The sequence below is a fragment of the Pseudomonas sp. MM213 genome (assembly GCF_020423045.1).
Lineage (GTDB): Bacteria > Pseudomonadota > Gammaproteobacteria > Pseudomonadales > Pseudomonadaceae > Aquipseudomonas > Aquipseudomonas migulae.
This window is the reverse complement of sequence record NZ_CP081943.1, coordinates 454,641-511,507: the sequence shown is the minus strand read 5'-3', so window position 1 is coordinate 511,507 and position 56,867 is coordinate 454,641. Positions and strand designations below refer to the sequence as shown.

Annotated in this window: 53 protein-coding genes and 1 pseudogene (2 of these 54 cut by a window edge); 27 read left to right on the top strand and 27 right to left on the bottom strand. The window is 60.6% G+C overall.

The window, feature by feature from the left end; genetic code table 11:
• A protein-coding gene (locus K5R88_RS02455) for a dihydrofolate reductase family protein (protein ID WP_226299111.1) crosses the window boundary here: on the bottom strand, positions 1-240 show its 5' end (the start). 375 nt of this gene lie to the left of the window's left edge; 240 of the gene's 615 nt are visible here — the first part of the coding sequence; its start codon is at positions 238-240; the stop codon falls past the left edge of the window.
• Positions 241-433: 193 nt separating this feature from the next.
• Here K5R88_RS02455 and K5R88_RS02450 point away from each other — a divergent pair, with 193 nt between their 5' ends.
• Both K5R88_RS02450 and K5R88_RS02445 read left to right on the top strand, forming a co-directional pair.
• Positions 434-1,612: a GGDEF domain-containing protein gene (locus K5R88_RS02450; protein WP_226299110.1), complete on the top strand. Its 1,179-nt coding sequence runs from the start codon at positions 434-436 to the stop codon at positions 1,610-1,612.
• 118 nt (positions 1,613-1,730) lie between these two features.
• Positions 1,731-2,588 (top strand): hypothetical protein, encoded by an 858-nt coding sequence (locus tag K5R88_RS02445; RefSeq protein ID WP_223451915.1) that lies wholly within the window; start codon positions 1,731-1,733, stop codon positions 2,586-2,588.
• A 416-nt stretch (positions 2,589-3,004) separates the two neighbouring features.
• Here K5R88_RS02445 and K5R88_RS02440 read toward each other — a convergent pair whose 3' ends face one another.
• Positions 3,005-3,397 (bottom strand): GFA family protein, encoded by a 393-nt coding sequence (locus K5R88_RS02440; RefSeq protein WP_226299109.1) that lies wholly within the window; start codon positions 3,395-3,397, stop codon positions 3,005-3,007.
• 132 nt (positions 3,398-3,529) lie between these two features.
• Here K5R88_RS02440 and K5R88_RS02435 point away from each other — a divergent pair, with 132 nt between their 5' ends.
• Together K5R88_RS02435 and K5R88_RS02430 are read left to right on the top strand one after the other, a co-directional pair.
• On the top strand, positions 3,530-3,934 hold the full coding sequence (locus K5R88_RS02435) for an antitoxin Xre-like helix-turn-helix domain-containing protein (RefSeq protein WP_192228800.1): 405 nt from the start codon (positions 3,530-3,532) through the stop codon (positions 3,932-3,934).
• Positions 3,928-4,620: an RES family NAD+ phosphorylase gene (locus K5R88_RS02430; RefSeq protein WP_226299108.1), complete on the top strand. Its 693-nt coding sequence runs from the start codon at positions 3,928-3,930 to the stop codon at positions 4,618-4,620. Before K5R88_RS02435 ends, K5R88_RS02430 begins: the two co-directional genes overlap by 7 nt.
• Before the next feature lie 64 nt (positions 4,621-4,684).
• Here K5R88_RS02430 and K5R88_RS02425 read toward each other — a convergent pair whose 3' ends face one another.
• Together K5R88_RS02425 and K5R88_RS02420 are read right to left on the bottom strand one after the other, a co-directional pair.
• Positions 4,685-5,335, bottom strand: a complete 651-nt coding sequence (locus K5R88_RS02425; protein WP_226299107.1) for a DUF2931 family protein — start codon at positions 5,333-5,335, stop codon at positions 4,685-4,687.
• Positions 5,335-6,881 (bottom strand): annotated as a pseudogene (locus K5R88_RS02420) (phospholipase effector Tle1 domain-containing protein). Before K5R88_RS02420 ends, K5R88_RS02425 begins: the two are co-directional and overlap by 1 nt.
• A gap of 219 nt (positions 6,882-7,100) precedes the next feature.
• On the opposite strand from K5R88_RS02420, the gene K5R88_RS02415 reads away from it, so the two are divergent.
• A complete protein-coding gene (locus K5R88_RS02415) occupies positions 7,101-7,502 on the top strand; it encodes a hypothetical protein (RefSeq protein WP_008030819.1) in 402 nt (133 codons plus the stop codon).
• Between the two features lie 83 nt (positions 7,503-7,585).
• Here the strand turns inward: K5R88_RS02415 and K5R88_RS02410 are convergent, their stop codons facing one another.
• The 4 genes from K5R88_RS02410 to K5R88_RS02395 all read right to left on the bottom strand — a co-directional run bounded on the left by K5R88_RS02410 (position 7,586) and on the right by K5R88_RS02395 (position 11,573).
• On the bottom strand, positions 7,586-9,181 hold the full coding sequence (locus K5R88_RS02410; protein ID WP_226299106.1) for a DHA2 family efflux MFS transporter permease subunit: 1,596 nt from the start codon (positions 9,179-9,181) through the stop codon (positions 7,586-7,588).
• On the bottom strand, positions 9,178-10,275 hold the full coding sequence (locus tag K5R88_RS02405; RefSeq protein WP_223451926.1) for an HlyD family secretion protein: 1,098 nt from the start codon (positions 10,273-10,275) through the stop codon (positions 9,178-9,180). Before K5R88_RS02405 ends, K5R88_RS02410 begins: the two co-directional genes overlap by 4 nt.
• A 98-nt stretch (positions 10,276-10,373) precedes the next feature.
• The gene (locus K5R88_RS02400; RefSeq protein ID WP_008042324.1) at positions 10,374-10,784 is read right to left on the bottom strand and encodes a cupin domain-containing protein; all 411 of its coding nucleotides are present in this window, start codon (positions 10,782-10,784) and stop codon (positions 10,374-10,376) included.
• Between the two features lie 45 nt (positions 10,785-10,829).
• The gene (locus K5R88_RS02395) at positions 10,830-11,573 is read right to left on the bottom strand and encodes an SDR family oxidoreductase (RefSeq protein ID WP_223555550.1); all 744 of its coding nucleotides are present in this window, start codon (positions 11,571-11,573) and stop codon (positions 10,830-10,832) included.
• A gap of 233 nt (positions 11,574-11,806) precedes the next feature.
• On the opposite strand from K5R88_RS02395, the gene K5R88_RS02390 reads away from it, so the two are divergent.
• Positions 11,807-13,393 (top strand): winged helix-turn-helix domain-containing protein, encoded by a 1,587-nt coding sequence (locus tag K5R88_RS02390; protein ID WP_226300307.1) that lies wholly within the window; start codon positions 11,807-11,809, stop codon positions 13,391-13,393.
• A gap of 1,001 nt (positions 13,394-14,394) precedes the next feature.
• On the opposite strand, the gene K5R88_RS02385 is transcribed toward K5R88_RS02390, so the two are convergent.
• Positions 14,395-14,850, bottom strand: a complete 456-nt coding sequence (locus K5R88_RS02385) for a hypothetical protein (protein WP_226299105.1) — start codon at positions 14,848-14,850, stop codon at positions 14,395-14,397.
• Positions 14,851-15,133: 283 nt separating this feature from the next.
• Here K5R88_RS02385 and K5R88_RS02380 point away from each other — a divergent pair, with 283 nt between their 5' ends.
• Entirely contained in the window at positions 15,134-15,643 is a 510-nt protein-coding gene (locus tag K5R88_RS02380) for a YkgB family protein (RefSeq protein WP_226299104.1), read from the top strand.
• A gap of 60 nt (positions 15,644-15,703) precedes the next feature.
• Here the strand turns inward: K5R88_RS02380 and K5R88_RS02375 are convergent, their stop codons facing one another.
• Positions 15,704-16,546 carry a helix-turn-helix transcriptional regulator gene (locus K5R88_RS02375; RefSeq protein WP_226299103.1) on the bottom strand — a complete coding sequence of 281 codons (843 nt, stop codon included), beginning with the start codon at positions 16,544-16,546 and terminating at the stop codon, positions 15,704-15,706.
• 871 nt (positions 16,547-17,417) lie between these two features.
• A complete protein-coding gene (locus K5R88_RS02370) occupies positions 17,418-19,094 on the bottom strand; it encodes an MFS transporter (RefSeq protein ID WP_226299102.1) in 1,677 nt (558 codons plus the stop codon).
• 216 nt (positions 19,095-19,310) lie between these two features.
• Between K5R88_RS02370 and K5R88_RS02365 the strand changes: the two genes are divergently transcribed.
• Positions 19,311-20,075, top strand: coding sequence for an alpha/beta fold hydrolase (locus K5R88_RS02365; RefSeq protein ID WP_226299101.1), 765 nt, complete (start codon positions 19,311-19,313; stop codon positions 20,073-20,075).
• 33 nt (positions 20,076-20,108) lie between these two features.
• Here K5R88_RS02365 and K5R88_RS02360 read toward each other — a convergent pair whose 3' ends face one another.
• Entirely contained in the window at positions 20,109-21,767 is a 1,659-nt protein-coding gene (locus K5R88_RS02360) for a tetratricopeptide repeat protein (protein ID WP_226299100.1), read from the bottom strand.
• 469 nt (positions 21,768-22,236) lie between these two features.
• Between K5R88_RS02360 and K5R88_RS02355 the strand changes: the two genes are divergently transcribed.
• Both K5R88_RS02355 and K5R88_RS02350 read left to right on the top strand, forming a co-directional pair.
• A complete protein-coding gene (locus tag K5R88_RS02355) occupies positions 22,237-22,560 on the top strand; it encodes a hypothetical protein (RefSeq protein ID WP_223415689.1) in 324 nt (107 codons plus the stop codon).
• A gap of 152 nt (positions 22,561-22,712) precedes the next feature.
• Positions 22,713-23,279 (top strand): chorismate mutase, encoded by a 567-nt coding sequence (locus K5R88_RS02350; RefSeq protein ID WP_223415688.1) that lies wholly within the window; start codon positions 22,713-22,715, stop codon positions 23,277-23,279.
• A gap of 24 nt (positions 23,280-23,303) precedes the next feature.
• On the opposite strand, the gene K5R88_RS02345 is transcribed toward K5R88_RS02350, so the two are convergent.
• Positions 23,304-24,209 (bottom strand): glycine betaine ABC transporter substrate-binding protein, encoded by a 906-nt coding sequence (locus K5R88_RS02345; protein ID WP_008033329.1) that lies wholly within the window; start codon positions 24,207-24,209, stop codon positions 23,304-23,306.
• Between the two features lie 320 nt (positions 24,210-24,529).
• On the opposite strand from K5R88_RS02345, the gene K5R88_RS02340 reads away from it, so the two are divergent.
• Positions 24,530-26,566 (top strand): NADH:flavin oxidoreductase, encoded by a 2,037-nt coding sequence (locus tag K5R88_RS02340; RefSeq protein ID WP_226300306.1) that lies wholly within the window; start codon positions 24,530-24,532, stop codon positions 26,564-26,566.
• 45 nt (positions 26,567-26,611) lie between these two features.
• Here K5R88_RS02340 and K5R88_RS02335 read toward each other — a convergent pair whose 3' ends face one another.
• The 3 genes from K5R88_RS02335 to K5R88_RS02325 form a co-directional block, all read right to left on the bottom strand.
• Positions 26,612-27,388 carry a pyrroline-5-carboxylate reductase family protein gene (locus K5R88_RS02335; protein WP_226299099.1) on the bottom strand — a complete coding sequence of 259 codons (777 nt, stop codon included), beginning with the start codon at positions 27,386-27,388 and terminating at the stop codon, positions 26,612-26,614.
• Entirely contained in the window at positions 27,378-28,085 is a 708-nt protein-coding gene (locus tag K5R88_RS02330; protein WP_008033332.1) for a TetR/AcrR family transcriptional regulator, read from the bottom strand. Before K5R88_RS02330 ends, K5R88_RS02335 begins: the two co-directional genes overlap by 11 nt.
• 103 nt (positions 28,086-28,188) lie before the next feature.
• A complete protein-coding gene (locus K5R88_RS02325; protein WP_226299098.1) occupies positions 28,189-28,578 on the bottom strand; it encodes a c-type cytochrome in 390 nt (129 codons plus the stop codon).
• Positions 28,579-28,763: 185 nt separating this feature from the next.
• Here K5R88_RS02325 and K5R88_RS02320 point away from each other — a divergent pair, with 185 nt between their 5' ends.
• The 6 genes from K5R88_RS02320 (at position 28,764) to K5R88_RS02295 (ending at position 35,649) form a co-directional block, all read left to right on the top strand.
• Positions 28,764-29,249, top strand: a complete 486-nt coding sequence (locus tag K5R88_RS02320) for an adenosine-specific kinase (RefSeq protein WP_008040446.1) — start codon at positions 28,764-28,766, stop codon at positions 29,247-29,249.
• A 159-nt stretch (positions 29,250-29,408) separates the two neighbouring features.
• Entirely contained in the window at positions 29,409-30,782 is a 1,374-nt protein-coding gene (locus tag K5R88_RS02315) for a glutamine synthetase family protein (protein ID WP_226299097.1), read from the top strand.
• 7 nt (positions 30,783-30,789) lie between these two features.
• Positions 30,790-32,181: an aldehyde dehydrogenase family protein gene (locus tag K5R88_RS02310; RefSeq protein ID WP_226299096.1), complete on the top strand. Its 1,392-nt coding sequence runs from the start codon at positions 30,790-30,792 to the stop codon at positions 32,179-32,181.
• A 3-nt stretch (positions 32,182-32,184) separates the two neighbouring features.
• A complete protein-coding gene (locus K5R88_RS02305; protein WP_008040449.1) occupies positions 32,185-33,345 on the top strand; it encodes an iron-containing alcohol dehydrogenase in 1,161 nt (386 codons plus the stop codon).
• 108 nt (positions 33,346-33,453) lie between these two features.
• Positions 33,454-35,010, top strand: a complete 1,557-nt coding sequence (locus tag K5R88_RS02300) for an amino acid permease (protein WP_207286138.1) — start codon at positions 33,454-33,456, stop codon at positions 35,008-35,010.
• A gap of 219 nt (positions 35,011-35,229) precedes the next feature.
• Positions 35,230-35,649, top strand: a complete 420-nt coding sequence (locus K5R88_RS02295) for an organic hydroperoxide resistance protein (RefSeq protein ID WP_223434971.1) — start codon at positions 35,230-35,232, stop codon at positions 35,647-35,649.
• Positions 35,650-35,700: 51 nt separating this feature from the next.
• Here the strand turns inward: K5R88_RS02295 and K5R88_RS02290 are convergent, their stop codons facing one another.
• Positions 35,701-36,036: a hypothetical protein gene (locus K5R88_RS02290; protein ID WP_008033343.1), complete on the bottom strand. Its 336-nt coding sequence runs from the start codon at positions 36,034-36,036 to the stop codon at positions 35,701-35,703.
• Between the two features lie 616 nt (positions 36,037-36,652).
• Positions 36,653-37,813, bottom strand: coding sequence for an N-methyl-L-tryptophan oxidase (gene solA, locus K5R88_RS02285; protein ID WP_226299095.1), 1,161 nt, complete (start codon positions 37,811-37,813; stop codon positions 36,653-36,655).
• A 247-nt stretch (positions 37,814-38,060) separates the two neighbouring features.
• Between solA and K5R88_RS02280 the strand changes: the two genes are divergently transcribed.
• Positions 38,061-38,333: a DUF2790 domain-containing protein gene (locus tag K5R88_RS02280; protein WP_008044994.1), complete on the top strand. Its 273-nt coding sequence runs from the start codon at positions 38,061-38,063 to the stop codon at positions 38,331-38,333.
• A gap of 48 nt (positions 38,334-38,381) precedes the next feature.
• Here the strand turns inward: K5R88_RS02280 and K5R88_RS02275 are convergent, their stop codons facing one another.
• From K5R88_RS02275 to K5R88_RS02255, 5 genes are all read right to left on the bottom strand, one after another.
• Complete coding sequence (locus K5R88_RS02275) at positions 38,382-39,320, bottom strand: LysR family transcriptional regulator (protein WP_008044992.1); 939 nt, start codon at positions 39,318-39,320, stop codon at positions 38,382-38,384.
• A gap of 66 nt (positions 39,321-39,386) precedes the next feature.
• Positions 39,387-40,337, bottom strand: coding sequence for an aldo/keto reductase (locus tag K5R88_RS02270; RefSeq protein ID WP_226299094.1), 951 nt, complete (start codon positions 40,335-40,337; stop codon positions 39,387-39,389).
• A 31-nt stretch (positions 40,338-40,368) separates the two neighbouring features.
• Positions 40,369-41,847 carry an efflux transporter outer membrane subunit gene (locus K5R88_RS02265; protein ID WP_226299093.1) on the bottom strand — a complete coding sequence of 493 codons (1,479 nt, stop codon included), beginning with the start codon at positions 41,845-41,847 and terminating at the stop codon, positions 40,369-40,371.
• A gap of 19 nt (positions 41,848-41,866) precedes the next feature.
• Positions 41,867-43,360, bottom strand: a complete 1,494-nt coding sequence (locus K5R88_RS02260) for a DHA2 family efflux MFS transporter permease subunit (protein WP_226299092.1) — start codon at positions 43,358-43,360, stop codon at positions 41,867-41,869.
• Positions 43,360-44,496 carry an HlyD family secretion protein gene (locus tag K5R88_RS02255; protein ID WP_226299091.1) on the bottom strand — a complete coding sequence of 379 codons (1,137 nt, stop codon included), beginning with the start codon at positions 44,494-44,496 and terminating at the stop codon, positions 43,360-43,362. Before K5R88_RS02255 ends, K5R88_RS02260 begins: the two co-directional genes overlap by 1 nt.
• A gap of 226 nt (positions 44,497-44,722) precedes the next feature.
• On the opposite strand from K5R88_RS02255, the gene K5R88_RS02250 reads away from it, so the two are divergent.
• From K5R88_RS02250 to K5R88_RS02240, 3 genes are all read left to right on the top strand, one after another.
• The gene (locus tag K5R88_RS02250) at positions 44,723-45,346 is read left to right on the top strand and encodes a TetR/AcrR family transcriptional regulator (protein ID WP_226299090.1); all 624 of its coding nucleotides are present in this window, start codon (positions 44,723-44,725) and stop codon (positions 45,344-45,346) included.
• 8 nt (positions 45,347-45,354) lie between these two features.
• The gene (mug, locus tag K5R88_RS02245; RefSeq protein WP_226300305.1) at positions 45,355-45,873 is read left to right on the top strand and encodes a G/U mismatch-specific DNA glycosylase; all 519 of its coding nucleotides are present in this window, start codon (positions 45,355-45,357) and stop codon (positions 45,871-45,873) included.
• Between the two features lie 134 nt (positions 45,874-46,007).
• Positions 46,008-47,723, top strand: coding sequence for an amidase (locus K5R88_RS02240; RefSeq protein ID WP_226299089.1), 1,716 nt, complete (start codon positions 46,008-46,010; stop codon positions 47,721-47,723).
• A gap of 12 nt (positions 47,724-47,735) precedes the next feature.
• On the opposite strand, the gene K5R88_RS02235 is transcribed toward K5R88_RS02240, so the two are convergent.
• A complete protein-coding gene (locus K5R88_RS02235; RefSeq protein ID WP_192418435.1) occupies positions 47,736-48,635 on the bottom strand; it encodes a LysR family transcriptional regulator in 900 nt (299 codons plus the stop codon).
• A gap of 228 nt (positions 48,636-48,863) precedes the next feature.
• On the opposite strand from K5R88_RS02235, the gene K5R88_RS02230 reads away from it, so the two are divergent.
• Genes K5R88_RS02230 through K5R88_RS02220 form a run of 3 tightly spaced genes read left to right on the top strand, consistent with a single transcriptional unit; the run spans position 48,864 to position 51,457 of the window.
• Positions 48,864-49,562 carry a CoA transferase subunit A gene (locus tag K5R88_RS02230; protein ID WP_226299088.1) on the top strand — a complete coding sequence of 233 codons (699 nt, stop codon included), beginning with the start codon at positions 48,864-48,866 and terminating at the stop codon, positions 49,560-49,562.
• A 36-nt stretch (positions 49,563-49,598) separates the two neighbouring features.
• A complete protein-coding gene (locus K5R88_RS02225; protein WP_008026717.1) occupies positions 49,599-50,264 on the top strand; it encodes a CoA transferase subunit B in 666 nt (221 codons plus the stop codon).
• An 11-nt stretch (positions 50,265-50,275) separates the two neighbouring features.
• A complete protein-coding gene (locus K5R88_RS02220) occupies positions 50,276-51,457 on the top strand; it encodes an acetyl-CoA C-acetyltransferase (RefSeq protein ID WP_226299087.1) in 1,182 nt (393 codons plus the stop codon).
• Positions 51,458-51,555: 98 nt separating this feature from the next.
• Here the strand turns inward: K5R88_RS02220 and K5R88_RS02215 are convergent, their stop codons facing one another.
• Positions 51,556-52,158 carry an NADPH-dependent F420 reductase gene (locus tag K5R88_RS02215; RefSeq protein WP_442963921.1) on the bottom strand — a complete coding sequence of 201 codons (603 nt, stop codon included), beginning with the start codon at positions 52,156-52,158 and terminating at the stop codon, positions 51,556-51,558.
• 121 nt (positions 52,159-52,279) lie between these two features.
• On the opposite strand from K5R88_RS02215, the gene K5R88_RS02210 reads away from it, so the two are divergent.
• Complete coding sequence (locus K5R88_RS02210) at positions 52,280-53,173, top strand: LysR family transcriptional regulator (protein WP_223434982.1); 894 nt, start codon at positions 52,280-52,282, stop codon at positions 53,171-53,173.
• Between the two features lie 105 nt (positions 53,174-53,278).
• On the opposite strand, the gene K5R88_RS02205 is transcribed toward K5R88_RS02210, so the two are convergent.
• Positions 53,279-54,598: an Nramp family divalent metal transporter gene (locus tag K5R88_RS02205; protein ID WP_223415672.1), complete on the bottom strand. Its 1,320-nt coding sequence runs from the start codon at positions 54,596-54,598 to the stop codon at positions 53,279-53,281.
• Between the two features lie 234 nt (positions 54,599-54,832).
• Positions 54,833-55,366 carry a chalcone isomerase family protein gene (locus K5R88_RS02200; RefSeq protein ID WP_226299085.1) on the bottom strand — a complete coding sequence of 178 codons (534 nt, stop codon included), beginning with the start codon at positions 55,364-55,366 and terminating at the stop codon, positions 54,833-54,835.
• 157 nt (positions 55,367-55,523) lie between these two features.
• Between K5R88_RS02200 and K5R88_RS02195 the strand changes: the two genes are divergently transcribed.
• Together K5R88_RS02195 and K5R88_RS02190 are read left to right on the top strand one after the other, a co-directional pair.
• The gene (locus K5R88_RS02195) at positions 55,524-56,315 is read left to right on the top strand and encodes a hypothetical protein (protein WP_008044943.1); all 792 of its coding nucleotides are present in this window, start codon (positions 55,524-55,526) and stop codon (positions 56,313-56,315) included.
• A gap of 84 nt (positions 56,316-56,399) precedes the next feature.
• Positions 56,400-56,867 carry the 5' portion of a glutathione S-transferase family protein gene (locus tag K5R88_RS02190; RefSeq protein ID WP_008026724.1) on the top strand. Its footprint extends 207 nt past the window's final position, so only the first 468 of its 675 coding nucleotides appear in the window; its start codon is at positions 56,400-56,402; its stop codon lies beyond the right edge, outside the window.

Sequence of the window (56,867 nt, the reverse complement as noted above, 5' to 3'; positions counted from 1 at the left end):
GATGGGATGCTCGTTTTTACCGGGCCAATACGCCGCGAAAATGTCGTAGGTGCGCCGCCCCAACAGCAACTCGAACGGCTGCGCGAACAGCTCGTTGATGGCCTGGCCGGAGGCTTCGTCGGCGTAAGGCACGATCCAGCCACCGAAACGGAAATCGCCGCCGAGATCCTCTTCGGGTCCACCGGGTGCTTGAATAACGCCATCAAGACTGATGAAAGCGGCAACAGTGAGCGTGCGCATGGTCTTCTCCCGGTTGGTCTTCGTGACAGCGCTCTTGCAGGAAACACCGACGATCAGGCGCATTCCTTAACCGTAGTCGAACGAGACGCCGGGAAATCGACAGTGCGATATACGGATGACGAGCCCTGCGAAAAATAGTCTTGAACGCTACAATCACAGCCCTCTCCCGCAGATCAGGCAGACCCGTCCGGCTATGGCGCTCGACCCTCCAACGATGTTGACACTCTCTATCGCCCTCGCAGCGGCCGCCGCGCTGTATCTGGCGATCGAGTGGCGCAGCATTCGCGAACCCTCGCTGCTGTTCTGGAGCGCTGGATTTGCCACGATCACCGTGGGTTCGACCCTCGCCTTGCTGCGCATCAGCGGCCTGTTGCTGATCGGTATCTGGTTCGCCAACGGCCTGTTGGTGACGGCGCACTTTCTGTTCCTGTTGGGCGTCGCGCGTTTTACGCAGGTGCGCCTGTCTCGTGCCTGGTACCTGATTTTTGCAGCCTGGTTTGCCATGTTGTTGCTGCCGGACGAAGCATCGTGGTCGAAGATCATGCTGGTGGCCAATTCGCTGCTGGTCGCCCTGCCGACGCTCAGGGCCAGCTTCCTCCTGCGTCCTCATGGCAAGTCTTTGAGCGTGGGCGCGGTGCAACTGCGTTATGTGCTGCTGACCCACGGGCTGTTTTATCTGGCCAAGGCGATATCGGTGGTCGTGCCAGGCACGCTGATCGATCTGGCGGCCTTTCGTGGCGAGATCATCCAGATTTCGCTGGTTGAGGGTGCAATGGCGATCATGCTGATCGCGCTCTCGATGACCGGCACCGAACGCTACCGGCGGGAGAAAAGGATTGAACGGCTGGCGGCACGCGATCCGTTGACCGCTCTGTACAACCGCCGCGCCCTCGAAGTGCGGGCACCGCGCCTGCTGGAGAACGTTTCGGGCATGCGACCGGGCGCGCTGCTGCTGATCGACATCGACAACTTCAAACTGGTCAACGACCTCTACGGCCACACGGCCGGTGATCGACTGCTGGTTTCGCTGAGCGAGATGATTCGCGCGGTTTTGCCCGGCGGTGCACTGGCGGCCCGGCTGGGCGGTGACGAGTTTGTCATCCTGCTGAATGACGCATCGAGTGAGCGAGTCGTCGGGTTGGGCAACGCGCTGCGGGACCGGTTTCACCAGGCCGCCGCACAGGCATTCACCACGCCTGAACCGGTCACCTTGAGCATCGGCGCCAACCTGTTCGACCAGCCGCCGGCAAGCCTGACCGCCTTGATCGAGCAAGGCGACACCGCGCTTTACGAATCCAAGCGCGGCGGACGCAACAGCCTGCGCCTGGTGGATCGAACCCTGGCCGGAGGCGAGCTGTCACCTACCCGCTGACTCGCCAGTTGTGTTGATACGCCTGTATGAGTGATAGCTTCACAAATACTGCGTATCTTGTCCGATACAAAGCGATCCAATGCGGCCATTTACGAGCCGCTCTCGTCAAGGAAGAACAATGATCACTGCTTCAACTTCGACTTCAACGAATGCGGCGATGTCGGCCTACACCTCTGCCGCCGAGGCGAAGGCTGCGGCGGCTGCGCAACAGCAACGCGTGGCTCAGGATGATCCGGCCAAGACACCGAACGACGATTCGGTGAGCCTGTCCAGCACCTCCACCGCCTACAGCAATTCAATCGCCGGCAACGCGCCGTTCTTCCCGGTGCGTTCGGGCATGAACGCCGACGCCCTCGTCCTCGGTGCCTCCAAGCCTGGCGCGGTCTCCAGTTCCAAGGACAAGACGTTTGCCGAAGTGGCCACCGATGCCCGCAAGCGTATGGATGAAAAATACGCGCTGATGAAAGCCAGCGGCAAACCGTACACCAGCAGCGATGAAGACCGGAATGCGTTGATGGGCGATCTCGATCGACGCTCGCTGAACGCCGTCGCCACCAATCAGGGCGGGACCTTCACCGCAGAGGAACAAGCCTCGGCACAAGCCTTGATGCGCCAACAGGCGCGCCTCGCCACCGGTTACTACAGTGGCCCGGCGGACCAGCAAAAAAACTGGAAAGACCCGTTTATCAACGACCCTTACGGTCGGGCCCGCGCCGCCCTGGATTTCATGGACAACATGAGCCCCGAAGAGAAAGCCAAGCCTGAGTGGCTGTCCCAGCATTTGTCGCTGGAAGCGGCGCTTAATCAAAGCTCGAGCCTGGACCCCGCCGAGAAGAAGACCGGGCATTTCCACAACCTGGCTGAAATCCTCGCGGGTATCGTGACGGACGGATCCGACAACGAAAAATCCGGCTCAGCCAAAAACACAGATCCGAGCGTCGGGATTATGAAAAAGCTGCAATCACTGGTTTCGTGACACCGCCGATCCTGTAGGAGCCAGCTTGCTGGCGATTGGGCCTTGAATATTGCGTTGATTGCGAGGGCCTCATCGCTGGCAAGCCAGCTCCTACAGGTTCCGGGGTGCCTGGTCGATTGCATTCACAACGCTGATGCCTGCCGAAGAACACAGCCCCTGTAGGAGCCGGCTTGCTGGCGATTGGGCCTTGAACATTGCGTTGATTGCGAGGGCCTCATCGCTGGCAAGCCCGCTCCTACAGGTTCCGGGGTGCCTGGTCGATTGCATTCACAACGCTGATGCCGCTGGAAGAACACAACCCCTGTAGGAGCCGGCTTGCTGGCGATGGCGGTGGGTCAGACGACGGCGTTGTTGACTGACAGTTCGCCATCGTCGGAACGCCGCCCGCAGCAAGCCGGCTCCTACAGGTTTGGGGGCTACCCTTCAAAACGTCCCGTGCCTTCGCGGTCGTGCTTGTATCGTCGGGTCAACGGAAACGGCGGCAGCCAACGCTCGCGACGGGTGATCCAGCTTTCATAGGTGGGCGTCAGTTGGTCAGGGGCATCCAGCGATCCCAGGTTCACTTCGACTTCGTCGTCGGTGCGGGCGAAAACCGAGGAGCCACAGCGCGGACAAAAAAAACGCCCCGCATAGTCGCGGGTTTCGCCGGTGATCGTCACCGCACTCTCGGGGAATATCGCGGAGGCGTGAAACAGCGCGCCATGATGCTTGCGGCAATCGAGACAGTGACAGAGGCCGACCCGGTATGGCCGCCCGGATGCCACAATTCGCACGTTGCCGCACAGGCAACCGCCGGTGAAAGAGTCCATGGTGCGCCTCCTCTGAATTCGTGTGACCGGAAGGCTTATTACGATAGCAGCCACCACTGGTCGCAACGAACTTGCTCTACAGATGCTTTTTACCTAATTTTGAATCTATAGATTCAATTTGAGGTCATGAACATGGCCGTTGCCCTCCAGCAACAAGCCTTCACCAAAAGCCAGTGCGTAACCGGCCTGCGCGCCGCTGTCGGCATTCTCGATAAATGGCGCGCCTCCAGCGATCAGGCCTGCCGAATCCTGCGCATCTCCCGCAGCACCTACACCCGCGCCCGCCAACGCGATCCCGAGTGGGCGGTGGCGCTGGACGCGGACCAGATGCAGCGCATCAGTTTCGTGCTCAACATCCACGCGGCGCTGCGCCTGGTGTTCGATAACCCGGAAAACGTCTACGGCTTCCCGTCGATGGCCAACGACAACGAATTCTTCAACGGCCGCTCCCCGCTCGAGATCATGGCTCAGGGCGATATGATTTCCTTGTATGAGACCTTCCGGCGCATCGACGTGCTGCGGGGCGCGCAATGGTGAGGCTGAGCGAACTGGCAGCACTGGCCGGCGAGCCATTGCAGGCCTATCGACTGGTCAATTCCAAGTTCCCCCCGGTGGCCTTGTTTGATGACGTGGCGGACGCGGACGAGTTTGAAGTGCTGTATCAGATCCAGGAACTCACCAACCCGAGACTGAAAAATGAAGTGGGTCGCCTTGAGCTGATTCGCCGCAGTGAAATCCCGTTCGGCATTCCGGGCTGCTCTTATGCGACGGCCCCTTTTACCCACGTCAACCCGGCAGGCTCGCGGTTCAGCGATGGCAGTTTTGGGGTGTTGTATCTGGCGGACACCCTGGAAACGGCACTGGCAGAAGTGAAGCATCATCAGAGCCTGTACTGGTCGAACGTCCCGAGCCTCAACTACGAGCGGTTCGTCTTCCGCGGGTTGTCCTGCTCTTTTGTGGAGGCCGGGATGAAAGATGCGACCTCCCTTTCGATGACGGACCCTGTTTACGATCCGGACGATTACACGCACTCCCGTCGTTTAGGGAAGTCAGTCAAAGAGGCGGGTTGCCCTGGTCTTCGTTACCACTCGGTGCGAAGGCACGGCAGTGATTGCTGGGCGCTGATGACGCCGAAACCGGTTTTATCGGTGATTCAGGCGGCGCATTACGAGATGGTCTGGAATGGGCAGGTGACGAGTGTCAGTCAGATTAGTGAGGCTTGAATGCGTTATGCCGAAATGAAAACGGGCGACTTGAAAGGCGCCCGTTTTTGTTTGTGTGGGGGGGTTACCAACTGCCGTACGGGATGCCGTATTTTTCGACATAGCGTTTGGACGCCTCGGACAACGGGTAATAGTTACCACCTGATTTTCCAAGGTGTGGCCCCAGAGGTTCTACCTCGGCCTGGGCGCGTGCAACTTTTACGGCCTTCATGCATTTGTCCGAGACCCAAACCTGTGCGATCCCTCCTGGTGCCAGGCCAACGTAGACCAACGCAATCGTACCGGCAGGTTCGTCTGGTGTCGTCGGGCAAGGCTCGTTCACTGTCGCCCGCATGATTTGCCGGGCTTCTTCAGGTATATCGATCCAGACCCGGTAGGTTTTTGACTCCACCACAGACTGCCAGCGAACATAGATACGCTTTGGCAAATCGGCCCCTACGACTTCCCGAATTCCTCCGGTAATTTGCCCCCAACCCCGAGCGGACTCCATACCGTCTTCCGGCTCGTTTCCCGCCGCCGTTCCGCCACCTGTTCGGCGCAACAATTTGCCGTTGATGTCTTCGACCTGACTGTCTTCGACCCAAACCTTCATGTAATTCGGCTGGTTGAAGCTAAGACTCCACCATTTTCTGGTGAGCTCGCTTTTTGGGAGAGTGTCTGACGCCTGACACCCAGCCACCAACCACAGGCCAAGTAATAAAACCAAAGCACGCATCAAAACACTCTCCAGCTAGAGTCCGGCACATGAGGATGGCGCACACGTACTCCACTTTCAGTCGGCGCGTTGGTATAGCGAATGGTCACACCTCGCTCCCGACTTGCGCCTACAGGATTACTCCAGTTGGCAGACATGTGAACGTATTTGAGCTTCAATATTTTTTCTTCTTCAGCCGTTGGCTCGTAGTTTCCGGAAAGAACCCTGTCGCAAAAAGGCTGTAGTTCAGAAGGCAGGCTGTTAGCGGGATCGTTTTCGTCGATCACACCAAACTGCACCCCCTTCTCCCTCGCCAATTTATGCATCAAGTGCAGATACACCACCGACAGCTTGCCACTGACCGGGCGCTTGAGCTGCAACCCTGCATACGCACGCACCTGTTTGCCCCCCGATGCCTGATCTTCTCTCGGAAGTGGGGTCGGTTTCGGAGTCACGATTTCCAGCATTGCTTCTGGCCAGCCATTGGCTATCCAACTCGCTTTCTGCTGCTGAGCATCACGATAAATCGAAGTGGTTTGAATATCGGTTCCCTGGTGCATCGTAAGGGCCTGCATGGGGCTGACCAACACGCACTCTTCCACTTCTTCCCGGTACCCCCCACCGACATCCGAATGCACGCCGGGAACGGGTATTTCGGTGTGAGCAGGAATGACTGTGCTTAACGCAAAGTTGGCCCGACGCTCGTCCCGTGCAGTCAATTGAATGACATCGGCAAAGTACTTGCGGTCAAGGTAGAGCTTGATCCCCGGCGCCACGGGACTTTGAATGTTACCTAAGTTTGTGACCCCTGCGACCGAGGGCACGGTATCAAACAGGCCAATGAAGCCCATGATGATTTCGCTGTTGTACTGGGCATCGAAACTGGAGCTGAAACCCTTGGGGTTGCTGCGAAGCACTTCACCTAAAGGTCCCAGTTTGCAACGTACGATTTCGTTGGCGAAATGTCGGGCAGCGGCGGCGCCTCGACTGAACCCAAAGGTGTCGAATGTGAGCGATGTAATCTCGCCGTCAGGATTACGATCAATCGCTTCCTTGATCAGTGCTTTCATGGCGACAAACGCTTTTTGTACCTTCCCTGCTACACCTGCATCTCCTCGCCCGGTCGCCGCAGCCCCCAAGCTGTCTTCGGCGGCCGCATCGGTGCCGATCCCATCAACGTAGAGGCTGCGCTGTACGAGTTTGGACGACGCATCGTTTCCGGCGACTTCCGATGTCGGGTAGAGCTCGTATAGTTTGAAAACATTACTCACATCATTCCCATAACTCCCCTCCGGATCCGCCATATACGGCTTGCAGCTCGCATCTACATCCGCAGGCAAAATCGGATGATGGGCGCCACACAGCAATCCTGAAGCCGAGTTGCTCGCATTGTTCAGCGTCCCGTCGAAGAACACGCCAATGCGCAATGCGACGCGGACTTTCTCCTTCGCTGCCGCCGGTGCCTTGCCGTATTTCTCGTACTCGGCCCAGCGTCTGGCGTGGATGTCGACAGGTTTGGCTTCGTCGTATCGGAAGTTTTTCGGGGGTTGGGTACGTATCCACTCATTCCTTGATCACCTGGCTCCTTGGTGCAACGGGCGCTGAGGGTGCCACTGTGGATCCAATCAAGCAACGCGTAGCCAGATGCCACCATCCGGGCAACGAGGGCTCTCATCCATCTATTGCTTTCGTCAATGGTCACCATTAATTCAATGAAGTTCTCTTAAAAATTCCGCGGCGTAACATCGCCTCCATACCAAACAACTACACCCCGGAGCACACCACCATGAAACGCCAACTCTTCCTCAGCATCGCTTTCTCGGTTTTTGCAGTTAACGCTTTTGCCGCTTCTTCTGCTCACCCGGTTGTCGCTGAAGGCGGCTCGGATCGTCTGATTGAAAGTCGTGTGGCTGAGGGTGGTTCGGATCGTTTGATCGAAAACCGCGTTGCCGAAGGTGGTTCCGACCGTCTGATCGAAAACCGCGTCGCCGAAGGTGGCTCGGATCGTCTGATCGAGAATCGTGTGGCCGAAGGTGGTTCCGATCGCCTGATCGAAAACCGCGTTGCCGAAGGTGGTTCCGACCGCCTGATCGAAAACCGCGTTGCCGAAGGTGGTTCCGACCGTCTGATCGAAAACCGCGTTGCCGAAGGTGGTTCCGACCGTCTGATCGAAAGCCGCGCTGTATGAATGAATGGCTCTATCGCGGTACTCAACGAGAAGCCCGGCCTAATCAGTCGGGCTTTTTCTTGCGTCAAACAAATGAGTGGCCTTCATTGAGGTGACACCGCAGCACGCCGCTTCGCGTATCGCCCCAACCCGATTTTGATGCCGACCAGCATGGGCGCGGCGACTGCGAAAAGCAGCGTCACTGCAACAAATGCGCTGTCGAAGGCAATCACAGTGGACTGACCTGTAACGGTACGACCCAGAAGGCTCATCGCCGCCCGACCCGCAGCCACTGCATCCATTCCTTTGGCCGACAACATCGCTGTCGTGGTGGTCAGCCGTTCGATGACCGCGCCCCCGCCCGGAGTGACGCTGGCGCCAAGGACCACCGAGTTGGCGACAACGTTGTGCTCGATCAGCGTCTGAAGCCCTGCGACGCCCATCAGGCCACCCAACTGGCGCCCCGTATTGAAAAGCCCTATGCCGCTGGCGAGGTTGCGCCTGTTGAGGTCACTGAACGCGATCAGGGTGATCGACAGAAACAGAAAACCAAGACCCAACCCGCGCAACAGGATGGCCGCCATCATGTCGTCGGCGCCGCTTTCACGGGTGGAACCGGACAGCATCCACATCGCAACCATGATCATCAGGATGCCGAAGGGCACGGTGGCGAACGGCGGAACGCGGCGAGCCTGCATGAGCCAGGCCGAAATCAGCAACGCCCCGATAAAAAAGGCGCTACTGGGCAACAGCAGCTGGCCGGCATCGGTGGGTGTGAACGCGAGGACTGAAAGTGCAAACGCCGGAATCAGGAACGCACTGCCGAACAAGGCCGCACCGGCGACAAAACTGACGATAAAGGCGAAAGTAAAATCGCTCGATTTGAACAGGGTGAAATCGAGCACACCCTGGCCTTTGCTCAACAGCTGCTGACCTAGAAAAGCCAGCAGCGCGGCGCCCCCGATCACGGTCAGCCACAGGATGCGCGGTTCCTCGAACCAGTCCCATCGGCTGCCCTGGCTGAGCACATAGGTAAAACACAACAAGGTGACGCAGATCAGGCAGAAGCCGACCCCGTCAAACGGACGATGCCGTGTCTTGGTCGGCATCGGGGCGTCGGCGGTCAGCAAAAGTCCACTGGCCGCCAGGGCGAGCGGAACAACGCTGAAGAAAATCCAGGCCCAGGACTGGCTATCGATCAACCATCCTTGAAGGGCCGGCGCAAGGGTGGCGGGCGCGACAACCGCGCCCATGGCGAACAGCGCCTGAAGGATGGGTTGATGTGATCGCGGCCAGGCGCGAAAAATGATCACTTGCCCGCCGACCAGCAGCGTGCCGCCGGCGAAGCCCTGGATAACTCGAAGCGCTACCAGCAGATCCAGCCGAGCCGTCATGGCGGCAACGGCGCACGCCAGGCCCATGACCAAAGTGGCGCTGATGAGGGCCTGACGCGGCCCGAAGCGGTTCATCAACCAAGGAGCGGTCATGAACCCGATCAGCTTGAACGCGGTGTAGCCAACGTCCAGCCAGGCGAACTCATCGGGCGTTGCATAGGTATCGCCGATGATGTCGCTGCGGCCAAGCGACAGGACGGTGCCGGCGAGCGCTTCCGTCAGCGCGGCAAGCAGGATGCCCGCCATGAGCAGGAGGCCATTCGTCACGCGGGCATTGCCCGGCGTGGCGGTGGCCACCGGGCTCATGAGCCACTTCCTTGCGCAACCTCGACTCGCGCAGACAGGCCCGGGACGATGCGGCCCGGCAACGGGTTGTGGGCCAACAGGATTTTCACCGGCACTCGCTGGACGACACGAACAAAGTTGCCGGTCGCGTTATCCGTGGGCAGCAAGCTGAATGCCGAACCACTGCCCGGTGCAAAGCTGTCGACCACGCCTTCAAGTGCCTCGTTCGGATAGCCGTCAACCGTGATGCGAACCCGTTGACCGGGACGAATATGCTCAAGTTGGGTTTCCTTGAAGTTCGCCACGACCCACACATCATGGACCGGCACGATATCGAGCAACGACACGCCCGTCGTCACATACCGACCGACGCGGACCTGGCGGTTACCGATAACGCCATCGACAGGCGCGCGGACCACGGTGCTGTCGAAATCGATTTGGGCGAGATCCCGCGCCGCCTGCGCCTGATTCACCGCCGCAACGGCTGCTTCGCGCTCGGTGACCAGCACGGCGATGTGTTGCTGTTGCGCCTCGACCGATGCCGAGGCGGCCGATACCGTCGCCTCGGCTCTGGATTGTGCGGCGGCGGTTTCATCGACAAGGGCGTGGCTGACCGCGTTGCTGACGATCAGTTTGCGGTTGCGATCATGGGTCTTGGTCGCCAGATTCATCTCGGCGGAAGCTGAACGCCTCTGGGCTTCGGCCTGGCGGATCAGGGCCCGTTGAAGCTGGGTCTGGGCATCGACATGACTCAGGCGAGCCTGGGCCGCACTGACATTCGCCACGGCTTGCGCCAACCGTGCGCGGTAGTCTCGGTCATCAATGCGAAACAGGACATCACCCGCCCGGACGGTCTGGTTATCCTCGACCTCTACCGACGTGATGTACCCGGCCACTTTGGCGGCGAGCGAGGTCACGTCGCCGCGCACATAAGCATTATCGGTGGAGGTCGTGCCGCTGAAAACAGCCACGGCCCCTCCGGCAGCCAGGACCAGAACGGCGGCGACGCACAGCAACCGGCCGATGGTTTTTTTCTTGCTGCGGCGCGTCACGGCGACAGGGATTTCGGCGCTTGCGCCGGCGGCAATGGCGGCCTTGTCCTGGAGCGAGTTCATTTCTCTCATTACCTGTTCAATGCCGGGAAACGCAACAGCCAAAGGGCGGCAGTGGCCTGCCGCCCGGCTATCGCGCGTCGATCAGCGCGTGTATGAGGTCACTTGCCGATGGGCGTGACGAGCACCTTTTCATCGGAATCGAGGACGAACACCGCCAGCAAACGCGCAGGTTGGGTATCGCTGGCATTGGCGCTGACTTCGTGCACGGAGCCCGGCTCCTCTACGAAGTTTTCGCCGACGTTGTAGATCTTTTCCGGCTTGTCTTTGATTTTGATGCGAAACGAGCCTTCCAGGACCGTTGCATAAATGAAGGCCGTTTTCGGATGGGTGTGGGCCGGCGACGCGGCACCAGGCCCATATTCGACAACCACGCCTTTCATACTCTTGCCGGGGATATTGGGAATGGGCCGGTCGAACACGACCGTCACCTTGCCCGCGGGTTTGTCGTCGGCCGACGCGGTGATCGAGAGCGCTGCAAAAGCAGCGGCCAGAAGATATCGGGTGAACATGGCAAATCTCCTTATGCGTCTGTTTGATGAGGGCACAACCCGGCGTCAGGACCGGGCGAGCCAGTCCTCGAAACGAATCGCGCCCAGGCGCGGGTGCTTGCCGGGGGTCAGCGACTGATCGTCGAGCACCGCGCCGAAGTAGCGTGCGTGCACGTCCGGTACGACTTTGCGGGTGTCCCCGGTTGCCCGCAGAAAGCGCCTGACCAGTTCGTCCAGCGGCATGGCCTCGGGCCCCGCGACTTCGAGCGTGCCGTTGACCGGTGTTTGCAGCGTGACCTCCGTCAGCGCCGCCACTACGTCGTCGGACGCCAGTGGCTGGATCAGCGCGGGCGAAAGGCAAATCTCCTCACCGACGGCGGCCGATTGCGCGATACCGCCGACAAATTCGAAGAACTGCGTAGCCCGCAGGATGGTGTAAGGAATGCTGGACGCCTTGATCAGGTTTTCCTGGGCGACCTTGGCCCGGAAATAGCCATTCTCGGGAAGCCGTTCGCTACCGACGATTGACAGGGCCACGTGATGACGAACGCCGGCGGCCGCTTCAGCCGCCAGCAGATTGCGGCTCGAAGTTTCAAAGAAGTCGAGGACGGCCTGGTCTTCCCACGACGGCGCGTTCGCCACGTCGACGACGATATCAGCGCCATCCATCGCTTCGGCCAGGCCTTCGCGGGTGATGCTGTTTATGCCCGTACTGGGGGCGGCTGCGAGCACGTCATGGCCGCGCTCGCGGAGGTTGTTCACAAGTTTCGATCCGATGAGGCCAGTGCCTCCAATGACGACGATCTTCATGGGTTCTCTCCGCTTCACGACGGCAACCATTGCTGTCGGTGTGAGTAAAGAGTGCCCCCGTGCATAAGCGAAGTCCTTGCGCAGGCCTTGGATTTACCTTCGCTCACGCTTGGTTTTTCGTCCAAAAAAACCGCCGTTTGAATGTCATCCTGACTCGGCGGTGCAGCCGGTTACGCGCTGCCGTATTATCGACTGCTCGTACCCATTACCCGCTCGACCAGGGGATATTCACCTTGCCATTCGTGTTTGAAGACTACGTACTCGATCAAGAGCGCCGGGAACTCACCTTGCGCGGGCAAGTCGTGCCCATCGGGCCACAGGTTTTCGATTTATTGCTGCAGCTCGTCAGCCAGCGCGATCGCGTCGTCAGCAAGGATGACTTGCTCAAGGCGGTGTGGAGCGGCCGGGTGGTTTCGGAATCGACGATCACCAGCCACATCAATGCGGTACGCAAGGCCATCGGCGATACCGGTGAGGAACAGCGCCTGGTTCGCACGGTGCCGCGCAAGGGTTACCGCTTCATTGGCCAGGTCGATGCAGGCGAGACCGCCGAGGCCCGGCAACCTGACGAACACGGTATCGGCGCAGGCGTGCCCGCCGACCGGAATGAACCCCTCGTGCTACCGGACAAACCCTCGATCACTGTCCTGCCCTTCCAGAACCTGAGCGGCGACCCGGAACAGGATTACTTCGCCGACGGCGTGGTTGAAGACATCATCGCCGCCCTGTCGCGGATCCGTTGGCTGTTCGTGATCGCGCGCAATTCGAGCTTCACGTACAAAGGCCGGGCGGTAGACGTCAAGGGTGTCAGCCAGGAGCTCGGCGTGCGTTACGTGCTGGAAGGCAGCGTGCGCAGGTCCGGTGACAGGGTGCGCATCACCGGGCAACTGATCGATGCGACGACCGGAACGCACCTCTGGGCGGAGCGCTTCGAAGGCACGCTCGACGACATCTTCGAGTTGCAGGATCAAATCACTGAAAGCGTCGTCGGTGCCATCGCGCCGCAGCTCGAACGGGCGGAAATCGAACGGGCCAAGCGCAAGCCGACGGAAAGCCTCTGCGCCTACGACTATTACCTGCGGGGAATGGCGAAACTGCACAATGGCACACGGGAAGCCATCGAGGAGGCGCTGGTGATGTTCTACAAGGCCATCGAACTCGACCCGGAGTTTGCGTCGGCCTATGGCATGGCGGCGTGGTGTCATTTCTGGCGCAAGTTGAATGGCTGGATGACCGATCGACCTCAAGAGATCGCCGAAGGTGCGCGGCTGGCGCGACTGGCCATGGCGCTTGGTCGGGACGATGCGGTGGCGTTGACGCGAAGCGGGCATGCGCTGGCCCATCTCACCGGTGATGTCGATGGCGGCATTGCCCTGCTCGACAGGGCGCGCCTGCTCAATCCGAACCTCGCTCCTGCCTGGTTTTTGGGCGGTATTTTGCGTGCACTGCGCGGTGAAACAGACGCCGCCATCGAGTTTTTGACCCATGCCGTGCGCTTGAGCCCGCTGGACCCGGAGATGTTCAGGATGCAGGTGGGTATGGCGCTCGCGCACTTCGTTGCCGGGCGCTACGACTGTGCGACGGACTGGGCGGATAAGGCATTGCGCAACCTGCCCACCCTGCTGCCTCCGGTCGCGCTGCTGGCGGCCAGTCATGCGCTGAGGGGACAAATGAATAAGGCGAAGCAGGCGATGCAGCGCTTGCGCGAGCTGGATCCTGCATTGCGTGTTTCCAATTTGAAAGAATGGCTGCCTATTCAGCGGCCAGAGGATCTTGCTCGTTTTGCGCAGGGGCTGCGGATGGCTGGGTTGCCTGAGTGAGTGTGGTGCGGGTCACTTCGCTTGGGGGTATATCCGTTTCTGCGGTGATGGCCGCTATTGGTTTCGCTTTTACAGCGAGTCACTTGGAAGAGCCCCAAGTAACCAAGGGCTCTTGCCCCTTTCGTTCGGTGGCTCGCTAAGGCTCGCCATGCCCTCGCTCCGGTCCTGCTCCGTGGGCCCGCCGCCATCGGCCATCCCTGGCCGGGGGCGGCTAACCCGGCATCCATGCCGGGTTGCCCACTGCGCAGAACCTCCACTCGGCCTCTCGAGGGGGCGCTCAGATCAAAAGCTGAAGGCGAGCTAACGCTCGGCCTGATGAGTGGTGAGAAGCAAAAGCAAACGCGATTCCCTGTAGGAGCGAGGCTTGCCCGCGAAAAACGACCGGGCAACGCGTTCATTCAGACAGCCCGCGTTATCGTTGACGTCCATCGCCAGCAAGCTGGCTCCTACAAGGGAAATGCATAGGTGTCTGGAAAAATACGATCCCCCCTGTAGGAGCCGGCTTGATGCGGGCGGCGTTCCGACGATATCGGTGGGTCAGTCGACGTTTGTATTGGCTGGACGGACGCCATCGCCAGCAAGCCGGCTCCTACAGGGGATCGGTGTTCATGTCCGGAATGAGTGAACGCAGCAGTGAAGCAGAACGCGTACGCAAATGAGCCAGGTCGGCTTTCAGGCCGCCTCGGCGGCCTGTGGCGGTAGTCGCCCCCTCGAGAGGCCGAGCGCAGGTTCTGCGTAGTGGGCAACCCGGCAAGGATGCCGGGTTAGCCGCCCCCGGCCATGGATGGCCGATGGCGGCGGGCCCACGGAGCAGGACCGGAGCGAGGGTATGCCGAGCCACAGCGAGGCACCGAACGAAAGGGGCAAAAGCGCTTTGGTTACTTTCGCGCTTTTCGAAAGTGACTCGCCGTAAGGGCGAAACCATTAGCAGCCGTTACCACAGCAACGGATATGTACACCCTTCCCAAATCCAACTCCCCCGCAAACTAAAAAACCGCAGCTCAGTTATTGCGCAACAGCACGTAAGCCTCACCACCATTACGGTCATGCTGAAGAATGAAGTTTGCGCCCTGCAGGCTAACCTTCGACGGCACACGATCCGCCACCGCTGTCTGCGAATATGGCTGCACAGCGCTCAGCAATTGTCGGGTCAGGCTATCGTCGGACTGACTCGGAGTCGTGACCACGCACTCTTTCGCAGACAACTGCACCGCAAGGTTTTTGTCAGCCGTGAAGCCGATACGGGTAAAGCCCATATCCTGCAGATCATCGATACCGTAACGCTTGGCTGCTTCGGCCGAACCGACGAACGATGGCGCAGTCTTCAGGCAGACGTCGGTGAAAGCTTCAATGGCCTTGGACTTAACGGGAATCGGAGCATTCGGGGTTGATGCAGCGCAACCGGCGAGCAAGAGAAGGCTGGACAAGGCGAGCTTGCGAAACAACGAATTGGACATGACGCAGGGATCCTTCCATTTGAATACGGCGCGCAACCATCGGGTCGCGTGCCACTTGAGCAGGTGGGCCCGAATGGTAAAACAAGCCCGGCCTCCACCGCGAGAGGATTAGCGCCGAGGCCCTTCTCATTCAGCATCGGCAAGGAGTCAAGACGATCTGCATCGGACTCAATACGTTCAGAACCCAATAGCGCGGCATCAAAGGCAACACTGTCTCCACTCCCAGCGCACACCGCGTTGTGTTGTGAAAGGTATTGCCACCCCACTATTGGAAGCCTGACTCATGAAAACCTTAAGCATCGAGAACTACAAAACCAATGCCGCCTCTGGACAATCATCGCTCGGGAGCAAAACCACAGCGATTGGAACTTACGGAGCGTACTTTGCCCTCGCCGTGATCTACTTCTGGTTCGGTGGCATGAAATTCACTCACTACGAAGCGCAAGGCCTGGTTCCGCTGGTGAGCAACAGCCCTTTCCTGGGTTGGGTCTACAACATTTTCAGCGTCGATACCTTCTCCAGTTTACTCGGCGTTCTGGAAGTCTCGATCGGCGCTCTTATTGCAGGCCGACTGCTGTCACCCAAGCTTTCATTGATCGGTGGCGCATTGTCAGCCGGGCTGTTTTTCACGACGTTGAGCTTTATGTTGTCGACACCAGGAGTAATCGAACCCAGCCTCGGTTTCCCGGCCATTTCGGTTGCACCGGGCCAGTTTCTCCTGAAAGACATCGGGTTGCTTGCCGCCTCCATCTTCGTGGCCGGCCATTCATTATCCGCGCTGGAAAACCGCTGAATCGATGATCCTTCTCTTGGGATGGCCTGAAGCAATCCGATGTTTTCAGGCCATGCCCCATCAAGAAAGTCCGTCCCCCTCTCCCGCCAAATCTTTTAGCCAGTCCCGAGGGCTGTAGCCCGTCTTGCGACGAAACGCGCGAGCAAGTGCCGAAGGACTTTCATAACCGACTTCTGCGGCGATCAGCGTAATCGGCCGTCCTTCACGCAAACGCTTCTGCGCCAGGCTGATACGCCAGCTCAGCAGATAGTCCGCCGGTGTCTGCCCTATAACGGCCCTAAAATGCACGGCATAGGCCGCACGCGACATGTTCGACTCGCTCGCCAGTTCCGCCACCGACCAGGCACGGTGAGGTGCGTTGTGCATTTGCACCAGCGAGCGCGCCAGTCGCGAATCCGCGAGCCCGGCCATCATGCCGGTCCGCAGTTGGTGATGATCGAGCAGATGTCGAAACAGCAGGATGATCAGTAATTCGAACAAGCGATCCAGCGCCGCTTCCCTGCCGCAATGTCCGGCTGCCGCCTCAACGAACATCCATCGCAGCGTATCGGCCAGCTGCGGCAACTCTTCCAGGGGCAGCACCAGGCAATCAGGTAACGAGGCAGACAACGGGTTATCGACCCCGCCCTCAAACTCCATCGACGCGCACAAGAGTTGAGCGCCATCGGGCTCACCGGCGAACAGTTGATGCCGGCTTGGGCGTGGCAGAAAAATCAGACTGGGTTGCGTCAGCAGCACGTCCTTACGGTCGCCGCCCCGCAAAGTGATGGTACCGGCCTGCAGCAGGTGAATATGACCACGCTGGTCGGCGCCATCGTACGCCGCCATACCGCACAGCCTGCCGTTGTAAAACAGGTGTGCGCGTACGCCGAACTGCGAAAACAACGTAGACAGGCGATCCATGGGCATTCTCTTGGAGTGGTACAGACCGGAGGTCTTTGACTGGGTGTATATCCATTCCTGCGGTAACGGCGGCTATTGGTTCCGCCCTTACGGCGGGTCACTTGGAGAAGCGCCAAGTAACCAAGCGCCCGCGCCCCTGACGTACGGTGGCTCGCTAAGGCTCGCCATGCCCTCGCTCCGGTCCTGCTCCGTGGGCCCGCCGCCATCGGCCATCCCTGGCCGGGGGCGGCTAACCCGGCATCCATGCCGGGTTGCCCACTGCGCAGAACCTCCACTCGGCCTTCCGACGGGGCAGATCAAAATCAAAAGCCAAGCAAAAGCCAAAGCGAGGCGGCCTGCCAGCCGACCTGTCTCTATAACCGTACGCGCTCGCCTTCACTGCTGCGGTCACTCATTCCGGATATGTACACCGATCCCCTGTAGGAGCCGGCTTGCTGGCGATGGACGTCAACGATAACGCGTACTGTCTGAATGAACGCGTCGCCCAGACGTTTTTCGCCGGCAAGCCGGCTCCTACAGGGAATCCCATACGCTTTTGCTTTTCACCACTCATCAGGCCGAGCGTTAGCTCGCCTTCAGCTTTTGATCTGAGCGCCCCCTCGAGAGGCCGAGCGCAGGTTCTGCGCAGTGGGCAACCCGGCATGGATGCCGGGTTAGCCGCCCCCGGCCATGGATGGCCGATGGCGGCGGGCCCACGGAGCAGGACCGGAGCGAGGGCATGCCGAGCCTTAGCGAGGCACCGAACGAAAGGGGCAAGAGCCCTTGGTTACTTGGGGCTTTTCCAAGTGACTCGCCGTAAGGGCGAAACCGCCAGCCGCCATCACCGCAGCAACGGATATCCCCCCACCCAATCCCAAAAACCCTCCCAACCCTAGGTGTGATGAATCTCCCGATCCTTGGTTTCCGGCAAAAAGAACGTCCCAAGAATAGCCGTCATCACCGCAATCACGATCGGATACCAAAGCCCGTAGTAGATATCCCCCGTGGCCGCGACCATGGCGAACGCAACCGTCGGCAGGAAGCCGCCAAACCAGCCATTGCCAATGTGGTACGGCAACGACATCGAGGTGTAGCGGATACGCGCCGGGAACAGTTCCACCAGCCACGCCGCGATCGGGCCATAGACCATGGTCACGTAGATCACCAGGATGGTCAGCAACAACAACACCATCGGGTAATTGGTCTTCGCCGGATCCGCCTTCTCAGGGTAACCGGCGTCCTTGAGCGAGGTGCCAAGGGTGGCGACGAAGGCATCGTTGCGGGTCTTGAAGTCGGCGGCCGGCATGCCGGTGCCCTCGAAGCTCTCGACCACTTTGCCGCCAATGCGAACCTGCGCAATGGTGCCCGGCTCGGCTTTTTCGTTGATGTAGGGGATGGCTTTCTTCGCCAGTACCGTCTTGGCAAGGTCACAGGAACTGGTGAATTTGGCTTTGCCCACCGGGTCGAACTGGAACGAACACTGGTCTGGATCAGCAACCACCGTGACCGGGTTTTTCGCCTGAGCCGCAAACACGTCGGGGTTACCGTACTGGGTCAACGCATGGAAGATCGGGAAGTAAGTCACCGCCGCGAGAATACAACCGGCCATGATGATGCCCTTGCGGCCGATGCGGTCGGACAGGCTGCCGAATATCACGAAGAACGGCGTGCCGATCAGCAGCGAACCGGCGATCAGCAGGTTGGCGGTCTGCGGGTCGATCTTGAGCATTTGCAGGAGGAAGAACAGCGCATAGAACTGCCCGGTGTACCAGACAACAGCTTGGCCGGCAGTACCGCCGAGCAGCGCCATGATCACAATTTTGAGGTTTTCCCAACGAGCGAAGGATTCGGTCAGCGGCGCTTTGGACGACTTGCCCTCGGCCTTCATTTTCAGGAACACCGGCGATTCGCTGAGTTGCAGGCGGATGTACACCGAGATGATCAGCAACAGGATCGACAGCAGGAACGGAATCCGCCAGCCCCAGGCCTCGAACGCTTCAGTACCTAGGATCGTGCGGCAAGCGAGGATCACCAACAGCGACAGGAACAGACCGAGGGTCGCGGTGGTTTGAATCCACGAAGTGAAATAGCCGCGCTTGCCCTTCGGCGCATGCTCCGCGACGTAGGTCGCCGCCCCGCCGTACTCACCGCCCAACGCCAGGCCTTGCAGCAGTCGCAAGGTGATCAGGATGATCGGCGCCGCGACGCCGATGGTCGCGTAGCCGGGCAGAAACCCGACGATGGCGGTGGAGATACCCATAATGACAATGGTGATCAGGAAGGTGTGCTTGCGTCCGATCATGTCGCCCAGTCGCCCAAACACAATCGCGCCGAAAGGCCGTACGGCAAACCCCGCGGCGAACGCGAGCAGCGCGAAGATGAAGGCGGTTGTCTCGTTGACGCCGGCAAAGAAGTGCTTGGCGATGATCGCGGCGAGAGAGCCGTAAAGGTAGAAGTCGTACCATTCGAACACGGTGCCCAGGGACGAGGCGAAGATGACCTTGCGCTCCTCCCTGGTGATCCCGTGGTTGGGCACGTTGCCCGTGGTGGTGTTGTCGATTGCGGCCATGAGTCTTCTCCGTCTTGCTCTTGTTGTAGGCCGGAGCACCTCACTAGCATCGTCGCACCCAGGCCCTGGGGCTGAAGTTATCGGACTACGGAATGCACAAAGCCTGGCAACAGGCTGACCGCCTCACATCACTGCAAGGTTTCATGAAGCATAATCACCTTCGTGCAGATATCCACTCGCCAGCCTGCAAACCCTCAAATACGCGGAGAACCCGCCATGAATCAGCGCAAAACCGGCTACGCCCCCGTCAACGGGCTACGGATCTATTTCGAGATTCACGGCGCAGCGCACCCCACGCGACCGCCCCTCGTCCTGCTGCATGGCGGTGGCGACACCCTTGAAACCTCATTCGGTCAGATCCTGCCGGTGCTGGCGGCTGAGCGTCAGGTCATTGCCATTGAACAACAGGGTTATGGGCACACAGCAGACATCGTCGACCGTCCGTTCAGCTTCGAGCAATCCGCGGACGACACGGCGGCACTGCTCGCGTATCTGCACATCGGGCGAGCGGACCTGTTCGGTTTCAGCAATGGCGGCACCATCGCCTTGCAGGTGGCGATCAGGCATCCGGACCTCGTGCGCAAAATCGTGGCGGCGTCGGCGCTGGTCAATCGTGACGGCGCCTATCCGTGGCTCTGGGAAGCGATGGCCAACGCCACGCTGGAGAACATGCCGCCAGAGTTGCAGGAGGCGTACCTCAAGGTCGCGCCGCAGCCCGGTAATCTGCGGCTGATGCATGACAAGGCAGCCCAGCGCATGCGCGATTTCAAGGACATCCCCGACGACGATATCCGCCGCATCACCGCGCCGACGCTGGTGGTGGTCGGCGATGCGGACGTCATCCGCCCCGAACATGCCGTGCAGATGTTCCGGTGCCTGGCACACGCGCAGCTTGCCGTGCTCCCCGGCACCGATCACATGCAGGTGACCACGCGCACCGAATGGCTGGTGCCGATGATCGACGCGTTTCTCGATGCCTGAAAACGGGCGTCGTGACGCCCGTTATCAGGGGGCTTAGCCCTGACAGCAGCGCGCCCCGACACGGCAAAAACAGGAGGCGGTGATTTCCACATCGGCCCGCGCCATGGCCAGATCGAGGCGGGTTCGCGCCGCCGCGGCTTCGGCGTCCCGCCCCAAGCGTTTCAGGCACTCCACATAACCGTGGAGGCTCCAGACATTGTCCAGATGCCAGGACGCACGGCTCAGCGTGTCGTCCAGCCCCAGATCGGCCCGGTAGGCCTGCAAGGCTTCTTCCACCCGACCCTGCTCCAGCAGCAGCGCACCCAGCGCGTGTCGCACCGGTTGCATCCAGCCCCAAGGCTCGTCGTACGGCAGGTTGTCGTCCAGTGACTGCGCCTCGCGCAGGTGAGCGAACGCGCTGTCGTAGTTGCCTTTGCGGTACTCGATTTCCCCATGCAGCATGGCGCCGGCCACCGCCAAAATGTCGGTGCATTGATTGTTGAAGAGGTAACGCGTTGGCGGCACGCGGGTCAGCGCATTGATGAACAGCCGTTGTTCGGCTTGCGCGGCGGCGATATGCCCGTTGGCCGCGTGCGCCACGCCTCTGGCGTAATGCAGCATCGCGGTGGTCACGCAGTACAGTTCCTGGTCATTGGGTAATGGAGTGGCGAGGATGTCCTGCCATTTGCCGAAGCGGATCTGCACATGCACCTTCATTGACACGAAGCTTTCCAGCCAGTCGGCCATGGGCGGTTGCTCGACGCGCAGCAGTTCTTCCTTGATGGTCGACATCAGCTCTTCGGCGGCGTCCAGCGCCGGTTGGTATTGCCCGAGGAACATCGCCGAGTAGAGTTTGAAGTGGTAGTTGTGGCATCGATACAGGGTGTAGAAGTTGAGCGGCCCTTCCCGCTCCAGGAATTTGCGGTCGGCCAGGATCGCTTGGCTATTGGTGTTCATGGCCCCACGGTAATCGCCGCAGAGCACGTCTATGTGCGACGGCATGTGACGCAGGTGCCCGGCGTCCGGCACCAGGTCGCGCAGAACATCGGCGGCGCGCAACGCGCGTTCGGGATGGGGTGACATTTCCAGGGTGTGGACGTACATGTGCAGCACGCCGGGGTGTGGCGCACCGCCCAGTGCCTGCTCCAGCACAGCCAGCGCTTCGAGGGTGTCGGCGCCCGGCGCGGGTTCACCGGTTTTCAGATCCCACAACAGCCAGGGTGTGCGGTCAATCAAGGCTTCGGCAAACAGCGCCGCCACATCGGGATCGTCGGGAAAGGCTTTATAGACATCGCGCATTGACGCCGCGTAGGCATCGTTCCAGGTGAATAGTTGTTCAACACTGTCGGCAGCGTCGGCCTGATAGCGTTGCTCAAGCGCCCGGATCAGCGCTTGTTCCACCGGTTTGGCACCGTCGCAATGCGCCAGCGCAGTACGCGTCGCCAGTCGGGCCTGAGCGACGGCGTCTTTCAGCTCCTGTTCGATAAACGCGTCCCAGCGCTTGTTGTAGTTGGGGCCGCTGGCATAGGCGATTCCCCAGTAGGCCATCGCGCAATCGCGGTCGTGTTCGATCGCCTTGCGGAAACAGCGGATGGACTCATCGTGGTTGTAGCCGTAGCACCACAATAATCCGCGGTCGAACCAAAGCTGAGCCTGTGGCGAACGCGTCGTTACGGGGCGGCTGTAGGTGCCCAAATCGTAATAGTCGTGCATCGGTTTACCCTCTCGATCAGAGCCTGGAACCTCGCAGAAAATGCCTCACGGCCTGACTTGCCGGAGACCGTCGATAGTTCGGGAGATCCAGCATACCCCGGCTGCTCCGGCCGGGCGGTGCAGCCGACGACAGGCTGGCGCCATGGGTTTCCCCGGATATTCCGCTCACCCGAGATCCTGTAGGAGCCGGCTTGCTGCGGGCGGCGTTCCGACGATGGTGTGTCAGCTAAAGAATTGTCGACTGACACTCCATCGTCGGAACGCCGCCCGCAGCAAGCCGGCTCCTACAGTTGGGTGTGGTGTCTGACCGGTCTGCCCTTGAGCAGGCATGCGCCCAGACGCCCTTTCGCATCATTGGCAAACCATTGCCGGCGTCGATAGTCACCATCAACTCAATGAAGTTCTCTTAAAAACTGTGCGGCGTAACATCAGCTCCATACCAAACAACTACACCCCGGAGCACACCACCATGAAACGCCAACTCTTCCTCAGCATCGCTTTCTCGGTTTTTGCAGTTAACGCTTTCGCCGCTTCTTCTGCTCACCCGGTTGTCGCTGAAGGCGGCTCGGATCGTCTGATTGAAAGTCGTGTGGCTGAGGGTGGTTCGGATCGTTTGATCGAAAACCGCGTTGCCGAAGGTGGTTCCGACCGTCTGATCGAAAACCGCGTTGCCGAAGGTGGCTCCGACCGTCTGATCGAAAACCGCGTTGCCGAAGGTGGTTCCGACCGTCTGATCGAAAACCGCGTCGCCGAAGGTGGCTCCGACCGTCTGATCGAAAGCCGCGCCGTATGAATGAATAACCCTACCGCGGTACTCAAAAAGAAGCCCGGCCTGACCCGCCGGGCTTTTTCGTGCACAAATAAAATCAGCTCCCCCTTAATGCCACTGGCACACCTGTGATACATAGCTCCTGATTGCGAGTCCCGTATCCAATGAGGTTGCCCATGTTTTTCTCCCCACGCCTGCTGCTGACCTGCGCCCTGTCCGGTTTACTCGCTTGCGGCGCACAAGCCGGCACGCCCTCCCCGGCGCCCGCCAGTTTGCAACCGCTGCTGGTGACGATAAACGAACGCCTGAACATTGCTGATCTGGTGGCGCTGACCAAATGGGACAGCCACAAACCGATCCAGGACAGCGCCCGGGAAGCACAAGTCATCGACAACGCCAGGAAGCAGGCGGGTTCGCGCAAACTCGACCCGGACGAGGTCGCCGAGTTGCTCGCGGCGCAGATAGAAGCCAGCAAACTGGTGCAATACGGACTGCTCGCGCAATGGCAAGCGGCAGGCAACGCGCCTGATGTACCGCGGCCGGACCTTGCCAATCAAATCCGGCCACAGCTGGATGAGCTGCAAAACCGCCTGCTGCAGCACTACGCCGATTTCGCGCCTTATCGCAAAGATCCGAACTGCGCCCAGTGGCTGGCCAAAGAGCGGTCGGCGCTGATCAAGGATGGCCTGCATGGCCAGGCATTGATCCGCGCCACCGGGGATTTGTGCATCATCGGTCGATGAGTCACCTGCCGTCTGCCAGTGCACTCAAGGCTGGCGACTGCTGACACTCTGCGCGCCCTTCTCGAACATCGCTTCGAAACGGGGCTTGTTGGCGGCGTAATAAGCGGCGACGGCCTGGTCGGAAGAGCTTTGGCGCGCCTGCATCATCAACGCTTCGAGATCAGCCTGAGGGATCGAGTAGTGGGCGAAGAAGTACGCCACTTCCGGATACTCCTGGCTGAAACCCTTGCGCGCCATGGCGTGAATCTGCTCGGCGCCGCCAAAGATCTTCTTGGGATCATCCAGATAGCGCAGCGGATATTTGGAGAACATCCAGTGCGGACTCCAGGCATTGACCAACGACCATTTGCCGCGTTTGAGGTTACGGTCCAACTCGTTGAGCATGCCGGATTCCGATGAGGCCACCAGCTTGTAACCGTCGAGCTTGTACTCCTCGATGGCCTTGACCGTGAGCTTGTACTGGCCGTTGCCGACCTCGGACGTGAGGATCTTGCCGTCGAGCTTTTCCCTGACCTGCGGTTTGTTCAGGTCCTCTACGCTCGCCACTTCGCTGATCGGCACCGAGGTCGGCACCGTCATGCCGATACGTCCTTCATAGAGCACGCCGAGGTCTTCGAGCCGATCCTTGTATTTGTCGTAGAACGCCTTGTGAGTACTCGGCAGCCAGACCATCGGGATGAGGTCGATATTGCCATTGGCCAGGGCCTGGAACTGAATGCCGATGTCGGCCATCACCAGTTTCACCGGTTGTTTTAGATGTTCCTGCAACGCGGTGGTGGCGAGCTTGACGGTGATTTCGGTGTCGGACCAGTTGACCCAGCCAATGCGCACAGGTTGCTGTTCCGCCGCCTGAGTCAGCGCCGCGTGGGTTCCAAGCGCCAGTCCGAACAGGCAGGCACAGGCTGTTTTTCGATACGAATGAGCGTTCATCAGGCGTCTTCCTATTTTACGGTGATAGGCAGGTTGTCTTCGTTTGAACGGCCTTACGGTCGTGAACAGTGCAGTCTTCGCTGCTTCGAATTCGGGCAGCACAGCCCTTCTCCACCGAATCCCTCGCAATCCTTTTTCACATCGTGCCAGGCACGACTGTCCGGTAGCTCCTCTGCACCCTTTCGAGCCTGATCTTATCGGTGACTTTTGTGTTGCGCAAGAAAAATGTACACGTGTGTCATGAGCAATTGACACCTATGTACATTTATCCTAATTTCAAGTCGCCGAGCCTGATGAAGCCCACTTTGGAGCGCACCACGATGTCCAGCGATCCCTTGCTGCAACCCTACAAGATCAAGCACCTGACCCTCAGAAACCGGATCATGACCACGGCGCACGAGCCGGCCTACCCTATCGACGGCATGCCCCAGGCGCTGTATCGCGCCTACCACGTCGAGCGCGCCAAGGCCGGGGTTGCCCTGACCATGACGGCAGGCTCGGCGGCGGTCTCCCGGGACAGCCCGCCGGTGTTCAACAACGTGCTGGCCTACAAGGACGAAGTGGTCGGATGGCTCAAGGACCTGACCGATGAATGCCACGAACATGGCGCCGCGGTCATGATCCAGTTGACCCACCTGGGCCGGCGCACTCGCTGGGACAAGGCCGACTGGTTGCCCGTGGTCTCGCCTTCGCACCGTCGCGAGGCGTCGCACCGCTCGTTCCCCAAGAAGATGGAAGACTGGGACATCGAGCGGATCATCAAGGACTACGTGGACGCGGCCGAACGCATGCAGGCCGCCGGCATGGACGGCCTCGAATTGCAGGCCTACGGGCATTTGATGGATCAGTTCTGGTCGCCGCTGACCAACGATCTCGACGGCCCTTATGGCGGCTCGCTGGAAAACCGCATGCGCTTTACCTTCGACATCCTGCGCGGGATTCGCCAGCGTGTCGGCGAAAACTTCCTGCTGGGTGTGCGCTACACCGGCGACGAAACGCTGCCGGGCGGCTTCAACGCCAGTGAAGGGATGCAGGTGTCGCACATGCTCAAGGACAGCGGGCTGATCGATTTCCTCAACGTGGTGCGCGGCCATATCGACACCGACGCGGGCCTGACTGATGTCATCCCGATCCAGGGCATGCGCAACTCACCGCACCTTGATTTCGCCGGTGAGATCCGCGCCTCGACGGGTTTCCCGACCTTCCACGCGGCGAAGATTCCCGACGTCGCCACGGCGCGCTACGCGATTGCCTCGGGCAAGGTCGACATGGTGGGCATGACCCGCGCGCACATGACCGATCCGCATATCGTGCGCAAGATCATCGAGAAGCGCGAGGAAGACATCCGCCCTTGCGTAGGCGCGAACTATTGCCTGGACCGGATCTATCAGGGCGGCGCCGCCTACTGCATACACAACGCGGCGACCGGTCGCGAAACCACCATGCCCCACGAAATCCCCAAGGCGCCGCGCCAACGCAAAGTGCTGATCATCGGCACCGGCCCCGCCGGGCTGGAAGCTGCACGGGTGGCTGGCGAGCGCGGCCACGACGTCACTGTGCTGGAGGCGGCGGACCGGCCCGGCGGGCAGATCCGGCTGACGTCCCTGAACGAACGCCGCCGCGAAATGATCGGCATCATCGACTGGCGAATGGCGCAGTGCGAGCGCCTTGGCGTGAAGTTTCACTTCAACACCTGGGCGGAAGCCGACACCGTGCTGGCCCACGAGCCGGACGTGGTCATCGTCGCGACCGGAGGCCTGCCCGACACCGAGGTCCTTGCCCGAGGCAACGAACTGGTGGTGTCGACCTGGGACATTATTTCCGGCGACATCAAGCCTGGCCGCAACGTGCTGATTTTCGATGATGCCGGCGACCATGCCGCCTTGCAGGCTGCCGAAGTCATCGCACAAAGCGGCGCGACCGTGGAGATCGTCACGCCCGACCGTGCGTTTGCGCCGGAAGTGATGGCGATGAACCTGGTGCCCTACATGCGCAGCCTGCAAGACCTCGACGTCACTTTTACCGTCACGTACCGCGTCGAGTCGGTGGAAAAGCGCGATGGCAAGCTGGTCGCGACCTTCGGCAGCGACTACGGCAAGGTCAACAAACAGCGTGTCGTCGATCAGGTCGTGGTCAACCACGGCACGCTGCCGCTGGACGACCTGTATTTCGATCTTCGCCCTCACTCAAGCAATGGCGGCGCGGTGGAACAGCACGACCTGATTGCCGGTCACGCGCAGCACATCGTCACCAACCCTCAAGGGCGTTTCCAGCTGTTCAGGATCGGTGACGCCGTGGCGGCCCGCAACACGCATGCGGCGATCTACGATGCCTTGCGATTGGTGAAGGAAATCTGAACCTCGCCAAGCATCAATCGAGGGAGCTTTTGCTCCCTCTTTTTTTTACATCCCGCGTCGGGCGACAGCCGCACCGGCCTGCACAGCCTGGCCCACGATGGCGTCGATATGTTGATCAGCCATCGACTGCAACGCCGCTGCCGTCACACCGCGATAAGCCATGAGGGCGTCGATCATTTGCAGGGGATCGCGGCTGGCCAGTAGCTGACCGCCACCCACCACCACGCCGTGCGCGGCACGTTGTGCGATCGCCTCGGGAATCCCCGCGACCACCGCCGATTCAACCAGCGCCCTGTAAAGCATGGCCGGGAAAGCAGGCCCGGTGCCGGACAGTGCACTGAGGTAATCGATGCAATCCTCATTGGGCACTTCGTCCGCCGAACCGACGCATTCAAAAAGTCGTTGCACCCACTCGCGGTCCTGTTCGCTCAACTCACCGGCGTTGTACCAAGGCGTGTACGACTGGCGGATTTCCACGGCTGCATTCGGCATCGCCCGCACCAAGACTTGCGCACCAGTGGCGGCGCTGATGGTCGACGCAGGAACACCGGCCATCAGTGAAATCACCCGTTTGCCCCGGGCGTCGATCTGCAGTTCACGAAATTGCTCCGGGCGGATCGACAGCACCACGACGTCGCTAAGTTCAACCAGCGCCTGGTTATCCGCCAGCACCCGCACGTCTGGCCCGAACGTGCTGCTGCCGGAACGGTTCGAAATCAGCAGGCAATCGGCAGCGATGAAGCCGCTTTCCAGCACCGCGTCAGCGATTGAACGGCCCAACCAGCCGGTGCCGCCGATGATGCCCAGGGTTCTATTCGGCATCGGGCGTCGCCTCCTCGAAGGTGTCGACCAGCGACACGAAAACACCCGGCTCTTTTTCCGCGTAGCCGAACTTGCCAAAAAAACGGTCGAGCTCGCGACGCTTCGGTGCCTTGCCGGTAAACACCGTGACGTACTGCGGAATGCGCCGGAAACGCACGACGATGTCCTCAGTGGTTTTCATCGAGATGTAGCCGATCTGCGTGAGGTAGATCGTCCTGGCCCGTGCATCGGCGGCGTCGGTCTCGTAGCCGAACCGGCGAAACATGCCGGCCAGGGCATTGATCCGCGCCTCGTCAGCCGCGGCGATTTCGTCGGCCACCTCGGCGGACTGCAACGCCCAACTGCGCACGGCAAACTCGAACTGCGAGTCGAACAGCTCAGGGTTCACCCAGCATTCGAAAACGTTGAGGATGGCTTCGGAAATGCTTTCGGCGTAACTCTCGCACTGGCTGATCAGCCCGCCGGTGTTCTTGTCGCGCCAGCGGGTCAGGAGCGCCGCCAGCAGTTGCTCGCGATCTTCATAGAACCAATAGAAACTGGTGCGCGACAGGTTCAGCCGCTTGGCCAGCGGCATCACGCGCACCGCGTCCACACCGGATTCCTTGAGGGCATCGTAGGCGGCGTCCAGCCAGCCATTGACCGAGCCGCGCCAGCCGGCGTCCTGTGCCTTGGTCCGTGTCTTTCCTGTCTGCGACATCCTCGGGTACCACCGTGTTCTGAAAATGTCGCTCCACTCTACGCTGCACGCCCTCGCGCGTACACAAAATGTACATCGACGTACATTTCAACGACGCATTCGATTACTGCGGCTGAAACGTCTGCAAGTACGCCAGCACATCCTCGATCTTCTGCGGATCGCTGAGCCCCCAGAAAATCATCCGGGTGCCGGGCACCACTTTCTTCGGCGCTTCGAGGTAAGCCGTCAGTGTCTCGCGCGTCCAGACAATGCCGGCGGATTTCATCGCGTCGGAGTACTGGTAGTCCGTCACACTTCCCGAGGGACGGCCGAAAATGCCATTGAGTTGCGGGCCGAAGCCGCCCCGCGCCGACTCGCCCACTTGATGACAGCCGCCGCAGATCCGCGTGAACAGTTTCGCCCCGGCCTCAGCATCCCCCGCCGCTGCCGCCGGCGAGCAAAATGCCCCTGCGGTCAGTGAAAGGACGAAGGTGAGGGTTACAGCTTTCATCATGTTCGGTTCCAGTGAAGTCAATCGGCGCACCCGGTGCATTTTCGCGCCTACCTTACCCGATTACCGCCGCCCGACGTGCGCCGGTCGCTCAAGCGTCGGCCTGGGCGCGAATCTCCTAAAATGAATCGTGAGACTTGAACGGTTGCCAGCCCCTGGCAACACCGTCGTGAAAGGAGGTGTTCGAGATGCAACTCATCACGCAGAAAATCGATAAGCCGCAAGACACGAATTTCATCCTGGGCCAGACCCACTTCATCAAATCCGTCGAGGACATTCACGAAGCGTTGATCAACGCAGTGCCAGGCATCCGCTTCGGCGTGGCTTTTTGCGAAGCCTCGGGCAAATGCATGGTGCGCTGGTCCGGCACCGATCCCGCCATGATCAAACTGGCCCAGAGCAATGCCCAAGCCATCGGCGCCGGGCACAGCTTCATCATCTTCCTGGGTGACGGCTTCTACCCGCTGAACATATTGAACACGGTCAAGACGGTTCCAGAGGTGTGCCGGATCTTTTGCGCAACCGCCAACCCCACTGAAGTGGTGCTCGCCGAGACAGCACAGGGACGCGCGATTCTGGGTGTGGTGGATGGCTTTTGCGCCAAGGAAATTGAAGGCGACGAAGACATTCTGTGGCGCAAAAACCTGTTGCGGCAGATTGGCTACAAGCTGTGAATTTAGCGGCTCATAAGGACTTGCAGTTTTCAACAGTAGGCTAAGCTTGGATCAGCTTATTGCTCACGATGCTCGATTCTGCAGGGTTTTGGTTGTTCTGGAGAGCGTCTGCAACAGCTATCTCAGACAGGCCCAACCCTTTCACGCAGGATTGACGTGATGACCGAGCCCCTCCTCAGCTTTGATGCACTCAAGCGCGCGGCTGCCGCTGGCGAAATCGACACCGTATTGGTCTGCATGGTCGACATGCAGGGACGCCTGGTGGGCAAGCGCTTCCAGGTCGAGTTTTTTATCGACAGCGGCCACGAAGAAACCCACTGCTGCAATTACCTGCTGGCCGACGACATCGACATGGAACCGGTGCCGGGTTACGCCGCAGCCAGTTGGAGCAAAGGCTATGGCGACTTCGTCCTCAAACCGGACATGTCCACGCTGCGGCGCGTGCCCTGGCTGGAATGCACGGCGCTGGTGCTCTGCGATGTGCTCGATCATCACCATCGCAAGGACTTGCCCCACAGCCCGCGGGCAATTCTGAAAAAACAGGTCGAGCGCCTGCGTGAACGGGGCTACACCGGCATGTTCGCTTCGGAGCTTGAGTTCTACCTGTTCGATGAGAGCTACGAGGCGATCCACCAGCGCAACTATCACCAACCGAAAACCGCCGGGCATTACATCGAGGATTACAACATCCTCCAGACCACTCGCGAGGAACCGGTGCTGCGGGCGATTCGCAAGCATCTGCAAGCGTCGGGCATTCCCGTGGAAAACTCAAAAGGCGAATGGGGCCCCGGCCAGGAAGAAATCAACATTCGTTACGCCGATGCCATGACCATGGCCGACCACCACGTCATCATCAAGCATGCCTGCAAAGAGATCGCGCAGCTGCAAGGCAAGGCGATTACGTTCATGGCCAAGTGGCGCTATGACGCCGCCGGGTCCAGCAGCCATATCCATAATTCGCTGTGGGACAAGAACGCCAAGAAGCCATTGTTCTACGACGCCAAAGCCGAGTTCGGCATGTCGAAACTGATGCGCGCCTGGGTCGCCGGGCAGCTCAAGTACGCCCACGACATCACCTGTTTTCTGGCGCCCTACATCAATTCGTACAAGCGCTTCCAGGCCGGCACTTTCGCGCCGACGCGGGCGGTATGGAGCCGCGACAATCGCACCGCCGGCTTTCGTTTGTGTGCCGAAGGCAGCAAATCCATCCGCATCGAATGCCGCATCGGCGGCGCCGACCTCAACCCTTATCTGGCCTTCGCCGCGCTGATCGCGGCGGGCCTGGCCGGGATCGACGAGAAGCTCGAACTCGCGGCGCCGTTCGAGGGCGATGCCTACCTCGATGAGCACTTGCCGGAAGTCTCGAAAACCCTGCGCGATGCCTGCTCCGCCCTCAAGGGGTCGAGCATGTTGCGCGAGGCGTTCGGCGATGAAGTGGTCGATCACTACGTGCACACCGCCGAGTGGGAGCAGAAAGAGTACGACCGGCGGATCACCGACTGGGAACTGCAGCGCGGCTTCGAGCGCTATTGAGCACACCATGACTGCGAAGATTCAGCTTATTTCTCCGGTCGATGGCCGGGTGTACGTCGAGCGCCAACAAATAGATACCGCCCGGCTCCTTCAGGCGCTTGAGGCGGCTGCAACGGCCCAGGCGCAATGGAAGCGCCGACCACTGAGCGAGCGCGCAACTTTTTGCAGTGCCGCTGTGGACGCGATGCTCGCCATGAAAGATGAAATCGTGCCGGAGCTGGCCTGGCAAATGGGTCGACCGGTGCGTTATGGCGCTGGCGAGCTGCGCGGTTTCGAAGAGCGAGCCCGGCACATGATCGCTATTGCGCCCGAAGCGCTTGCAGCCATAGAGCCTGCACCGGTCGCGGGTTTTCGGCGTTACATCAAGCGCGAGCCGCTAGGTACGGTGCTCGTGATCGCCCCGTGGAATTACCCCTACCTGACCGCCGTCAACACGATTATTCCGGCGTTGATGGCGGGCAACAGCGTCATCCTCAAACACGCCTCGCAAACCCTGCTGGTCGGCGAGCGTTTCGCTGAAGCTTTTCGCCGGGCCAATCTGCCTGAAGGGTTGTTCCAGAACCTGTTGCTCAGTCATGCCAGTACCGCAGTAGCCATCGTCACTGGCGACGTACAACAGGTGAACTTCACGGGTTCGGTGGACGCTGGCCTGCAAGTCCAACAAGCCGCCATCACGGATTTCATCGGCATGGGCCTGGAGCTCGGCGGCAAAGACCCGGCCTACGTTCGCGTCGACGCCAATCTCGAACACGCCGTGGAAAACCTGGTGGACGGCAGCTTCTTCAACTCCGGGCAAAGCTGCTGTGCGGTCGAGCGCATCTATGTGGACGAGAAAATCTATCCCGCCTTCGTCGAGCGCTTCGCCGATCTGACTCGCCAGTACGTGTTGGGCAACCCGCTGGACGAAGCCACCACGCTGGGTCCGATGGTCTCGCCGGCCGCCGCAGACTTTGTTCGCGGACAGATTGCCGACGCACTGGCCGAGGGCGCCAAAGCGCTGATCGATCCGAAGGCGTTTCCCGCCGACGCACCGGGCAGCGCCTACCTGGCGCCGCAGGTACTGGTGGACGTCACTCATGAAATGTCGGTGATGCGCGACGAAAGCTTCGGCCCTGTGGTCGGCATCATGCCGGTGACTGGCGACGAAGAAGCCATCGCCTTGATGAACGACAGTGAGTTCGGACTCAGCGCGTCGATCTGGACCGAGGACCTCGCCGCCGCCGAACGCCTCGGCAACGAGATCGCCACCGGCACCGTATTCATGAACCGCTGCGATTACCTCGACCCGGCGCTGGCCTGGACCGGGGTCAAGAACAGCGGACGCGGCGTCACCCTGTCGCGCCTGGGCTACGAACACCTGACCCGCGCCAAATCCTTTCATCTGCGCCACGAGGTGTAGGCCATGAACCTGACTGGAAACTGGAACTACCCCACCAGCATTCGCTTCGGTGTCGGGCGCATCGCCGAGCTGGCCGAGATCTGCCGCAGCCAGGGTATCCAACGCCCGTTGCTGGTCACCGACAGCGGCCTGGGGCGTGCGGCGATCACCACGGCGGCGGTGGATGCGTTGCGCGCCGCCGGCCTTGGCGTCGCGCTGTTTTGTGACCTCAAGCCCAATCCGGTCGAGGCCAACCTGGCCGGTGGGCTCGAAGCCTGGCGCACCGGCCAGCACGATGGCGTGGTTGCCTTCGGCGGTGGCAGCGGCCTGGACATGGGCAAGCTCATCGCGTTCATGAGCGGCCAGACCCGACCGGTGTGGGATTTCGAAGACATCGGCGACTATTGGACCCGAGCCGACGACAGCCACATCGCCCCGGTGATTGCCGTGCCGACCACAGCGGGAACCGGTTCCGAAGTCGGCCGTGCGGCGGTGATCATCGACGAGCGCACGCACACCAAACGCATCATCTTCCACCCGAAAATGATGCCGCGCGTGGTCATCAGCGATCCGGCACTCACCGTCGGCATGCCGGCAAAAGTCACCGCCGGCACCGGCATGGACGCGTTCGCCCATTGCCTGGAGGCGTATTGCGCTCCCGGTTTTCACCCGCTGGCCGACGGCATTGCGGTGGAAGGCATGCGCCTGGTGGCCAACGCTCTGGTGCGCGCTGTGCACACACCTTCGGACCTCGAAGCGCGCGCACACATGCTCGCCGCCGCCGCGATGGGCGCCACCGCGTTCCAGAAAGGCCTCGGTGGAATGCACGCGCTCTCGCATCCGGTGGGCGCGCTGTACGACACCCATCACGGCATGACCAATGCCACGTTCATGCCGTATGTGTTGCAGTTCAATCGCCCGGCCATCGAGGAACGCATCATCCGCCTCGCGGCTTATCTGCGCCTGCCCTCCCCCGGCTTCGACAGTTTTCTGGCCTTCGTGCTCAAGCTGCGCAAAGACATCGGCGTGCCGCACACGCTGGTTGAGTTGGGCGTGGATGACCGGCAGGCCGACCTGATCGCGGACATGGCGATTGTCGATCCCTCGGCCAGCGGCAATCCCCTGCCATTGACCAAGCTCGGTGTGGCCAGCATTTTCGACGCGGCTTATCACGGCCGCGTTTAGATCCAGAGCAGTATCGGTTGGAAAAAGGAGCAGTACGACAAGGTGTTGAAGGCCAGCCCATTGCGCACACGCCAATGGATTGAATCAAAACCTGATGGGGTACACAGCATGAACCCAGCAAGCCAGCCCGGCACCGACGCGCACGACGAGGACGTCAAGGTGCTGCACAGCATGGGCTACGCCCAGCAACTCTCGCGACGAATGGGCGTTTTCTCCAACTTCGCGATTTCCTTTTCGATCATCTGCATCCTTTCAGGCGGCATTAACTCTCTGGCCCAGGGCACCTCGGGCGCAGGGGGTGCGGCGATTGGCATCGGCTGGCCCATCGGTTGCCTGATCTCCGGGGTGTTCGCGCTGGCCATGGCGCAGATTTCTTCGGCCTACCCCACCGCTGGCGGTCTCTATCACTGGGGCTCGATTCTCGGAAACCGCTTCACCGGCTGGCTGACGGCCTGGTTCAATCTGCTGGGACTGGTCACGGTGCTTGGCGCGATCAACGTCGGCACCTATTACTTCTTTTTCGGTGCCTTCGGACCGGCGCTGGGAATGGAAGACACCACCACGGTGAGGGTGATTTTCCTGGCGATCCTGACCGGCATCCAGGCCTTGTGTAACCATCTGGGCATCGGCCTGACCGCGAAACTCACCGACTTCTCGGGCTACCTGATTTTCGCCACGGCGCTCGCGCTGACCATCGTCTGCCTGATTTCCGCACCCAGCTATGAGTTCGCCCGGTTGTGGACTTTCGGCAACTATTCCGGTGAAGCCGGCGGCAGTGTCTGGCCACAGGTGTCGAACAGCTGGGTGTTCATGCTCGGCCTGCTGTTGCCGATCTACACCATCACCGGTTATGACGCGTCGGCGCATACCTCCGAAGAGACCCGCAATGCCGCGATGTCGGTGCCGCGCGGCATGGTCATGTCGGTGGTCTGGTCGTTGCTGTTCGGTTGGGTGATGCTTTGTTCGTTCGTGCTGATGCTGCCGAACATGGACGAAGCGGCGAAACAGGGCTGGAACGTGTTCTTCTGGGGCATGAACGCCCAGGTGAGCCCTAACGTGAAATTCGCGCTGTACGTGGCGATTTTCATCTCGCAGTTTCTCTGCGGGCTGGCGACCGTGACTTCGGTGTCACGCATGATCTTCGCGTTCTCCCGCGACGGTGGCCTGCCCTGCTCGAAAGCACTGGCCTCGGTCTCGCCGAAATATCGCAGCCCGGTGGCAGCCATCTGGACCGGCGCGACCCTGGCGGTCTTGTTCGACTGGGGCTCGTCGGTGATCTCGATCGGGGCAACGCCGGTCTACACCATCGTGGTCTCCTGCACGGTGATCTTCCTGTTTTTCTCTTTCATCATTCCCATCGTGCTGGGCCTGTTCGCCTACGGAACCTCGAAGTGGCCAACCATGGGGCCGTGGAACATGGGGCACGCTTTTTACTCCTTGTTCGCCGTGCTCTCGGTGCTCTCGATGGTGGTGATCTTCGTCATCGGCATCCAGCCACCGAACGATTGGGCGCTGTACATCACCATCGGCTTCCTGGTGCTGACGGCCATCGTCTGGTTCGGTTTTGAAGCGCGGCGCTTTCAGGGGCCGCCGATGGGTGACCTGATCATCAAGCGCCAGGCGGAAATTGCGGCGGCGGAGGCGGCGCTGAACAAGCAGGCGTGAAGGCTTTACCCGTAGGAGCGAGCAAGCTCGCTCCTACAATCACTGTCGATTTGTATCAGTGTGTATTTTTGCGGGGTGATCTTACACGGCGATACACAAGCGCCGGTTCAGGACACATCCGCATTACATGGAAGTGGAAAAGTGGGCCACATCGGAAATTCAGATGTTTTCCGATGAACAGCGATTTAGAAGCGCCCACCAACCTCAGCAGGAACCGCCATGATCAATCAAATCGACACCGTGCTTTACACCGGCAAGACCCACACAACCGGAGGCCGCAATGGCGAATCACGAAGCGACGATGGCCGTCTGGACGTCAAGCTTAGCGCCATAGGTTCTTCCGGCAGCGGCACCAACCCTGAACAACTGCTGGGCGCTGGTTGGTCGGCCTGCTTCATCGGCGCCATGGGCAAGGCGGCCATCGCGTTGCAAGTGACCTTGCCGACTGACGTGTCTGTCGATACCGAAATAGACCTGGGCAAAACCGAAAACGCCTTTTTCCTGCAGGCGCGCCTCAACGTCAGCCTTCCCGGCCTGGACCCGGCAGTTGCACGGTCGGTGGTGGATGCCGCGCACCAGACCTGCCCGTATTCGAAGGCGACCCGTGGCAACATCGATGTCGTGATCAACCTGATCTGACCGGGACGACAAGCACGGCCTGCCATTGCGGCAGGCTGCGCTGGCGATCGCTTACTGAACGTTTTTCAGCTTGATCACATCACCGGAAACCTTGGTGGTGTAACCGCTCAGGACCCAGGCCCAGAACCAGTTTTCCTGCACTTGGGTGTTGATCAGTGCATCGCCGCCCTTGGCCTTGATCGCCGCGTCTTGCGCGCGAACAAAACGGCTGTTCTGGCGAATCGGGATGACGCCGAACAGCATCAGGCCCGTGGCGCTCGCTTCACTGTGGCCAACCACCGTGTATTGGCTTGCATCGTATTGCTGAGTCTTCATCGGGGCGCCGGTGCAACCCGCCAGAACCAGGCCGAACAGGGTAACGGCAACAACTTTGCTGAGGTGATTCACTGAATGACTCCTTGGGTAAACGCCCGGGATCCGTCTCTCGGGCGGCGCATACTCTACCGGAAATGATGGCCAATTAGTATCAATTCGCCCACCTCGGCAAGCCTGGCGCCTGCGATCGTGGGGTGTCCGGGATGATGGATTCACCCCAAACCTGTAGGAGCCCGGCTTGCTGGCGATGGCGATTTCACGGACGCCTTCGCCGGCAAGCCTGGCTCCTACGGATCGCCGGGATGTCCGGGATTGGGGATTCACACCAAGCCGGCTCCTACGGATCGCGGGGATGCCCGGGATTGGGGATTCACACCAAACCTGTAGGAGCCAGGCTTGCCGGCGATGGCGATTTCATGGACGCCATCGCCAGCAAGCCGGCTCCTACGGATTGGGGGGTGCCGGGATTGGGGATTCACACCAAACCTGTAGGAGCCCGGCTTGCCGGCGATGGCGATTTTACGGACGCCATCGCCAGCAAGCCGGCTCCTACGGATCGCGGGGATGCCCGGGATTAGGGGCTCACACAAAACCTGTAGGAGCCGGCTTGCTGGCGATGGCGATTTCACGGACGCCTTCGCCGGCAAGCCTGGCTCCTACGGATCGCGGGGTGGCCGGGATCGGCAAGTCAGGCAAACCGCTTCAACGAAAACGCCGACAGGTCCAGGTCACTGCTGCCACGCACGCACCACTGCGCCACCGCCTCGCCCAACGCTGCGGAATGCTTGAAACCATGTCCCGAACAGGCTGAAACCACCAGGGTGTTTTTCAGTGACGGATGCTCGTCGATGATGAAGTGCGAATCCGGCGTGACGGTGTACGCGCACACCGCCGACTTGACCACACGCGAAGTCACGCCTGCGATCCGGCCGCGCACCTGACGTTCGAACATGTCGTTTTCTTCAGCGGCGCTGACGGTGCGGTCCAGCGTGTCTGGCGAAGAGTCTTCAGTGTATTGCTCCGTCGCGACTTTCACGCTGCCCTCGCCCGGTAACGGCGGGAAGCCGTAGAAGGACTGCGCCGGACCGTGGCTGAAGATGAACGTCGGTGACACCTCGGCAAACCGCGCGTGCTCTTCCTGTTCAAACCAGAACAGTTTCTGCCGACACACCCGCAACAAGCGGTCAAACGGCTGCCCCAACAAATCCCGGGACCACATGCCGGCACTGACCACGACTTTGTCGGCGCGGATCGTGCGCTGGTCGGTGGTGAGGGTGACGCCCTGCTCGTCCGAGCGGATGTGCGTGACGGTTTCGCCCTTGAACAACGTGGCGCCGTGTTCCTCGGCGAGCTGCAATTGCACCGCGATGCAGCGTTCCGGCCGGACGTAACCGCCACTCGGTTCGAAGTAGCCGACGGCAGTGTCCAGCACCTGGGAAAACTGCGGGAATCGCTGGCGAATCTGTTCGGCGGACAACACGTCATGCTCGATGCCGTAGGTGTTCGCCAGTTGAAGGGTGCGGTTCGTGAAGTCGTTGGCATCGTAGGCGTCATAGCCGGGGCTGGAGCTCAACACCAGCACGCCGCACTGCTCGAACAGCGACTCGCCGGACAGCGCTTCGAGCTCTCGCCAGATCCGATGCGAGTTGCGGACAATGGGTACGTACGCGGCACCTTCGCCGACCGAAAGCCGAGTGATGCGCGTGTCCCCATGGCTGGAGCCCTGAGTGTGGGGAGGATGGTGGCGGTCGACGCCGATGACCCTGACCCCGGATTTCGCCAGTTGATACACCGTCGCGGCGCCCATCGCGCCGAGTCCGAGCACTGCTACTTCACACCGATGTTCCATATCGTCACCGTCGCGAAAAGGACCATTTGAGTCTGAAAGCCGCTGAAAACTCAAGAACGAAAACAGCCGGCCTGAGCCTGCCGATTCAGGATTCATGTGAAATCCGACAACAGTGTTTGTCCGGTCGACCAATATATGGCCAAGCCATAAACACCTAGCATCGACTCAACCCAGCGAGCCATTGAAGTTGTCAGCAACTTGCTCGCCAGGCAACAACCCCGAAATAGTCGATGCCAAGGTGAATACCATGAACGTTTTAAAAGCTGCGCTGTTCCTTGCTCTTGGAAGTTTAACCGCACAGGCCTTTGCAGACGAAAGCCATGCCAATGCAGAAGCCGGCCAGGTACCGGTTGAAAGTTACACCTACGGAATGAAGCTCGATATTCAGAAGATCATTACGGTGTCGGACATTGCAAACGAATGCGCGCCGGTGCCGGCCCAAATGACGTATGAAGACTCTCACGGTCAACGGCATATCCTGCAATATCAAGTCATGGGCACAGGCTGCTCGAACGGTTGAGTCGCGTGCGGACGATGGAGGGTCGACACTCCATGCCTGCCGCGCCTGTCAGGGTTTTGCTGGCGAACCGACAATGTCCTCATCGGAGGCCAACAGACCCGGAATGTAGTCTTTCAGAAACTCCACCCATGTCTTGATCTTCGCATCCACGAACTTTCGTGACGGGTAGATGGCAAACAAGTTGAATTCCTCGAAATGATAATCCGGCAATACGCGCACTAACGTGCCGGCTCTCAGTCCGTCCACGGCAGACGCAATGGGTTGAATACCGATGCCCATTCCATTCTTGATCGCGACCGTCATCGCATCGGCGGTGTTGACGTGAAAGGGAGAGATCGGAACGTTCACCGTCTCCACGCCGTCCGGCCCCTCGAATGCCCAGTTTTCAACCGGCATGACCGTATTCACAATCCGCAGACAATCATGTGCGCCAAGCGCCCCTGGAGAATCAGGGTGCCCGCGTTTCTTCAAGTACGCCGGCGAAGCGCAGAGGATGCTGTAAGTGATGCCCAGCCTTTGAGCGACAAACCCGGAATCGGGCAGGTCTCGCGCTAACACGATCGACATGTCATACCCCTCCTCCAGCAAATCGGGCAGCCGATTGGTCAGGGTCAAATCAAACATCACCGAGGGGTGAGTCTCTCGGTACTTGGCAATCGCATCGATCACGTAATGGTTGCCGATCGCGGACATCGCGTGAATCTTCAGCCGGCCCACCGGCGTGATGTGAGCGGTTCCTGCTTCCTCATCGGCTTCACGCACCTCTTCAAGAATTTTCTCGCAGCGCTGCAAGTAGCGCACACCGGCTTCGGTCAATGCCAGGCGGCGAGTGGTCCGGTTGATCAGGCGTGTTTGCAGCCGGGCCTCCAGACTGGTCACCGCTTTGGAAACATTCGTCGTGGTGGTGTCCAGCATCTGCGCCGCCGCTGTAAAACTGCCGGTTTGGGCGACAGCCACGAAAAAACGCATGGTCTGGAAAATGTCCATCGCTAGGCCTCAAGGGTCTGGATAAAAAAGGGCGGCCTTACAGAAAGCCGCCCCTCTCGAATCGGATTACTTCTTGCGCGCAATAAACCCGGGAACACCGGTTTCCACCACCGAGTTGAACCGTACCCGAGTGGTGATCTCTTCCTTGATTTCAAGCATCGCCCGGTGTGGCAGCGTGGACAGATCGAAGTTTTCCCGGATGTGGCTCGGTGTCGCCGACGTGGTCAGAAACGCCACGCCCCGCTGCACCGACCAGGCCAGCGCCACTTGCGCCGGGGTCTTCTGCACGCGCCGGGCGATCCCGGTAATCACCGAATCTTCCAGCACATTGGGCTCCATGCCATGGCCGAGTGGTGCAAACGCCAGGACGATAATTCCATGTTGCTGACAAAACTCAAGCAGTTCCCATTCCGGCAAATAAGGATGGGACTCGACTTGCACGACGGCAGGCTTGATCCGCGCCTCGGCGACAATCGTCTGCAACGCCGGCAACGTGATATCCGACAAGCCGATGGACTTGCACCGACCTTCATCCACCAGACGCTCAAGTGCCCTCCATGTCTCGATCAACGTGACCCCTGAATCGTAGATGACGTTGCCTTGCTCGTCCCTCGGGTCCTGGTTTTCACCGGGTTGAAAGGCAAACGGCGTATGGATCAGGTAGCAGTCGATATAGTCCACTTGCAGCCGTCGGCAACTGGCCTCGAACGCCGGTTGAACCCGCTCGGGGCGATGGTTGGTGTTCCACAGCTTGGTGGTGATGAACAGGTCTTCGCGGCGGATTGATCCGCTCGCCATCACCTCTTGAAGGGCAATGCCGACCTGTTCTTCATTTCGATAACGTTCTGCACAATCGAAATGACGAAAACCCGCGTGCAGGGCCTCCTTGACCGCTTGTGTGGTGACCGCAAGATCTCGAAACAGCGTGCCGAACCCAACCGCCGGCATTTCACCCGCGCCATGGTTGAGCGTAAAACGGTGATCGCGAAGTGCATCGTGAAAGGCTTCGTAAGACATGTCTTTACTCCAATTGTCGGGGCCGCAGCCGCTATTGATACGCAGGGTTCTGTGCTTCACGTGTGGCCACCCGTTGCTCGAATGCGCCAACGGAATTACCGCCGAGCGCCACGTACAGGCGCACCGTGTCGAGGTATTGCGCCGTCTTGATCTGGATTCGACCCAGCAACGCCTGCTGATAAGCGCGCTCCGCTTCCAGCACCTGGAGAATGCTGTTCTCGCCTTGCGCGTAGGCTTGCTGGTTCAAGCGCAAACTGGTTTCGGCCGCGCGCAATGCGTCTTCCTGGGCGAGGTTTTCCTCGGCGTCATGGTTGATGGCTTGCAGCGTGTCGGCGACCTGGCCGAACGAACTGATCACGGTTTGCTGGTAACCGGCGAGTGTCGCGTTGTAGCCGTCGATGGCAGCCTGACGTTCAGCCTTGAGCGTTCCGCCATCAAAGATCGGCCCCGCCAGCCCTGCCGCAAAGCCCCAGAGTGCGGCGCCGCCATTGCCCGAAGCGGCCTGTGCCAGCGACGCGGACAACGTGACATGGGGATAGAGGTTCGCGGTCGCGACGCCGACGGCAGCGCTGGCCATGTGCAGTTCTGCTTCTGCCTGGCGCACATCCGGCCGGTCGTGGGCCATTTCAGAAGGCAAGCTGACAGGCACGTTGGCCGGCAATACAAACTCGGCCAGGTCGAAGTCCGGCGCGATCCAGTCGCCCGGGCCTTTGCCCGTCAGAATCGAGAGTGCGTGGCGAGCCGAGTCGCGCTGCTGAGCCAGAGGCGGCAACAACGTGCGGTCCTGAGCAAGCCGGGTCTCGGCCAGCGAAACATCGATCTGCGTGGTGCTGCCATTGGCGTGGGCCATGCGCACGAGGTCGAGGTTTTTCGCGTCGTTGGCCAGCAGTTTTTCGACGGCTTGCATCTGCGCATTCGCCGACGCCACCAGCAACGCCTGACTGGCGACATTCCCGGTCAGGGTCAGGTACGCCGCTTCATAGCGATGCTTTTGCAGATCGGCAAACGCTTCCTGTTGCTCCACCAAGCGCTTGTTGCCGCCGAACGCGTCCAGGTCAAAACCAACCCGTGGCCCGATCGCATAGAAGTTGGAGACGGCCGGTTCTTTGGTGTTATGAACCCGTTGACGGCCCGCCTGGGCGCCAAAATCGACTTGCGGGTACAACGCACCTTCCGCCGCAGTCACCGAGGACGCCGCCTGGCGAATGGTTGCATCCGCCGCCACCAGTTCAAGATTGCCCGCAATGGCCCGACGCACCACCGTGTCGAGCTTCTGCGAACGGAACGCCGTCCACCAGTCACCGCGGACCTTCTGGCCCAGGTCAATCTGCTTGTTGCCACGCTGACCAAGACGCTGTTCGGCCTGTTGATCGTAGTGCTGCGACTGGCTCGACGCAGGCATCTGGTAGTCGGGGCCGACGGTACAGGCGGTCAGGAACACCAGCACTACTGCCGCGCCGAACGTGGTTTTGAACGTCTGTCTGTTGATTGCGAGCGCATGGGATTTCATTTGGCACACTCCACGAAAACTAGTTGGCCGCAGCCGGCTTGCGAAGGAAAACCACCAGTGGACTCACCACCAGCATCACCACCAGCAAAATCTTGAATTGACCGATCACCGCGATAAAAGCCGCCTGGCCCGTGATCATTTCGTTGAGCCCTTCCAGGGCTTGCAGGGACGTCGGCACGGAAAGCGCAGCGGCGCGATAAGGCGTCAGGTTGCTGACCAGCGCCGTGTGCATCGCTTGCGTGTTGTTGAAGAAAAACAACTGCACAATCGCAACGCCCAACGTGCTGCCGTACACCCGTGACAGGTTGAACAGACCCGTGCCTTCGGGGCGCAACGCGGGGTCGAGCGTGCTGAACGCAACCTTGGTCAGCGACGGCATCAAGACGCCGATGCCAATGCCCTGAACCGCACCGGCCACCGCCACCGGCCACTCGTCCATCAACGGCGAATAGCCGAGCATCAGCCAGTTGGCATAGACCACCAGGGCGACGCCTGCCGCCACGAACCCGCGGCGGTCGAAACGCTCGGGAACACGCCCCATCAGCAGGAACGCGCCGACCAGTCCGACGCCACGCGGGATCGTCAGGAACCCCGTGGTGTCCGGCGGGTAGCCGAGAATTTCGTCGAGCATCGGCGAGGTTAGCGCCATGGTCGACAACAGCACGAAACCCACGGCGAAAAAGATGACCGTCGACAGCACAAAATTGCGGTCGTCGAACAATCGCTTGTTGAGAAAATGCACCTTCGCCGTCAGCACATGCACCGCGAACAGATAGAACCCCAATGCACAGCCCAGCGCTTCCAGACAGATCTCGGTCGAGGCAAACCAGTCCAGGCGTTCACCACGGTCGAGCAGCATTTGCAGGCTGATCAAACCCAGCGAGAAAGTGCCAAAGCCAAAGAAGTCGAATGACGGCCGCTGTTCGGCCTTCTTCTCCTTCAGCAAAAGCGCCATCACCAGGAAGATGTAGGCCGACAACGGCAGGCTGATGTAGAAGATCGGCCGCCAGTCGAAGTGTTCGCCGACCCAGCCACCGATGCTCGGCCCGCTGACGATGCCGAACAGCACGATGGCGGTCCACGTCGCGCCAAACTTCGCACGCTTCTCAAGGGGCAGGGTCTCCATTGAAATCGCCATCGACAACGGCGCAAGCACGCCACTCGCGAGCCCCTGGATGATCCGCGCGCCGACGAACTCCAGCGGCGTCGTGGCCAGCGTCGCAAGCAGCAAGCCAAGGGCAAAAAAGGCCAGCGCGGTCTGATAAACGAGCTTCAAGCCATAACGCCCGGCGAGCCATTGCGCGACCGGCAGGGTGATGGCGCTCGCTGCGAGGTACGAGGTGAAGATCCAGCCCGCCTGGTCGTCGGTCATCGACAGGCTGCCCTGAATCAACCTGAGTACCGCGTTCGGAACGGGCAGGTTCGCCGACTGCATGTACGTCGCCAGCAGCGCCGCGAACCTCAGCGCATGCGCGCCCTCTCCCGCCGGTTTTCCACTCTGTTGGCTGTTCATCAGGCGCCACCCGCAGTCAACAACGCTTTGAGCGGATGCCACCACGGCGTGCGATAGCCGGTATCAACCTTGACCGTGGCGCTGGTGCCCGAGAACAGCGCCAGGGCAGGATCCGCCTCATCGAGTTCGAGGCGTACCGGAACGCGCTGCACCACTTTGACCCAGTTGCCGGTCGCGTTTTCTGGCGGCAGCAGGGCGAAGTCCGAGCCGGCCCCCGGGCTCATGCTGGTGACGTGGGCCTTGAATACGTGATCGGGATAGGTATCGATGCTGATGGTCGCTGCCTGCCCGGGGCGCATATGGGTGACCTGCGTCTCGCGGAAGTTGGCCTCGATCCAGATCTCACGATCGGACAGCAGCGCAAAGGCCGGCGCGCCGTTGTTAACGAAGTTGCCCACCTGCAAGTCGTCAACCTTGGCGACAATGCCATCGTCCGGCGCGTACACCGTCGCATACCCGAGGTAGAGCTGCGCCTCGTCCAGTTGAGCCCTGGCCTCGCGCACCGTCGGGTGACTGTCCGCGTCGATGTTCGGGTTGCCGCTGAGCGCGACGACGGTGCTGGCGATCTGTTGTTCGATCGACGCAATGCGCTGCCGTGCCACTTTCAGGTCGGTGTCCGCCCGCTCGTAAACGGCCCGCGAGACAAACTCGGAGGCGACCAGCGCTTTCTTGCGGGCAAACTCTTTCTGGTCGAAATCCGCCGACTCTCTGGCGGACTGCAACTCGGCCTGCTGCTGCCGGTAACTGGCCTTGAGCCCATCGATACGCAGCCGCGCGACGCTCAACTGTGCTTCTGCACGGTTGACCGCGATCTGAAACGGCTCCGGGTTAATGCGAAACAGCACCTGGCCTTTGCGCACAAGCTGATTGTCCTGAACCGCAATCTCGACGACCTGTCCGGAAACACGTGCATTGATCGAGGCCTTGGCCACCCGGGCGTAGGCGTTGTCGGTCGAAACAAAGGGCTCGCCCGCCTGATAGCGTGCGTAGCCAAACGCGGCGAAAAGCAGCGGCACACCGACCATCAGCAGGGGCCGCATTTTCGCTTTGAACGGTTTCTTCACGGGCGCGTCAGCCGGGTTCGGACCGGGATGCCCGAGGGTCTGTGTCGCTGAGAGATCGAACTGTTTAGTCATGATCGAATACACCTTTAACCGGGAAATCGGGCTAACACCCACTGGAACAGCGCCTTACCGTGTGCGGTCGGGAGGATCGCTCCGCCGCACCTGTTTCGTAGCCGCAATACCCCGATCGAGCTCCGCTACAACAAACCCGCAAGCAAGGAATTTCTGGTTCCTTAATTTTGTGCGATGGTGTAAGAATATAGCCACGCCACTCCCAGACTCAAGGATTTTGTACGACATGGCACAAAATAAAACCTCCGAGGGCAAAGGACGCGGCCGTCCTCGCGCCTATGACCCGCAGACCGCCTTGCAACAAGCGCTCGGTGTGTTTTGGAACACCGGCTATTCCGGTGCGTCTCTGGACAGCATCGCCAGCGCAGCCGGGATGAACCGGCCGAGCCTGTACGCCGCGTTCGGTGACAAGCACGCGCTCTATATCAAAGCGCTTGAGCAGTATTGGGAGTTCGCCGCCGCCGCCATGCACGAGGCGCTGACGAGCGAAGAGCTGACGTTGCGCCAGGCATTGATGCAGTTTTACGAGGGGCAGTTATCGATCTACTTCTCGGGTGACGGCCAACCCCGTGGTTGCTTTGCGATTGGCACGGCGACCACCGAAGCGGTCGAAGATCCGGAAATTCGCGATGTACTGTCGGATCGACTCAGCCGACTGGATGCCGACCTCGAAGCGCGTCTGCGCGTGGCCATTGATAAAGGAGAGCTCAAAGACGATGTCGACGCTGCGGCCCTCGCCGTGCTCGCCTCCTCCCTGCTGCACAGCATTTCCATCCGTGCGCGGGCGGGCAAATCCCGGGCGGAACTGACCGGGCTGGCACGCAATGCGGTCAATGTGATCTGCGGTTGAGCGACGTCATGACGGGCAACAGACTCGAAGACAGGCTGGCTGAGCATCTGGCGGTGGTTTTTTGTGGCATTAACCCCGGCATGATGGCCGCCGCCCAAGGGCATCATTTTGCGGGCCGCAGCAATCGCTTCTGGCGCACCCTTCATCTGGCCGGTTTTACGCCGCAGGAAGTTCGTCCGGAAGATGACCGGACAATCGTGCAGTATCACTGTGGATTAACGGCCGTGGTTGAGCGGCCAACGGCGCGCGCGGATCAGTTGTCGGTGGATGAATTCATCGCCGCCGCTGCGCAGTTCGAACAGAAGATCGCGCACTATGCGCCACGCTTTGTAGCTTTTCTCGGCAAGGCCGCCTATGGCGCGTTATCCGGCCAGCGCAACGTGGCCTGGGGGCTTCAGTCGCAAACGTTCGGTAACGCCTCGGTCTGGGTCTTGCCCAACCCCAGTGGCCGCAATCGCGCTTTCACCCTGGATCAACTGGTTGACGCGTATCGACAACTCTATCTGGCCCAACTTGGTGTTAAATAGCACGCTGTCGCGTAATGCAGTGCAACGAGAACGGATATGAGAACCCATTTTGAGAAAAGTGATGCCCCTGAGCCAACGCTCCCGCGTGATGGAAACATTCAACCCGTCACCCCTCAGCAGCCGGTGGTAAGCGCATGATCGAAGTCACTGAAGTGTCCATTGCCGAACTGCGCGCGGCGCTCGAATCCGGGCAGACCACCGCCGTCGAACTGGTGCAGGCTTACCTGGCCCGGATCGATGCCTACGATGGCCCAGACACCGCCACCGCGCTCAACGCCGTGGTGGTGCGCAATCCCGAGGCGCTCAATGAAGCGCGGGCGTCCGATGCCCGTCGGGCCAAAGGTCAAACGCTGGGGCCGCTCGATGGCATTCCCTATACCGCCAAAGACAGTTATCTGGTCAAAGGGCTGACCGCCGCCTCTGGCAGCCCCGCTTTCGCCCACCTGATTGCCTATCGCGATGCGTTCACCATCGAACGGCTTCGCGCCACGGGTGCGATCTGCCTGGGCAAAACCAACATGCCGCCGATGGCGAACGGCGGCATGCAGCGCGGGGTCTACGGCCGTGCCGAAAGCCCGTACAACGCTGACTACCTCACCGCCCCTTTTGCTTCGGGTTCGTCGAATGGCGCCGGGACGGCGACCGCCGCCAGTTTCGCGGCCTTCGGTCTCGCGGAAGAAACCTGGTCGAGCGGTCGCGGTCCGGCCTCAAACAACGGTTTGTGCGCCTACACGCCGTCGCGCGGGGTGATCTCGGTGCGCGGCAACTGGCCGCTGACGCCGACCATGGACGTCGTCGTGCCCTTCGCCAGAACCATGGCCGACCTGCTCGAAGTGCTCGACGTGGTGGTGGCGGAAGATCCCGACACCCGTGGCGATCTGTGGCGGCTGCAACCCTGGGTGCCGATTCCGAGCGTCGCCTCGGTGCGCCCGGCGTCCTATGCCGAACTTGCGGCGAACACCGATGCACTGGCCGGCAAACGCCTCGGCGTTCCGCGCATGTACATCAACGCCGATCCCGACGCGGGCACGAGCGACGCACCGGGCATCGGTGGGCCGACGGGGCAGCGCATCAACACGCGTCCATCGGTGATCGGGCTCTGGGAAGAGGCCCGCAAGGCACTTGAAGCGGCGGGCGCCGAAGTGATTGAAGTCGACTTCCCGCTGGTCTCCAATTGCGAGGGTGATCGTCCGGGTGCGCCGACGGTGTTTACCCGAGGCCTGGTGTCGAAAGAGTTCCTGCACCATGAGTTGTGGGACCTGACGGCCTGGGCATTCGACGATTTCCTGCAGGCCAACGGCGACCCGAAATTGAACCGTCTGGTCGATGTCGACGGGCCGCTGATTTTCCCGCACGACCCGGGAACCCTGCCCAACCGCGAGGGCGACCTGGTCGCCGGCATGGACGAATACGTGCGGATGGCCGAGCGTGGCATCACGCCGTGGGATCAGATATCCACTGTGCCTGATGGCTTGCGCGGGCTGGAAAAAACCCGTCGAATCGACCTGGAAGACTGGATGGATCGGCTGGGGCTCGATGCGGTGCTGTTCCCGACAGTGGCCGACGTTGCGCCGGCGAATGCCGATGTCGACCCGGCCTCTGCGGACATCGCCTGGAGCAACGGCATCTGGGTGGCCAACGGCAACCTCGCCATCCGGCATTTGGGTGTGCCAACGGTCACCGTGCCGATGGGCGTGATGCCGGACATCGGCATGCCCGTCGGCCTGACGTTTGCCGGCCGCGCCTACGACGATTCGACGCTGCTGCGCTTCGCCTCGGCATTCGAATCGACGGGGACCAAGCGCATGATCCCGCCTCGAACCCCACCGTTGTCGGCCGCTAAAAAGTAGAACCGAGCGGTTTCACAGGGCAAGGCGTTGGTCGAAGTGTTCTTCCTTGAGAATATCGAACAACGCCTGCGCCGCCGCCGACAACTCCACCCCAGGCTTGGTCAACACCCCGATCGCCCGTTCCACCACCGGGTCACGCAGGGTAATGCACCGCGCGCCCAACTCGCGCATCTGCCCGGCACACAACGCCGGCACCGCGCTCACCCCCAGGCCGCTGGCGACCATTCTCCCGACTGTCGCCAACTGATGGCTTTCAAACTCCACCGGCAACTTCATCCCCCGCGTTTGCAAGTGCTCCTCCAGCATCACCCGCACCGTCGACGGTCGCTGCAAGGTAATGAAAGGCTCTTCAAGCAACGTCTGCCAATCAATGTCTTCGCGCTCTGAAAAAGGCGAATCGAACGGCACCACCGCCACAAACCGGTCCCGGTACAACGGCGTGAATTGCAGCGACGAACTTTGCGTCGGTTCAAACGCTACGCCCAACTCGACCTGCCGATCGCGCACCATTTCCAGCACCTGCTCGTTGATCACGTCATTCACCGTGACGTTGACCTTGGGATAGCGCGCGCGGAACGTCTTGAGGATCGGCGGCAGCAGATTGCCAGCAAACGACGGCATCGCCGCCAGCGTCACGCGCCCGCGCTGCAGGGTAAAACGCTGGCGCAATTCGTCCTCGACATTGTCCCAGTCCGCGATCAATCGGCGGGCCAACGGCACCAGGGACTCCCCCTCGGGCGTCAGCGCCACGTTGCGCGTGTTGCGGGTAAACAGCCGCCCGCCCAGGCCCTCCTCCAGCGCCTTGATGGTCAGGCTCAACGCCGATTGCGACAGGTGCAATCGTTCGCAGGCGACGGCAAAACTCAGACTCTGGGCCACCGCCAGAAAGGCGCGGATCTGCTTGACTGTCATAGGCTAACTGCTCCAGTAATGAGCGCAGGTACTTTCTGTAGGAGCATGGCTTGCCCGCGATGGCGTCCAGGAGATCGTCATCGCGGGCAAGCCATGCTCCTACAGGATTGATTGGTGAGTTTTATCTATCAATCAACCTTAAAAATCAACTTAACAAATAAATCCTCCGGCGAGACACTCCATCCCATACGGCTAGCCAGCCGCCCACAAAGAATAAAAGAGGTGCATATGGCAGGTTTCGACAAGCGCGTGAGTTCCTACAAGGAAGCTCTGGCAGGTCTTGAAGACGGCATGACGGTAATCGCTGGCGGCTTCGGCCTGTGCGGCATTCCGGAAAACCTGATCGCCGAGATCAAGCGCAAAGGCACCCGTGACCTGACCGTGGTTTCCAACAACTGCGGCGTCGACGGTTTCGGTCTCGGCGTGCTGCTGGAAGACCGGCAGATCAAAAAAGTAGTGGCCTCCTACGTTGGCGAAAACAAGCTGTTCGAAGACCAACTGCTGAAAGGCGAAATCGAAGTCGTCCTGACGCCCCAAGGCACCCTCGCCGAAAAAATGCGCGCAGGCGGCGCTGGCATCCCGGCATTCTTCACGGCTACTGGCGTCGGCACCCCGGTCGCCGAAGGCAAGGAAGTGCGCGAATTCCACGGTCGCAAGTACCTGATGGAAGAATCCATCACCGGTGACTTCGCCATCGTCAAAGGCTGGAAAGCCGACCATTTCGGCAACGTCATCTACCGCCACACCGCCCAGAACTTCAACCCGCTGGCCGCCACCGCCGGCAAGATCACCGTGGTCGAAGTCGAAGAAATCGTCGAACCCGGCGAGCTGGACCCGGCGCAGATCCACACCCCTGGCATCTACGTCGACCGGGTCATTTGCGGCACGTTCGAGAAGCGCATCGAACAGCGCACCGTGCGTAAGTGATCCCCTGCCCCCGGACCGAATGAAGGAATAACAACAATGGCACTTTCCCGCGAACAAATGGCTCAACGCGTCGCCCGCGAAATGCAGGACGGCTTCTACGTGAACCTGGGCATCGGCATTCCGACCCTCGTCGCCAACTACATTCCCGAAGGCATGGAAGTCATGCTGCAGTCGGAAAACGGCCTGCTCGGCATGGGTCCTTTTCCTACTGAAGAAACCATCGATGCCGACATGATCAACGCCGGCAAGCAAACCGTGACCGCGCGTACCGGCGCGTCGATCTTTTCCTCCGCCGAGTCCTTCGCGATGATTCGCGGGGGTCATGTCGACCTGACCGTGCTGGGCGCTTTTGAAGTCGACGTACAAGGCAACATCGCCTCGTGGATGATCCCTGGCAAGCTGGTCAAGGGCATGGGCGGCGCGATGGACCTGGTGGCCGGCGCAGACAACATCATCGTCATCATGACCCACGCGTCCAAGGACGGTGAGTCCAAGCTGCTGTCCCAATGCAGCCTGCCGCTGACCGGTGCCGGTTGCATCAAGCGCGTACTGACTGACCTGGCGTATCTTGAAATCGAAAACGGCGCGTTCATTCTCAAAGAGCGTGCGCCGGGCGTCAGCGTCGAAGAGATCGTCGCCAAGACTGCCGGTAAACTGATCGTGCCGGATCACGTTCCGGAAATGCAGTTCGCTGCCCAGTGAGGAATCATTCCATGCAAGAAGTCGTCATTGTCGCCGCCACCCGTACTGCCATCGGCAGCTTCCAGGGCTCGCTGGCCAATGTGTCCGCCGTAGACCTCGGTGCTGCGGTGATCCGTCAGTTGCTGACGCAAACCGGCCTGAACCCGGCTGAAGTCGATGAAGTGATCATGGGCCAGGTGTTGACCGCCGGCGCCGGGCAAAACCCTGCGCGTCAGTCCGCGATCAAGGCGGGCCTGCCGTTCACCGTGCCGGCCATGACCCTGAACAAGGTCTGCGGCTCGGGCCTCAAGGCCCTGCACCTGGCCACCCAGGCGATTCGCTGCGGCGACGCCGACGTGATCATTGCCGGCGGCCAGGAAAACATGAGCCTGTCCAACTACGTCATGCCCGGTGCGCGAACCGGTCTGCGCATGGGGCACGCGCAAATCGTCGACACCATGATCAGCGACGGACTGTGGGATGCGTTCAACGATTACCACATGGGCATCACCGCCGAGAACCTGGCTGAAAAGTACAGCCTGACTCGTGAGCAACAGGACGCCTTCGCTGCGGCCTCGCAGCAGAAAGCCACGGCCGCCATCGAAGCCGGGCGTTTTGCCGATGAGATCACGCCGATCCTGATTCCGCAGCGCAAGGGCGATCCGCTGTCCTTCGCCACCGATGAACAGCCACGCGCCGGCACCACCGCCGAAGCCCTGGGCAAACTGAAACCGGCCTTCAAGAAGGACGGTTCGGTGACCGCCGGTAACGCCTCGTCGCTGAACGATGGCGCCGCCGCCGTGATCCTGATGAGCGCAGAAAAAGCCAAAGCCTTGGGTCTGCCGGTGCTGGCAAAAATCGCGGCTTACGCCAACGCGGGCGTGGACCCGGCGATCATGGGCATCGGCCCGGTGTCGGCCACTCGCCGTTGCCTGAACAAAGCCGGCTGGTCCATCGACCAACTGGACCTGATCGAAGCCAACGAAGCCTTCGCCGCGCAATCCCTGGCGGTGGCCAAGGACCTGGAATGGGACTTGAACAAGGTCAACGTCAACGGCGGCGCCATCGCCCTCGGTCACCCGATCGGTGCGTCGGGTTGCCGTGTGCTGGTGACTTTGCTGCATGAAATGATCAAGCGCGACGCCAAGAAAGGCCTCGCCACCCTGTGCATCGGTGGTGGTCAGGGCGTGGCACTGGCGATCGAACGGGCTTAACGCGTTCAACGGACGGCGCGGGGACCCACGAAGATCCGCGCCATCCGGCAACAACCCCGGTGTGACAAACGTCGCACCGGGTTCCGGCGAACCGTGTTTCAGGCGAACTTCACGAGGTTCAACACTGGCAACGGCCCACCCGGAAACTGCGCCAACCGCGCGCCGACACTCAACTCCCCAAGATCAATCCCGAAGAAGCCCAAGCGTTCGGTCAACGCAACCACCTGAGCTTTCGCCTCGGCATCATCGCCCGACACAAACAGCACCCGCCGACCGCCCTCCGCCGCCGGATCACTCTCCAGCAAGCGCGCCGCCAGGTGATTGAACGCCTTCACCACTCTCGCCCCCGGCACCCATTCAGCGAACACTTCGCTGGACATACGGCCCTGCAAATCCACAGCCTTGAACAACGGCGCCTCAATCGAGTTATTGGCGTCGATCACGATCCGCCCGCCGAAGCCCGGCAAACCAGCGAGTGCTGTTGGCAACTTCGACCAGTTGACCGCCACCAGAACGATTGGCTGGGCGGCCGCTTCTTCACGGGTGCCGGCGCGTGCCGTCGGACCGAGCTCCGCCACCAGGGCGGCCAAGGTCTCCGGACCACGACTGTTGGCGATGACTACTTCGATGCCCTGACGGGACAAGGCTCTGGCAAACGCTGAACCAATGGCGCCAGCGCCGATGATGCCGATGATGCCGATAGTACTCATGGTGATTCACTCCAAGGGGTTGTCGTTGGCGTGAATACTGCGCTTGTCATTAGCCCTTGATTAGCGGGTAATGACTTGAATGATTTTCAAGCATTCATAGCAGGTGCCAGACATGGAAACCCTCGCCAACCTCGAATCTTTTGTACGCAGCGCTGAAACGGGCAGTTTTTCCGCCGCGGCACGTTTGCTGGCGCTGACACCCGCCGCGGTCAGCCGCAACGTGGCGATGCTGGAACGCAATATGGGTGTGCGGTTGTTCCAGCGTTCGACCCGCAAGCTGTCGCTCACTGAAGCCGGCGAGGGTTTTCTGGCCAGCATCGGCGGCAACCTGGAGGCGTTGCAAGCGGCGATCAGTGCCGTGAGCAGCGATCGCGGGGAGCCGGCCGGTGTGCTCAAGGTCAGCCTGGCGCCGACGTTTGGCATCGGTCATGTGCTGCCGTTGTTGCCGCAGTTCCTGGCGCGTTATCCGCTGATTCGCCCGGAATGGCACTTCGAAAATCGCCAGGTGGATTTGATTGCTGAAGGCTATGACGCGGCCATCGGCGGCGGCTTCGAACTCACGCCAGGGGTCATCTCACGGACATTGGCGGCGGCGGATATCGTCGCGGTGGCCTCACCGGCCTACCTGGCAGGACGCACGCTGCCGCGTACGCCGGCCGACCTGATCGGACACACCGGCATTGTGATGCGCGGCATTCGTACCGGGCGGATTCGTCAGTGGGTGATGCACGATCGAGCGGGCCATGAAGAGAGCGCCGGTCTGACCGAAAACATCGTGCTCAACGATCCAGCCGCCATGCGTGAGGCAGCGCTCCTGGGCCTGGGTGTGACGCTGCTGGTATTGCCGGATGTGGCAGCGAACATCGAGCGCGGGGAACTGGTGCGCCTGCTGCCGGACTGGCACGCCGATGCGGGGCCGATCTCGCTGTATTACCCGAGCCGGACGCTGATGCCGGCCAAGACCCGGGTGTTTATCGATTTTGTGGTTGAGGCGTTTCAGCGGTAGACCGCGTCATCGTTCATCGCCGGCAAGCCGGCTCCTACAGGTTCACCATGTCCTTGTAGGAGCCGGCTTGCTGCGGGCGGCGCTCCGACGATGGCGGCCGAAAAATCACCCAAAAAACTGCAGAATCAACCAACTATTCGCCCCACTGATCACCGCAAACAACCCCCACGCCAACACTCGCGTCGGCAATCGATTCACAAACGGCCCCATCAACTTGTGATCATTGGTCATGCGAATCAACGGATACAACGCAAACGGCAACTGCAAACTCAGCACCACCTGACTCAACACCAGCAGTTTGCCAATCGCGTTATCCCCCATCAGCCAGACACCGATAAACGCCGGGATCAACGCCAGCCCCCGGGTAATCAAGCGCCGTTGCCAGCAGGGAATCCGCAGGTTGAGGTAACCCTCCATGATCACTTGCCCGGCGATGGTGCCGGTGAACGTCGAACTTTGACCGGACGCCAGCAACGCGACGCCAAACAGCACGCTGGCCAACGCGCCGCCCACCAGCGGGTCGAGCAAGTGATAGGCGTCCTGAATGTCCACCACATCGGTGTGTCCGGTCTTGTGGAAGGCCGCGGCCGCGAGGATCAGGATCGCCGCGTTCACCAGCAGCGCCAGCGCCAGGGAACCGATGGTGTCGATGCGCGCCAGTTTCACCGCGTCCTGCTTGCTGGCCAGGTCCTTGCCGATCATCCGGGTCTGTACGATCGAGGTGTGCAGGTACAAGTTATGCGGCATGACCGTGGCCCCGAGAATCCCGATGGCCAGGTACAGCGGCGCCGCATCGCCGATGGCCGACAGTGACGGCGTGAAACCCCGTGCGACGTCCGGCCAGTAAGGCTTGATCAACAACAATTCAACGAAGAAACACACACCGATGGTGCTCACCAGCACCAGCATGATCGCTTCCAGTCGGCGAAAGCCACGGTTCTGCAGGGCCAGCACCAGCAGCGTGTCGAACGCCGTGAGGGCGATGCCGACGCTCAGCGAACAGCCCAACAGCAGATGGAACGCCAGCGCACAGCCGAGCACTTCGGCGAGGTCGGTGGCGATGATCGAGATTTCCGCCAGCACCCATTGGGTCCGAGCGGTCCGCGTGCTGTAGCGCTCGCGGGACAACTGCGCCAGATCGCGCCCGGTGGCAATGCCAAGGCGCGAGCACAAACACTGCACCACCATCCCCGCCAGACTCGCCAGCAACACCACAAACAACAGGCTGTAACCAAACCGCGAACCGGCCTCGATGGCGGTGGCCCAGTTGCCCGGGTCCATGTAGCCGATGGACACCAGCAAGCCCGGTCCGGCGAAACGCAGGACACGTTTGAAAAATGACGCGCGAGGGTCAACAGCAACGCTGCCCGCCACTTCCGGAGGACAAAACGGCGCAGTGGCGACTTTGGGCAAACTGAATTTCACGCAAACATTCCAGAAAACAGGCGGGAGGGCGCAGCTTAGACGTTTCGCGCTTTTCGGTGTACAGACAAAACGCAAAGATCGCCGCAGTTGATTTTTTGCTTTTGCTTTTGTAGGAGCAAGCTTGCTCGCGATGGATTCAAGGGCGCCGCGTTTAATCAGGAAGCACGCGTTATCGTTAACGTCCATCGCGAGCAAGCTTGCTCCTACAAAGGCAAAAGCAACGGCGGGTGATGTTCAGGGTTTTGCAATGCCCAACAACTGCTCTCGCAATTCGGGGTTGCTCGTGCGCGGGTCAAGCCAGATATCAAAAAACGCCCGGGCGAACACCGGGTCCGTCACCTCGTACTGCAACTGCGGGCCGACAAAAAAACGTGTGCCCTGCCCCGGCAAGTAAACCCCGATGAGTCGGGTCCCGGCCTGCACATCGACAAACGCCTGCTGCATCTGCGCCTGCCATGCCGCGAGTTGCCCGACACTCACCGATGCGCCCGACAGTCGTTTGATTTCTTCGACGCTGGCCTGGACCAGATCGTCCCGGGAAATCCTGCGCTGATAAATCAGCTCCAGGGCGAACGGCTGGTCGCTCGCAAATGGCTGCGCGGCGCTCCACAGACGAGCGTTGTAAATATCGAAACCGAACATCCGGAACTCGCCGGTACCAACGATTTGGGCGCCAGGCAAAGACTCCTGCCAATTGGCCAACGCGTGGTTGCCCAGTAATACCAACAGCCACAGGGTATGTCGCAGAGGTGATCGTGGTCGGGTCATGATCGGCTCGATTCAGCGCGTATGGGTTCTGTTACTTATACGCATAAAGTGTTGCTGTACAAGCTTTCAACTTTGTATACAAAAACAGCCAATCCTTAGAGCAATCTACTTGTCGCAATGCTAACGTTGCCGCTTCACTCAGGTCGGAGGCGCCTACGTGCTGCTGCTCAAACTGCTGGTCATTCCCGGGTTTCTCTTACTGATCTCCCTCGCGGGCAAACGCTGGGGCCCGAGTGTCGCCGGTTGGCTGTCAGGGTTGCCGGTGGTAGTCGGGCCGATTCTGTTTTTCCTCGCTATCGAACAAGGCGAAGTGTTTGCCGCGCAATCGGCGACCGCCGCGTTATCCGCGATGTTCGCGATGATTGCCTTCTGCGTAACCTACGCCCAGGTCGCCCAACGCGCGGGATGGCCTTGGGCGCTGACGGTTTCGCTGCTGGTCTGGGCGACAGCGGCGGTGGTGCTGTCGGTGATTCCACCGTCCCTGGTGTTCTCGGTGATCGCCGCCGCGACCGCGCTGCTGGCGGCGCCTTACCTGTTTCCCAAGGTGCAGCCGATTGTCTCCGGCCCGGCACCGAAGTCCGACAAACTGCTGCTGCGCATGATTGCCGGCGCCCTTCTCACTCTCGCGGTCACCTGGCTCGCCAGCACCGTCGGCGAACGCTGGAGCGGCCTGCTCGCGGTGTTCCCGGTGCTGGGCAGCGTGATGGCGGTGTTTTCCCAGCAAACCCGTGGCCCGGCGTTTACCGCCGCCTTGTTGCGCGCCACGGCCACCGGCATGTATTCGTTCAGCGCGTTCTGCCTGGTCCTGGCGCTGACCTTGCCGGGCATGGGCCTGAAGGCCTTTGGCCTGGGCGTCGCGGTGTCGGTAGCCATGCTCGGCGTCACCCGGCGCCTGTTGGCCAAACCGGTGGCAACGCCCGCAACCCGTTCAACTATTTCGAACGAGTAGAACAACAACCCCGTACGTCAATCGAACGGGTTTCGCCCACTATCAGCCTCAGTTCCTGACCAACCACTGACTGAGGCCTACACCATGAAATTCTTTTTCCACCCTTCGCCAAACCCGATGAAAGTCGCCCTGCTGCTTGAAGAACTGCAAACGCCGTACGAATTGATCGGCGTCGACACCTTCAAGGGCGAGCAACACCAGCCAGCCTTTCTGGCGATCAACCCGAACGCCAAAGTGCCAGCGCTGGTCGATGGCGACGCCACCGTGTTCGACTCCCAGGCGATCCTGTTGCACCTCGCGCAAAAACATCAGCGCTTCCTGCCGACCTCCGTTGCCGGCCAGGCCGAACTGCTGTCTTGGTTGATGTTCATCGCCACCGGCCTGTCGCCGTTTTCCGGCCAGGCGGTGCACTTCCTGCACCACGCCCCGGAAGACCTGGCCTACGCAAAAAACCGTTACCTCAAGGAAGTCGAACGTCATTACCGCGTGCTCGATCAGCGCCTGGCCGACCATCAATACCTGGCCGGCGACACCTATAGCATCGCCGACATG

Coding starts and splice junctions, on each gene's coding strand:
- mug (WP_226300305.1), top strand. CDS start 45,355: ATGACGGGCAACAGACTCGAAGACAGGCTGGCTGAGCATCTGGCGGTG.
- K5R88_RS02385 (WP_226299105.1), bottom strand. CDS start 14,850: ATGTCCAATTCGTTGTTTCGCAAGCTCGCCTTGTCCAGCCTTCTCTTG.
- K5R88_RS02210 (WP_223434982.1), top strand. CDS start 52,280: ATGGAAACCCTCGCCAACCTCGAATCTTTTGTACGCAGCGCTGAAACG.
- K5R88_RS02225 (WP_008026717.1), top strand. CDS start 49,599: ATGGCACTTTCCCGCGAACAAATGGCTCAACGCGTCGCCCGCGAAATG.
- K5R88_RS02325 (WP_226299098.1), bottom strand. CDS start 28,578: ATGATGAAAGCTGTAACCCTCACCTTCGTCCTTTCACTGACCGCAGGG.
- K5R88_RS02435 (WP_192228800.1), top strand. CDS start 3,530: ATGGCCGTTGCCCTCCAGCAACAAGCCTTCACCAAAAGCCAGTGCGTA.
- K5R88_RS02250 (WP_226299090.1), top strand. CDS start 44,723: ATGGCACAAAATAAAACCTCCGAGGGCAAAGGACGCGGCCGTCCTCGC.
- K5R88_RS02270 (WP_226299094.1), bottom strand. CDS start 40,337: ATGTCTTACGAAGCCTTTCACGATGCACTTCGCGATCACCGTTTTACG.
- K5R88_RS02300 (WP_207286138.1), top strand. CDS start 33,454: ATGAACCCAGCAAGCCAGCCCGGCACCGACGCGCACGACGAGGACGTC.
- K5R88_RS02360 (WP_226299100.1), bottom strand. CDS start 21,767: ATGCACGACTATTACGATTTGGGCACCTACAGCCGCCCCGTAACGACG.
- K5R88_RS02220 (WP_226299087.1), top strand. CDS start 50,276: ATGCAAGAAGTCGTCATTGTCGCCGCCACCCGTACTGCCATCGGCAGC.
- K5R88_RS02405 (WP_223451926.1), bottom strand. CDS start 10,275: ATGAACTCGCTCCAGGACAAGGCCGCCATTGCCGCCGGCGCAAGCGCC.
- K5R88_RS02305 (WP_008040449.1), top strand. CDS start 32,185: ATGAACCTGACTGGAAACTGGAACTACCCCACCAGCATTCGCTTCGGT.
- K5R88_RS02430 (WP_226299108.1), top strand. CDS start 3,928: ATGGTGAGGCTGAGCGAACTGGCAGCACTGGCCGGCGAGCCATTGCAG.
- K5R88_RS02320 (WP_008040446.1), top strand. CDS start 28,764: ATGCAACTCATCACGCAGAAAATCGATAAGCCGCAAGACACGAATTTC.
- K5R88_RS02315 (WP_226299097.1), top strand. CDS start 29,409: ATGACCGAGCCCCTCCTCAGCTTTGATGCACTCAAGCGCGCGGCTGCC.
- K5R88_RS02335 (WP_226299099.1), bottom strand. CDS start 27,388: ATGCCGAATAGAACCCTGGGCATCATCGGCGGCACCGGCTGGTTGGGC.
- K5R88_RS02375 (WP_226299103.1), bottom strand. CDS start 16,546: ATGGATCGCCTGTCTACGTTGTTTTCGCAGTTCGGCGTACGCGCACAC.
- K5R88_RS02370 (WP_226299102.1), bottom strand. CDS start 19,094: ATGGCCGCAATCGACAACACCACCACGGGCAACGTGCCCAACCACGGG.
- K5R88_RS02255 (WP_226299091.1), bottom strand. CDS start 44,496: ATGACTAAACAGTTCGATCTCTCAGCGACACAGACCCTCGGGCATCCC.
- K5R88_RS02410 (WP_226299106.1), bottom strand. CDS start 9,181: ATGAGCCCGGTGGCCACCGCCACGCCGGGCAATGCCCGCGTGACGAAT.
- K5R88_RS02265 (WP_226299093.1), bottom strand. CDS start 41,847: ATGAAATCCCATGCGCTCGCAATCAACAGACAGACGTTCAAAACCACG.
- K5R88_RS02200 (WP_226299085.1), bottom strand. CDS start 55,366: ATGACCCGACCACGATCACCTCTGCGACATACCCTGTGGCTGTTGGTA.
- solA (WP_226299095.1), bottom strand. CDS start 37,813: ATGGAACATCGGTGTGAAGTAGCAGTGCTCGGACTCGGCGCGATGGGC.
- K5R88_RS02275 (WP_008044992.1), bottom strand. CDS start 39,320: ATGGACATTTTCCAGACCATGCGTTTTTTCGTGGCTGTCGCCCAAACC.
- K5R88_RS02345 (WP_008033329.1), bottom strand. CDS start 24,209: ATGAACGCTCATTCGTATCGAAAAACAGCCTGTGCCTGCCTGTTCGGA.
- K5R88_RS02400 (WP_008042324.1), bottom strand. CDS start 10,784: ATGTTCACCCGATATCTTCTGGCCGCTGCTTTTGCAGCGCTCTCGATC.
- K5R88_RS02395 (WP_223555550.1), bottom strand. CDS start 11,573: ATGAAGATCGTCGTCATTGGAGGCACTGGCCTCATCGGATCGAAACTT.
- K5R88_RS02235 (WP_192418435.1), bottom strand. CDS start 48,635: ATGACAGTCAAGCAGATCCGCGCCTTTCTGGCGGTGGCCCAGAGTCTG.
- K5R88_RS02260 (WP_226299092.1), bottom strand. CDS start 43,360: ATGAACAGCCAACAGAGTGGAAAACCGGCGGGAGAGGGCGCGCATGCG.
- K5R88_RS02440 (WP_226299109.1), bottom strand. CDS start 3,397: ATGGACTCTTTCACCGGCGGTTGCCTGTGCGGCAACGTGCGAATTGTG.
- K5R88_RS02350 (WP_223415688.1), top strand. CDS start 22,713: ATGTTTTTCTCCCCACGCCTGCTGCTGACCTGCGCCCTGTCCGGTTTA.
- K5R88_RS02380 (WP_226299104.1), top strand. CDS start 15,134: ATGAAAACCTTAAGCATCGAGAACTACAAAACCAATGCCGCCTCTGGA.
- K5R88_RS02280 (WP_008044994.1), top strand. CDS start 38,061: ATGAACGTTTTAAAAGCTGCGCTGTTCCTTGCTCTTGGAAGTTTAACC.
- K5R88_RS02365 (WP_226299101.1), top strand. CDS start 19,311: ATGAATCAGCGCAAAACCGGCTACGCCCCCGTCAACGGGCTACGGATC.
- K5R88_RS02340 (WP_226300306.1), top strand. CDS start 24,530: ATGTCCAGCGATCCCTTGCTGCAACCCTACAAGATCAAGCACCTGACC.
- K5R88_RS02295 (WP_223434971.1), top strand. CDS start 35,230: ATGATCAATCAAATCGACACCGTGCTTTACACCGGCAAGACCCACACA.
- K5R88_RS02445 (WP_223451915.1), top strand. CDS start 1,731: ATGATCACTGCTTCAACTTCGACTTCAACGAATGCGGCGATGTCGGCC.
- K5R88_RS02230 (WP_226299088.1), top strand. CDS start 48,864: ATGGCAGGTTTCGACAAGCGCGTGAGTTCCTACAAGGAAGCTCTGGCA.
- K5R88_RS02330 (WP_008033332.1), bottom strand. CDS start 28,085: ATGTCGCAGACAGGAAAGACACGGACCAAGGCACAGGACGCCGGCTGG.
- K5R88_RS02310 (WP_226299096.1), top strand. CDS start 30,790: ATGACTGCGAAGATTCAGCTTATTTCTCCGGTCGATGGCCGGGTGTAC.
- K5R88_RS02450 (WP_226299110.1), top strand. CDS start 434: ATGGCGCTCGACCCTCCAACGATGTTGACACTCTCTATCGCCCTCGCA.
- K5R88_RS02355 (WP_223415689.1), top strand. CDS start 22,237: ATGAAACGCCAACTCTTCCTCAGCATCGCTTTCTCGGTTTTTGCAGTT.
- K5R88_RS02415 (WP_008030819.1), top strand. CDS start 7,101: ATGAAACGCCAACTCTTCCTCAGCATCGCTTTCTCGGTTTTTGCAGTT.
- K5R88_RS02425 (WP_226299107.1), bottom strand. CDS start 5,335: ATGCGTGCTTTGGTTTTATTACTTGGCCTGTGGTTGGTGGCTGGGTGT.
- K5R88_RS02240 (WP_226299089.1), top strand. CDS start 46,008: ATGATCGAAGTCACTGAAGTGTCCATTGCCGAACTGCGCGCGGCGCTC.